61 protein-coding genes, 1 pseudogene and 1 riboswitch (1 of these 63 running past the window's edge) are annotated in these 57,671 nt (G+C 31.4%); of the genes and pseudogenes, 9 read left to right on the forward strand and 53 right to left on the reverse strand.

All coding sequences use genetic code 11. The features are described 5' to 3' along the window. Window positions 1–149: 149 nt before the first annotated feature. Window positions 150–641 (forward strand): annotated as a pseudogene (locus HZY82_RS04435) (Rgg family transcriptional regulator); the annotation flags it as partial. Window positions 642–684: 43 nt separating this feature from the next. Here the strand turns inward: HZY82_RS04435 and HZY82_RS04440 are convergent. From HZY82_RS04440 to trhO, 36 genes are all read right to left on the reverse strand, one after another. Continuing rightward, complete coding sequence (locus tag HZY82_RS04440) at window positions 685–1,527, reverse strand: N-acetylmuramoyl-L-alanine amidase (RefSeq protein ID WP_135156249.1); 843 nt, start codon at window positions 1,525–1,527, stop codon at window positions 685–687. A 1-nt stretch (window position 1,528) separates the two neighbouring features. Continuing rightward, the gene (locus HZY82_RS04445) at window positions 1,529–1,936 is read right to left on the reverse strand and encodes a phage holin family protein (RefSeq protein ID WP_135156248.1); all 408 of its coding nucleotides are present in this window, start codon (window positions 1,934–1,936) and stop codon (window positions 1,529–1,531) included. After that, complete coding sequence (locus tag HZY82_RS04450) at window positions 1,933–3,255, reverse strand: hypothetical protein (RefSeq protein ID WP_135156247.1); 1,323 nt, start codon at window positions 3,253–3,255, stop codon at window positions 1,933–1,935. Before HZY82_RS04450 ends, HZY82_RS04445 begins: the two co-directional genes overlap by 4 nt. Before the next feature lie 13 nt (window positions 3,256–3,268). Further along, window positions 3,269–5,035 (reverse strand): hypothetical protein, encoded by a 1,767-nt coding sequence (locus HZY82_RS04455; RefSeq protein ID WP_179938831.1) that lies wholly within the window; start codon window positions 5,033–5,035, stop codon window positions 3,269–3,271. Between the two features lie 10 nt (window positions 5,036–5,045). Next, the gene (locus HZY82_RS04460) at window positions 5,046–5,396 is read right to left on the reverse strand and encodes a hypothetical protein (RefSeq protein ID WP_179938833.1); all 351 of its coding nucleotides are present in this window, start codon (window positions 5,394–5,396) and stop codon (window positions 5,046–5,048) included. Continuing rightward, window positions 5,396–8,011, reverse strand: a complete 2,616-nt coding sequence (locus HZY82_RS04465; RefSeq protein WP_179938835.1) for a phage tail tape measure protein — start codon at window positions 8,009–8,011, stop codon at window positions 5,396–5,398. Before HZY82_RS04465 ends, HZY82_RS04460 begins: the two co-directional genes overlap by 1 nt. A 45-nt stretch (window positions 8,012–8,056) precedes the next feature. After that, window positions 8,057–8,359, reverse strand: a complete 303-nt coding sequence (locus HZY82_RS04470) for a type II toxin-antitoxin system RelE/ParE family toxin (RefSeq protein WP_135156242.1) — start codon at window positions 8,357–8,359, stop codon at window positions 8,057–8,059. Beyond that, window positions 8,346–8,615 carry a type II toxin-antitoxin system Phd/YefM family antitoxin gene (locus HZY82_RS04475; protein ID WP_135156241.1) on the reverse strand — a complete coding sequence of 90 codons (270 nt, stop codon included), beginning with the start codon at window positions 8,613–8,615 and terminating at the stop codon, window positions 8,346–8,348. The genes HZY82_RS04470 and HZY82_RS04475 overlap by 14 nt, the downstream gene beginning before the upstream one ends. 260 nt (window positions 8,616–8,875) lie before the next feature. After that, window positions 8,876–9,232: a hypothetical protein gene (locus HZY82_RS04480; RefSeq protein ID WP_135156240.1), complete on the reverse strand. Its 357-nt coding sequence runs from the start codon at window positions 9,230–9,232 to the stop codon at window positions 8,876–8,878. Window positions 9,233–9,242: 10 nt separating this feature from the next. Beyond that, a complete protein-coding gene (locus HZY82_RS04485; protein ID WP_135156239.1) occupies window positions 9,243–9,830 on the reverse strand; it encodes a major tail protein in 588 nt (195 codons plus the stop codon). Between the two features lie 9 nt (window positions 9,831–9,839). Further along, the gene (locus HZY82_RS04490; protein WP_135156238.1) at window positions 9,840–10,151 is read right to left on the reverse strand and encodes a hypothetical protein; all 312 of its coding nucleotides are present in this window, start codon (window positions 10,149–10,151) and stop codon (window positions 9,840–9,842) included. Further along, window positions 10,144–10,524, reverse strand: coding sequence for an HK97 gp10 family phage protein (locus HZY82_RS04495; RefSeq protein WP_135156237.1), 381 nt, complete (start codon window positions 10,522–10,524; stop codon window positions 10,144–10,146). Before HZY82_RS04495 ends, HZY82_RS04490 begins: the two co-directional genes overlap by 8 nt. Further along, on the reverse strand, window positions 10,521–10,853 hold the full coding sequence (locus HZY82_RS04500; RefSeq protein ID WP_135156236.1) for a phage head closure protein: 333 nt from the start codon (window positions 10,851–10,853) through the stop codon (window positions 10,521–10,523). The genes HZY82_RS04495 and HZY82_RS04500 overlap by 4 nt, the downstream gene beginning before the upstream one ends. Continuing rightward, the gene (locus HZY82_RS04505; RefSeq protein ID WP_135156235.1) at window positions 10,853–11,131 is read right to left on the reverse strand and encodes a head-tail connector protein; all 279 of its coding nucleotides are present in this window, start codon (window positions 11,129–11,131) and stop codon (window positions 10,853–10,855) included. Before HZY82_RS04505 ends, HZY82_RS04500 begins: the two co-directional genes overlap by 1 nt. Window positions 11,132–11,149: 18 nt before the next feature. Further along, a complete protein-coding gene (locus tag HZY82_RS04510) occupies window positions 11,150–12,328 on the reverse strand; it encodes a phage major capsid protein (RefSeq protein WP_209304969.1) in 1,179 nt (392 codons plus the stop codon). A gap of 4 nt (window positions 12,329–12,332) precedes the next feature. Next, window positions 12,333–13,052 carry a head maturation protease, ClpP-related gene (locus HZY82_RS04515; protein WP_483299222.1) on the reverse strand — a complete coding sequence of 240 codons (720 nt, stop codon included), beginning with the start codon at window positions 13,050–13,052 and terminating at the stop codon, window positions 12,333–12,335. Continuing rightward, a complete protein-coding gene (locus HZY82_RS06725) occupies window positions 13,009–13,722 on the reverse strand; it encodes a phage portal protein (protein WP_483299223.1) in 714 nt (237 codons plus the stop codon). Before HZY82_RS06725 ends, HZY82_RS04515 begins: the two co-directional genes overlap by 44 nt. Before the next feature lie 35 nt (window positions 13,723–13,757). Continuing rightward, on the reverse strand, window positions 13,758–14,294 hold the full coding sequence (locus HZY82_RS06730; protein WP_305040837.1) for a phage portal protein: 537 nt from the start codon (window positions 14,292–14,294) through the stop codon (window positions 13,758–13,760). Window positions 14,295–14,351: 57 nt separating this feature from the next. After that, window positions 14,352–14,921: a type III toxin-antitoxin system ToxN/AbiQ family toxin gene (locus HZY82_RS04525; protein ID WP_135156234.1), complete on the reverse strand. Its 570-nt coding sequence runs from the start codon at window positions 14,919–14,921 to the stop codon at window positions 14,352–14,354. A 298-nt stretch (window positions 14,922–15,219) separates the two neighbouring features. Then, window positions 15,220–16,785, reverse strand: coding sequence for a terminase large subunit (locus HZY82_RS04530; protein ID WP_135156383.1), 1,566 nt, complete (start codon window positions 16,783–16,785; stop codon window positions 15,220–15,222). Between the two features lie 73 nt (window positions 16,786–16,858). After that, window positions 16,859–17,122 (reverse strand): Nmad4 family putative nucleotide modification protein, encoded by a 264-nt coding sequence (locus HZY82_RS04535; protein WP_135156233.1) that lies wholly within the window; start codon window positions 17,120–17,122, stop codon window positions 16,859–16,861. 91 nt (window positions 17,123–17,213) lie between these two features. Further along, window positions 17,214–18,419, reverse strand: coding sequence for a site-specific DNA-methyltransferase (locus HZY82_RS04540; RefSeq protein WP_209304977.1), 1,206 nt, complete (start codon window positions 18,417–18,419; stop codon window positions 17,214–17,216). A 17-nt stretch (window positions 18,420–18,436) separates the two neighbouring features. Next, entirely contained in the window at window positions 18,437–19,216 is a 780-nt protein-coding gene (locus HZY82_RS04545) for an S-adenosylmethionine synthetase N-terminal domain-containing protein (RefSeq protein WP_135156232.1), read from the reverse strand. A gap of 1 nt (window position 19,217) precedes the next feature. Continuing rightward, a complete protein-coding gene (locus tag HZY82_RS04550) occupies window positions 19,218–19,712 on the reverse strand; it encodes a P27 family phage terminase small subunit (protein ID WP_228098243.1) in 495 nt (164 codons plus the stop codon). Between the two features lie 127 nt (window positions 19,713–19,839). Next, complete coding sequence (locus HZY82_RS04555) at window positions 19,840–20,733, reverse strand: DUF1002 domain-containing protein (RefSeq protein WP_135156231.1); 894 nt, start codon at window positions 20,731–20,733, stop codon at window positions 19,840–19,842. 141 nt (window positions 20,734–20,874) lie between these two features. Then, window positions 20,875–21,720: a DegV family protein gene (locus tag HZY82_RS04560; RefSeq protein ID WP_135156230.1), complete on the reverse strand. Its 846-nt coding sequence runs from the start codon at window positions 21,718–21,720 to the stop codon at window positions 20,875–20,877. A 235-nt stretch (window positions 21,721–21,955) separates the two neighbouring features. Further along, entirely contained in the window at window positions 21,956–22,729 is a 774-nt protein-coding gene (gene radC / locus HZY82_RS04565) for a RadC family protein (protein WP_179938837.1), read from the reverse strand. Further along, window positions 22,723–23,433: a prepilin peptidase gene (locus tag HZY82_RS04570; protein WP_135156228.1), complete on the reverse strand. Its 711-nt coding sequence runs from the start codon at window positions 23,431–23,433 to the stop codon at window positions 22,723–22,725. Before HZY82_RS04570 ends, radC begins: the two co-directional genes overlap by 7 nt. A gap of 132 nt (window positions 23,434–23,565) precedes the next feature. Next, window positions 23,566–24,432 carry a 16S rRNA (adenine(1518)-N(6)/adenine(1519)-N(6))-dimethyltransferase RsmA gene (gene rsmA, locus HZY82_RS04575; protein ID WP_135156227.1) on the reverse strand — a complete coding sequence of 289 codons (867 nt, stop codon included), beginning with the start codon at window positions 24,430–24,432 and terminating at the stop codon, window positions 23,566–23,568. Then, window positions 24,416–24,979: a ribonuclease M5 gene (rnmV, locus tag HZY82_RS04580; protein WP_135156226.1), complete on the reverse strand. Its 564-nt coding sequence runs from the start codon at window positions 24,977–24,979 to the stop codon at window positions 24,416–24,418. Before rnmV ends, rsmA begins: the two co-directional genes overlap by 17 nt. Before the next feature lie 267 nt (window positions 24,980–25,246). Further along, entirely contained in the window at window positions 25,247–26,683 is a 1,437-nt protein-coding gene (locus HZY82_RS04585; RefSeq protein WP_135156225.1) for a 6-phospho-beta-glucosidase, read from the reverse strand. A gap of 61 nt (window positions 26,684–26,744) precedes the next feature. After that, window positions 26,745–28,166, reverse strand: coding sequence for a glycoside hydrolase family 1 protein (locus tag HZY82_RS04590; RefSeq protein ID WP_135156224.1), 1,422 nt, complete (start codon window positions 28,164–28,166; stop codon window positions 26,745–26,747). 319 nt (window positions 28,167–28,485) lie between these two features. Further along, window positions 28,486–29,418 (reverse strand): glutathione S-transferase family protein, encoded by a 933-nt coding sequence (locus HZY82_RS04595; protein ID WP_179938839.1) that lies wholly within the window; start codon window positions 29,416–29,418, stop codon window positions 28,486–28,488. Between the two features lie 104 nt (window positions 29,419–29,522). Next, window positions 29,523–30,896 (reverse strand): amino acid permease, encoded by a 1,374-nt coding sequence (locus HZY82_RS04600; RefSeq protein WP_179938841.1) that lies wholly within the window; start codon window positions 30,894–30,896, stop codon window positions 29,523–29,525. A 100-nt stretch (window positions 30,897–30,996) separates the two neighbouring features. After that, complete coding sequence (gene ald, locus HZY82_RS04605; protein WP_135156221.1) at window positions 30,997–32,112, reverse strand: alanine dehydrogenase; 1,116 nt, start codon at window positions 32,110–32,112, stop codon at window positions 30,997–30,999. 189 nt (window positions 32,113–32,301) lie between these two features. Next, complete coding sequence (trhO, locus tag HZY82_RS04610; protein ID WP_135156220.1) at window positions 32,302–33,285, reverse strand: oxygen-dependent tRNA uridine(34) hydroxylase TrhO; 984 nt, start codon at window positions 33,283–33,285, stop codon at window positions 32,302–32,304. A gap of 192 nt (window positions 33,286–33,477) precedes the next feature. Between trhO and HZY82_RS04615 the strand changes: the two genes are divergently transcribed. Both HZY82_RS04615 and HZY82_RS04620 read left to right on the forward strand, forming a co-directional pair. After that, the gene (locus HZY82_RS04615) at window positions 33,478–33,750 is read left to right on the forward strand and encodes a LysR family transcriptional regulator (RefSeq protein ID WP_179938843.1); all 273 of its coding nucleotides are present in this window, start codon (window positions 33,478–33,480) and stop codon (window positions 33,748–33,750) included. Window positions 33,751–33,755: 5 nt separating this feature from the next. After that, window positions 33,756–34,376: a LysR substrate-binding domain-containing protein gene (locus tag HZY82_RS04620; RefSeq protein ID WP_368667362.1), complete on the forward strand. Its 621-nt coding sequence runs from the start codon at window positions 33,756–33,758 to the stop codon at window positions 34,374–34,376. 77 nt (window positions 34,377–34,453) lie between these two features. Here HZY82_RS04620 and HZY82_RS04625 read toward each other — a convergent pair whose 3' ends face one another. Then, window positions 34,454–35,128: an HAD family hydrolase gene (locus tag HZY82_RS04625; RefSeq protein WP_218925247.1), complete on the reverse strand. Its 675-nt coding sequence runs from the start codon at window positions 35,126–35,128 to the stop codon at window positions 34,454–34,456. 348 nt (window positions 35,129–35,476) lie between these two features. Here HZY82_RS04625 and HZY82_RS04630 point away from each other — a divergent pair, with 348 nt between their 5' ends. Continuing rightward, window positions 35,477–36,052 carry a hypothetical protein gene (locus HZY82_RS04630; RefSeq protein ID WP_135156217.1) on the forward strand — a complete coding sequence of 192 codons (576 nt, stop codon included), beginning with the start codon at window positions 35,477–35,479 and terminating at the stop codon, window positions 36,050–36,052. An 87-nt stretch (window positions 36,053–36,139) separates the two neighbouring features. Here the strand turns inward: HZY82_RS04630 and brnQ are convergent, their stop codons facing one another. The 6 genes from brnQ to HZY82_RS04660 all read right to left on the reverse strand — a co-directional run bounded on the left by brnQ (window position 36,140) and on the right by HZY82_RS04660 (window position 42,319). Next, complete coding sequence (gene brnQ / locus HZY82_RS04635; RefSeq protein WP_135156216.1) at window positions 36,140–37,501, reverse strand: branched-chain amino acid transport system II carrier protein; 1,362 nt, start codon at window positions 37,499–37,501, stop codon at window positions 36,140–36,142. 185 nt (window positions 37,502–37,686) lie between these two features. Next, window positions 37,687–38,907: an HD domain-containing protein gene (locus HZY82_RS04640; protein WP_135156215.1), complete on the reverse strand. Its 1,221-nt coding sequence runs from the start codon at window positions 38,905–38,907 to the stop codon at window positions 37,687–37,689. A gap of 93 nt (window positions 38,908–39,000) precedes the next feature. Continuing rightward, complete coding sequence (locus tag HZY82_RS04645) at window positions 39,001–40,053, reverse strand: serine hydrolase (RefSeq protein ID WP_179938845.1); 1,053 nt, start codon at window positions 40,051–40,053, stop codon at window positions 39,001–39,003. 83 nt (window positions 40,054–40,136) lie between these two features. Further along, the gene (locus HZY82_RS04650) at window positions 40,137–41,369 is read right to left on the reverse strand and encodes an L-lactate MFS transporter (RefSeq protein ID WP_135156213.1); all 1,233 of its coding nucleotides are present in this window, start codon (window positions 41,367–41,369) and stop codon (window positions 40,137–40,139) included. 153 nt (window positions 41,370–41,522) lie between these two features. Next, window positions 41,523–41,780: a GNAT family N-acetyltransferase gene (locus HZY82_RS04655; RefSeq protein ID WP_167753221.1), complete on the reverse strand. Its 258-nt coding sequence runs from the start codon at window positions 41,778–41,780 to the stop codon at window positions 41,523–41,525. An 11-nt stretch (window positions 41,781–41,791) separates the two neighbouring features. Next, entirely contained in the window at window positions 41,792–42,319 is a 528-nt protein-coding gene (locus tag HZY82_RS04660; RefSeq protein ID WP_135156211.1) for an NYN domain-containing protein, read from the reverse strand. 97 nt (window positions 42,320–42,416) lie between these two features. After that, window positions 42,417–42,521, forward strand: a riboswitch (TPP riboswitch). 55 nt (window positions 42,522–42,576) lie between these two features. On the opposite strand from HZY82_RS04660, the gene HZY82_RS04665 reads away from it, so the two are divergent. From HZY82_RS04665 to HZY82_RS04685, 5 genes are all read left to right on the forward strand, one after another. Then, entirely contained in the window at window positions 42,577–42,858 is a 282-nt protein-coding gene (locus tag HZY82_RS04665; protein ID WP_135156210.1) for a thiamine-binding protein, read from the forward strand. Next, the gene (locus tag HZY82_RS04670; RefSeq protein ID WP_135156209.1) at window positions 42,830–43,609 is read left to right on the forward strand and encodes an ABC transporter permease; all 780 of its coding nucleotides are present in this window, start codon (window positions 42,830–42,832) and stop codon (window positions 43,607–43,609) included. Before HZY82_RS04665 ends, HZY82_RS04670 begins: the two co-directional genes overlap by 29 nt. Beyond that, window positions 43,596–44,615 carry an ABC transporter substrate-binding protein gene (locus HZY82_RS04675; protein ID WP_135156208.1) on the forward strand — a complete coding sequence of 340 codons (1,020 nt, stop codon included), beginning with the start codon at window positions 43,596–43,598 and terminating at the stop codon, window positions 44,613–44,615. The genes HZY82_RS04670 and HZY82_RS04675 overlap by 14 nt, the downstream gene beginning before the upstream one ends. A gap of 3 nt (window positions 44,616–44,618) precedes the next feature. Continuing rightward, window positions 44,619–45,341, forward strand: a complete 723-nt coding sequence (locus tag HZY82_RS04680; RefSeq protein ID WP_135156207.1) for an ABC transporter ATP-binding protein — start codon at window positions 44,619–44,621, stop codon at window positions 45,339–45,341. Window positions 45,342–45,507: 166 nt separating this feature from the next. Then, complete coding sequence (locus HZY82_RS04685) at window positions 45,508–46,281, forward strand: DUF6612 family protein (RefSeq protein WP_135156206.1); 774 nt, start codon at window positions 45,508–45,510, stop codon at window positions 46,279–46,281. Between the two features lie 435 nt (window positions 46,282–46,716). On the opposite strand, the gene HZY82_RS04690 is transcribed toward HZY82_RS04685, so the two are convergent. From HZY82_RS04690 to HZY82_RS04735, 10 genes are all read right to left on the reverse strand, one after another. Continuing rightward, window positions 46,717–49,596, reverse strand: coding sequence for a YfhO family protein (locus tag HZY82_RS04690; RefSeq protein WP_218925248.1), 2,880 nt, complete (start codon window positions 49,594–49,596; stop codon window positions 46,717–46,719). Beyond that, window positions 49,586–50,536, reverse strand: coding sequence for a glycosyltransferase PgfS (gene pgfS / locus HZY82_RS04695; protein WP_135156203.1), 951 nt, complete (start codon window positions 50,534–50,536; stop codon window positions 49,586–49,588). The genes HZY82_RS04690 and pgfS overlap by 11 nt, the downstream gene beginning before the upstream one ends. Before the next feature lie 116 nt (window positions 50,537–50,652). Continuing rightward, entirely contained in the window at window positions 50,653–52,116 is a 1,464-nt protein-coding gene (locus HZY82_RS04700; RefSeq protein ID WP_179938849.1) for a hypothetical protein, read from the reverse strand. Between the two features lie 187 nt (window positions 52,117–52,303). Next, entirely contained in the window at window positions 52,304–52,501 is a 198-nt protein-coding gene (locus HZY82_RS04705; protein WP_135156201.1) for a hypothetical protein, read from the reverse strand. A 70-nt stretch (window positions 52,502–52,571) separates the two neighbouring features. Then, entirely contained in the window at window positions 52,572–53,480 is a 909-nt protein-coding gene (locus tag HZY82_RS04710) for a class I SAM-dependent methyltransferase (RefSeq protein WP_135156200.1), read from the reverse strand. Between the two features lie 109 nt (window positions 53,481–53,589). Next, window positions 53,590–54,174 carry an RDD family protein gene (locus HZY82_RS04715; protein ID WP_135156199.1) on the reverse strand — a complete coding sequence of 195 codons (585 nt, stop codon included), beginning with the start codon at window positions 54,172–54,174 and terminating at the stop codon, window positions 53,590–53,592. Between the two features lie 12 nt (window positions 54,175–54,186). After that, window positions 54,187–55,173, reverse strand: coding sequence for a signal peptide peptidase SppA (sppA, locus tag HZY82_RS04720; RefSeq protein WP_135156198.1), 987 nt, complete (start codon window positions 55,171–55,173; stop codon window positions 54,187–54,189). A gap of 2 nt (window positions 55,174–55,175) precedes the next feature. Next, entirely contained in the window at window positions 55,176–56,540 is a 1,365-nt protein-coding gene (dnaB, locus tag HZY82_RS04725; RefSeq protein WP_135156197.1) for a replicative DNA helicase, read from the reverse strand. Between the two features lie 30 nt (window positions 56,541–56,570). Then, the gene (rplI, locus tag HZY82_RS04730; RefSeq protein WP_135156196.1) at window positions 56,571–57,017 is read right to left on the reverse strand and encodes a 50S ribosomal protein L9; all 447 of its coding nucleotides are present in this window, start codon (window positions 57,015–57,017) and stop codon (window positions 56,571–56,573) included. A gap of 17 nt (window positions 57,018–57,034) precedes the next feature. Further along, window positions 57,035–57,671, reverse strand: partial view of a DHH family phosphoesterase gene (locus tag HZY82_RS04735; RefSeq protein WP_135156195.1) — the end only. Its footprint extends 1,307 nt past the window's final position; 637 of the gene's 1,944 nt are visible here — the last part of the coding sequence; its start codon lies off the right edge, out of view; it ends in the stop codon at window positions 57,035–57,037.

A 57,671-nucleotide genomic window follows, 5' to 3' on the forward strand; every position in this document is an offset into this window, starting at 1 on the left:
AATAAATTACACAACCTTTACACTAATAAAGAAATTAGTTCAATAAAAAGTATTTTAGAAAACAATAAAAATAAATCATATTATAATAATAGAAAAATAGATAAAATTTTATTACAAATTCTTATAAGTAAACTAGAAACTTCAACAGTAAAAAAAAAGATATAAAATACATCCACTCTTATCTTATGACCTTGAATTCTTGGACATATCGTGATTTGTATCTTTATTGTCAATCTCTTCACCTATATGACCATAAAATTATGATTAATTTATCAAATATTGCTTTAAAAACATGTAATAAGTATTATGACAATATTAATTACACTTTTTCTATAATATATATGTTATTGAATAATACTATCCTACAATGTTTAAAATTTAATGATATTGAAAATGCAGAGTACTTTTTGAATTCACTTTTAAATAAAAAAATAAATAATCGCGACTATTATCATAAATTAAAAACTAGAAGTTTAGAAATTCTCGTGAGTTATAAAAAAGGTATGACACCTCTTTCAGAATTAAAAGTTTTACTCGATACTTTAACTTTTATCGATTCATCAGAACATAGCTATAAGCAAACAAAATTGTTATTAAAAGATATACTGCCTGATAACGATTTCACAAAACTTTTCAAATAACAAAACCTACCTTAGAGTTTAATCTCTAAAGTAGGCTTTAATTTTATCCTAATATTTCATTTACTTTTGCTTGGACATCATTATGATTGTATCCTGCTCTGGTTAACCTGTTAATCCTGTCTTGTCCATTCCCCCATTTACCATTTATAACTTCTCTTGCAACTTCATCTAGTGGTTTAAGACTTGGCTTGATTTTCCCTTTCTTCTCATCCACTCTTCTTTGGACATCTACTGGATTATATCCTGCATTACTTAATCTTTGAATTCTTTCTTTCCCATTACCCCATATTCCTCGAATCACTTCATCTGCCAGTTGATCTAATGTTTTATTATTTGATGTTGTTTGAGGTTGTTTTAGTGTCTTTTTATTCCCTAACATCTCATCAACTGTTTTTCCTAGTGTTGCGAAATACTTCATTCTTGAAATAAAATAATTTTTAACACTTTGTGTTGTGTTACCGTGCAGTTCTAATGAACGGTGCGGACAAGACGTTGATACAAATTCATGATGTAATCTTACTGTTTGATGGTTTATAGGCAGACCATAAAATATCAAGTCTTCTGTTGCCTGCATAAGTGTCATATCTTCATTCGCTATAAAGTCTACATCTGATGCTGAACGTGACTGACATACTTCATACCCTATCGATCTACAGTTTGAATTCCATTCTCCTGTATGATATCCAATATTATATGTATCTATTACTCTTGCGATACAGTCTTTTGTGATATAGTAATGGGCTATTCCTAGATTTTTATTTCTCCCTCTTAACCAGTTCACATATTGCTCGGGCGTCATTGATCCATAATCATTGTGAATTACCACAAAATCGATACTTGTTAATTTTCCTACATTCATTAAACTTACGTTTATTTTCTTTACCATATTATTTCTCCTTTTTCTCTGTGTTTAATTGTGCTAAAATTGTTTTTAATTTTCCTGGTATTGGTAGTCCTATTCTTCCTGCGTTTTCTAGAATACTTATTCCTTCATTACTTAAGTAGAAGAATATTACTACTCCCCTAATAAGACCATCTTGTTTTAAGACGTGTGTATCTAATAAGTATCCTACCGCAACTAGTGAAAGTAAGACCACCTTTTTAAATATTCCCTTGAAACCTATGGCTGATGTCATTTTTCTCTCTACTACTGCAGCCATTAGTCCAGTTAGATAATCTATTATTATGAATATAATTAAAGTTTTTAGAAAACCATCATAAGCTCCAATGATATTGGCGGTTAAGGCTCCTAAAAATGAAAAATTTAATTGATGAAATATTACTAGTGATTTCATGTTTCCTCCCTTAGTGTGTATATTATTTTCATTGTTTTGTCTGCTGTTTTTATAATAGGACTAGCTAAATTATTTATTGTTGCCAGATAAGGTGTTAGAACTGCTATTCTTTTATTTATAGATGACCTGTTATCTGCGTAAAAGTAATAAAGATATGGACCGTAAGTAAATATCCTAGAGCGATTTTCTATTGATTGTATTTTTCTTTTTGGTATAACCTCATCTTTGGTATTTAAGATAAAGTTATCTCCTATTATCCAGTCATTTATTGTATGGATATAGTCTGTTTCTATTTGGTATTCTATATATTTTACATCAGCCTTATTATCTAAATTTATTTTATAAAGTCCTTTTTTCTGGGCTTCAAGTAAGTAGATATAATTATCTCTATATGCTGAATACTGATAAGCTACATAACTTCCGCTATTTTCTTTTGATGTTACTCCTGGACCTCTAAATTTTATATCTGTAAAGTCCCATACTTCTTCTTTGAAAGACAGATCATCTTTTTTAATTTTTATTATTGTAATAGATGTGTTAGTATACTCACTTTTTGTCGCAAGTCCTATGTAGTGGGTCTTATTTGAATAGAAGAAATTATTATAGTTATTCTGTTTAAACTTTTCGGGCATTAATGTTTGCTTATCAGTGATTTCTATTTTCTCTAGTAATTCATCAGTAAGCCCTATATTTATAAGGTCTTTTTTGAATTTTCTTATTAATATCTCTCCTGTATCTTTTAGAACTATACTTGTAAATTCTCCCTTCTCAAAGTCTATCTCAACAGTACTTACGGCTAATAATCTCTCTGCCGAAGTTTTAGTATCTTTTACAGGTGTTGATGCTACTAGATAGTAATCATTCTTATATTCATCTCCCATATAAGACTTACCGCCTAAATAATGAGTTAAGGCTAGTGATGATATACTTCCGTTACCTTGAGAACTTGTAAAGTCCCAAACAAATTTATACCCATTATCAATCTTCCCTGATTCCACTTGATTAAAACTTCCTCTTTTTGTACTTACACTGTCACTAGAATCGTTTGAGGCAAAGGCAACTATGTTATTACTAGAAGGTGCATAGTACTTTTCTACGTTTTCTTCTAGTTTATCTTCAAACGCTAAAATCCCTCCAATTGCTTTTGTGGCCAAGGGAAAATTTGAATTAAAGAAATCTACCCTAGCCTTATAAAGCATTCCGCTAATATTTGTTGAGAATAAATCTTCTACTGCTTTTGTAACTAAATTGTCTTCTAGGTATTCTTCCTCTGCTCCTGTCTTTATATTTCTTAGTATTATTCTTGCTTGTCCTTTCACACTTTTCTCCTATCTAATTTTTTAGTTTTATTCCTCCAAGTCTTATTCTTTCCATACTATCTTCATAATGGTTCTCACCGTCTCTTTTTTCTTGAAAACTAATCTCTTCTGTGTAGTTTGATATTATGCCTTTGTGTTTTAGTTTTATTCTTCTAATAGAATCATTTAATTCTATTCTTCCGTCCCATTCATTTGTAGCTGATAGTGACTGACCGCTTATTGTAGATAGTAGCTTTCCCTTCTTTATTTCTACTCTTCCCTTATCAATCTCTATAAATGTTTTAAAGGTATTTAAGCTTTTCTCTTTTATGTTTTGTATTGGATAATATAAGACTAGAGTATGAAATCCAGATGAGTAAGATTCTAAAGGATAGTAGTCTTTTATTTCTATGTCATTAAGAAAATAACTTACCTTAATAGTTGATTTCTCTTCTTCTAAAAAGGTAAGTTCTACCTCTTTGTTTTCTTCTGTTTCTGTTTTTGCCTTTTGTATAAACTTCTTTACTACTTCTTTTTGATTGTTTATTACTTCTAGTATTATCGATGAATTAAAGGCTACATCTGTTTCTTCTTTTGAGGCAAATTCTATACTTGATACTAGTTGTCTTTTTTCTTTTATAATGTAGTCACTTGTGTTTATAAATTTCTTGGTGACTGCTTTTCCTAGTTCTACTTTATTTAGTAACCCTGTGATATTTTTATCGTTCTTGGATTTTGCTTTGTTTAATACTTGGTTAGCACCAGCCCCTGAGATTTCCATATCTCCGTTTATCTTTAGATTAAAACTAGTAATACAGGATAGTTTATTCTCATCTGCGTTTTTCCCGCTAAAGACAATAACATCTCCAAGATCTAAACTTGGGTCTACTGGAACTCTTGCCTCAAATGGAACGTACTTTATTACGGCTATATCATTTAAGATATTTCTTAATAGTCTTTCTCTTGTTTCTTTTAATCCAAATTGTAGGAGTGGATTTACTCCTAGATTCATAGTAAGTCCATCATCTAGTTCTAATGCATAATACTCTGCGATTTGTGTTTTTATGTTACTTGAGTTAACAGCGGTAAATCTTGTCTCAAAATCAGAGAAGGTACTTGTAAATCTATTTTTTATTCCGTAGTTTCTTACTAGCTCCGTGTTATACTTTCTAAATTCTAGTCTTCCGTATCTATCAATTGTCGCAAAGGATCCTAGTATTTGGGCTAAATAGGAAACTATGTCCCTATATGTTTCTATATCATTGTCTGGATAGATTGATATTGTTTCTTTATTGTTTAGACTAAGATCAAACCATTCTTGAGTTTGGGCTAATTCTAGGTCGCACTTTTCCGATATAAACTTTGCCAGATCATAAGGGCTACCTGTTAACTGTAGGTCATTAGATTCCTTTTCTAGTTTTATCATATTATCGTAAGCAGTTATTTCTAGTATTTGTTTACTTCTATTTGCTTCAAATATATTAAATATTCCTAGAGGTATTTCTTCAAATCTACCACTTTTTAGTTTTAAGGATGAGTATAGTTTTACCTGGGCATCTTTTAGGCTATATCTATCTATATTAGTAAGTAGGCTTAGTCCTAATTCTCCTGCATAAACACTAGCTATTTCCAGGGAATTTTTTTCTGATGAATCATTTCTTATATAGCCTGACCCTTTTATAATATCTCTTTCAGTAAAGTCATATCTCTTGCCATCTTTGGTGTAGATTTCTCCCCTATATTTTATAAGCCTTGTATCTTCTAGAATTTGTTTTTTATATTCTGAACTTGTATTAAACATATCTATCTTCCTATATTTCTACTAGTGTGAAGTTTACTTCCCAAAGTGATCCTGAAACCGAGTGTCTAAATAGTTTTATTTTGAATCCATCTATATACATAAAACTTGATGTAAGTTCTAATTCTCTAGGGTCAAAATATTCTACATTTATCTTTTCTTCTCCGTTGTAGTTAGAGAATTTTTTACCCCAGACTTTAGTAGTTAAAAAAGAAACATCAATAAAGATTTTTGACTCTCTAATGATGTCTCTATGTTCTGTACCTGCTTCTGTTTCTTTACTTACTATTATTTTCTCATACTGAATTTCATAAGAAGTAGGCCTAGGCAATTCTTGTGAATTAAATTTTAAATACTTATCCATTACCTACCTCCTCTTCTTAAATTCATTCTTGCATTTGCCTCTACTATCACCTCATCTAACATTTTATTTCCTAGATATACTGGTATTACTATATTTTGATTTGTATTCTTGCTTCCTTCTATCTCGGGTCTTAATCCTATCTTGTTTGTTTTATCAAAATCAAAACTTGCTACTTTATAATCTAGTGTCATACTTGAAGCTAGGTCTCTAATTGAATCTATTACCTTACCTTTGTTTTTATTAATTCCTTTGGCTAGTCCATCCATAAAGTCAGGCATCCATGTTTCATATTCTGTAAGTGGTCCTACTTCTGGAACTGAAAAGTGTAGGTAAGACCATATTGTTTTTGCGACAGATGAAACTGCATCTCTGACTTTTCCTATTGTAGAGTATATTCCATTTACTATTCCTGAAATTAAATCATATCCCCAAGTATAGGCTTGGGAGATTAAGTTTCTGATGTAATTTACCGCTGAATTAAATCCTGATGAGATGACATTTGCGATTGAATTTATTATTGAAGATACTCCATTTCTAAAGTTATTAAAGATATTTATTCCTGAATCTTTAATATTGTTTATTAGATTTACTACCCTATTTTTTATATTTGTCCAGCCTGAAACAATATTATTTAATATCTGACTTGTGATTGAGACTATCATATTTTTAATAAAGTTCCAGACAGTATTAAATACACTTGAGATTAGATTTAATATTGTAGAAATTGTATTCCTTATTTCTTCAAATTTTGTGAAGATGTAAGTACTAATAGCGACAAGTACAAATTCAATTGTAGTTTTTATATTTGTCCATATTGTTTTAAATAATGTGGATATAAAAGTAAATACTATATTAGTTTTCTCTGAGATAAAGTCCCAAGATGTGGTAAGTAGATTCACAATAAAATCTATACTTATTTGGAAGGCTGTTTTTATAGATTCCCATATTCCTATAATCGTAGTCCTAAACCATTCTGATTTATTCCATAGTAAAACAAGTGCGGCTATTACTCCTGCGATAGCTAGTGGTATCCATCCGATTGCGGCGACAAATCCACTTATGGCGGGAACTAATGTTCCTGTAAGAAATGTTGAGACGGCCGTAAATGCGGCAGTGATTTGTGGCCAAGCAGTAATTATGGAGCCTATACCACTTGTTATTCCTCCTATAAAGGAAATTACTGGTCCTAATACTGCGACAAGTAGTGCTATTTGTACAATAAATTCTTGTACCCCTGGACTTAATGATCCAAACCAATCTGCGAATCCTTTTAGGGCTCCTAGTATTACCTGTAAGGTTGGAAGGAGTACAGTTTGAAGTGCAGCCCCTAAATCTGCCCCTGTTAATTTTAGATTATTCATTGCCTGATTAGTTAAATCAATCGAGTCAAGCATTCCTTGCCAAGTATTTTCTAAAGCACCTCCTGCTTCTTCCATTGCGTTTTTAAAACCATCAGCACTTAACGCTCCGCTTTCTAATGCTTTAAGCATAAATGAAGCACCCTTTGTCCCAAATACTTCTGCGGCTATTGTAAGTTTTTCTTCTGATGTAGCTGCCGAATTTATTCTATCTTCTAGATTTTTTAATCCGTCAGTTAGTGACATATTATCTTTTGCCCAGTTTATTTGGGCCTTGGCTAGATATGTTAAGGCCTTACTTCCGTCATATCCTTTTTGTTCAAGGCGTCCTAACAGTTCTGCACCTTGGGCAAAGTTAAGTCCTAGTTCTTTTATCTGAGGACTACCATTTGTGATAAGGGTAAATAATCTATCTGTGGATACTCCTGTGTTTTGGGCTGTTTTTGTTACTGAATCTAAAACCATACCTAAATCATTAACACTAAGATTATATTTCTCTATGGCCTGTTTTGCCATTATTGTAGAGTTTGTCACATCGGTATTATTTATTTGTGAGAACTTGATTATTTTCTCCGTGGCTACTTCTAAGTCTTCTCCCAATACTCCAAACTGGGTATTTACTTCTCCTATAGCCGCCCCGACTTCATCAAAGGTCGCAGGTAAGTTTCCAGCTACTTTTCTAAAGGATTCTTCTAACTTATCTGCAGATTCTCCAGTAGCACCAGTTTTAGAAATCACTGTATCTAATCCCTTGTCTACTTCATTAAAGGCCATTGTAGATGCAGTAGCTACGGCAAGAATTGGAGTCGTGACATTTGTGGTTAGAGTATTTCCGATCCCTGTCATCTTCTCCCCAAGACCTTGTACTTTTTGTCCTGTTTCTTGCCATTTATTATTAGTGTTATTTAATTCTTGTTTTAGATTTTTTAAAGAGTTCTCTGTTTCTACTATCTCTCTTTGAATGGCATCATAATGTTCTTTTGAGAGTGTACCTTTTTCTAATGCACTATTTGCCTCTATACTCGCTTGTTTTAATGAATCTAGTTTTAATTTTGTTTTTTCTACAGCGTCCTTTAAGAGATTTTGTTTTTGTATTACTAGGTCACTATTTACAGGATCTAGTTTTAATAGTTTATTTACATCTCTTAACTGGCTCTGCGTATCTCTTATATCCTTATTTACTTTCTTAAATGATTCAGATAGTTTAGTAGTATCACCGCCGATTTCTATTGTGATTCCTTTAAGCCTATTAGCCATATCCCACCTCCTTTTACCCATAATAAAAGACACCCTTACGGATGTCTAAAATGATTGTCTCATATTCTGAATTGTGATAATCACAACTTGTTTTTTATGTTCTTCTACCCTATATACTATTATGTACGTTCCTACAAAAAGTTGTAAGTAGCCTTTGGATTTATATCTTCCTATCTTTCTTTCAGATCCTCTTTTAGGTAATTTTTCAAGGCTTAAGATTGCAGTTTGAATTTTGTCTACTGTGTTTATTGCGGCATTTACTGCCATTACCTTACTTGCCAGATAGGTATAAATCTTATCTAAATCATTAAAAGCACGTTCTGAAATTACTACATTATAAGTCTCCAAAATGCTTACCTCTTAATTTTTTTAGAGCGTCTTTTGCATCATGAAGTACTCCTCCATTTGAGATTTCTCTCTCTGCTTCTTCAATTGCTGAATCAATTCTTTCTGATACTAACATATTCTCATAAGTTTCCATGCTCATAACTACTAGGTCTCCATAACCATTTTTAGTGACAAATATCGGTTCTCCCGATGCATGGCACATCTCTGAAATTTCGTTTGTATTTCTTAATTCTTTTATAGGTACTATTTGTGGCATAATCTTTACCTCCCTTATTTTTATAAAATTATACCACATTTAATTACATAATTAAAGCATAATAACGTAATATTTTGTGGAGATATTTTAAAATTTATCAAAATCTTCTTGACTAGCTAGTTTGTTGTAGCTGAAGTCATCATTGTTTTTCTCCACAAACATATCATTTATAAGTCCTATTGTGAGTAAATCTAAATCTCTGACATTTACTCCAAGTTCTACTACCCTTAATAAGAATAGAGCTGTTGTGAATTCTCTATCTATGCTTTGAACTTTTTTCTAGGCTTTACCTGTGTTTTTGTATTAATAGCCCAAAGTTCTATTATTTCAGGTAAAATTTTATATATAGAGAATGTGTCAAAGTTATCAAGCCATTCTTCAACCGATTCTTCTATCTTCCTATCTGCATGTTTAGCCATAATATAGGCTATATTCTCAAAGGGTTCTAGTGACATAAAGTCAATACTTGATTCTTTTGAGTTTTTCTTTAGTTCTTTTTCTAAAGAGCTTAAATCTTTAAAGATATCTCTTCCAAATTTTATTCTATAAATTCTTGGTATTGCGGCTGATGCTTTAAATTTTACTTGTTTTCCATCTATATTAATTATTTTTTCCATTATCTACTCCTTATGCTAGTCCTAGTCCTGTGCTTTCACTTTCTTCATATGTAGGCATATAAATTTGTTTGTACCAGTTCTTATATACTTCTGCATCTGTTTGGTCTGATGTTCTTGATTTTACAAATCCATTGGCAAGTGGTCTTGAATGTATTGAGATAGTTTCTGGTTGCACTTCTCTTTTTTCTTCGTTTGTCTTACCTTCCATTTTTGCCCTTGCTGCTGAACAATTATATAGTACATGTCTTATCTTGTTTACATCTCCATCAAACTCAAAAATAAGAGCGAAGTTTGCGGTTTCTGAATTTGAATTCTCAACTAATACTTTATTTTTATCTGCACTTTCCATCAAGACGTCTATCCTAAATGATTCAGGGATAAGGGCTAATTCCAAGTCACCGTCATATCCCATATTGTTTGATATTGTGTAATACTCTATTCCATCTGCGTAGAAACTTTCAGGCTCTCCGTTTGGTTCTAGTGATATAGATACCGCCCCAGGCATTGGAACTGGCTTTTTATAAGAAATTGTTTCTTTACTTTTGTCAAATAAGGCATAGTGTACATTACATATATTGAATTTTACTTTATTTCCCATTTCTACCTCCTATAATGTAAATTCATATATTATTTCATAGAGTTTTTCTGACTCAATCCAAAGTTCTGTCTTTCTATAAAATATTCTTTCTTTGTCTAGTATTTCTTCTATTTGTTTTTCTAATTTTATGTCCTTACATTCTGTATATACCTCTAGATGTATATAGAGTCCCTTATGATATGCATATCCATCTGCCGAGAAGTTCCTATCTTCTGGCAAGTTATATACCATAAAGGGCGGTGGTATATTTGATCCTTCTGGGAAATGATGATAAGCATAGTCAATATTTATTTTTTTTAATATCTTAATTAGTCTATCCATTTTCTATTCTCGCTTTTAACTTTTTCTCAAAACTTTCTATCCCTTTCTGTTCTGCAGGTGCAATATGAGGAATAGCTCTTGTCCTACCTCCATTTCTTTTGGCGTGACCGAATTCTAAAAGGCGGGTTAATTGATATCTTATTGAATGAACTACAAAAAGAATTGAGTTGGCATTTTCTCTTAACTTTTTTATTCTCCAGCTTCTTGAATATTTTTTGGTTGCCCCTACTGGAGATGTATTAGAAATTTCATTTTTTACTTCTTCACTTGTTTCTTCTGCGATACTTTTTAATTCTTTATTTGTCATATCATGGAAGTCTGTGAGTGTTTTTAGTATTTCATTTGCGAGCTGGTCTACCTGCACTTTATTCATCTTTTTACTTTCCTAGCTCTTAATTTTATATATTTATTTTTGTAGTTCATTCTGTCTATTGATAAGATGTTATAAATTTCTCTATTAAATAGGACTCTAAAGTCTGATGTATTTAGTTCTTTTGTTTTTCTTTGATATCTAATCGTAAATGATACTGATGAATGGTCTACTTCTCCGCTTTTAAAGTTTATCTCTCCAATTCCTTCAAAAGTGATATAAGCATGGGTAATAAAGTAAGGCTCCCAAGACGCTTTAAATATTCCTAGTTCATCCTTACTTTCTTCTTGTTTTTCTATTTTGATTTTTTGATTTAGTTTATTTATTTCCATTAGAATTTACTCTCCCTTACTGCGTAGAGTAGATTTCTTAGGTTAAGATTTAATTCTTTATAGTCTGCAGATTCTCTATTTTCATATAGATAGGCAGTTGTAAAAAGAATAGGAACTTTTAGTTTTTCCTCATAGTCATGTAAGGCTTCTTTTGTTTCTAATCTTAAGATATCTTGACATAGGATTTCTGCTTGTTTTATTAAGGAAAGAATTAGATTGTCATCATCTTCAAAATCTACTCTTAGGTATTCTTTTGTTTCTTCTAAATTAACTATCATCACCCTCTCCTACGTTTTCTACACTAGCTTTTTTACTGGTAGTACCTGAACTGCTTCTTGTAAGATTAACTTACCATCTACCCTTTCTTTTGCGACATATGCAATCATTCCATTTCCTGCGAATAGTTCTCGTAGTTCTTGGAAGGATCTAGTTCCTCTATCTCCAATGTTGTAGTAAGAAATATCTCCGAAGGCTATTTTATTTTCTGGTACAAAGGCTGATGTATGTACTGGATAACCTAAAAGTCTATCTGGCTCTCCTTGTTGATATGATGGTTGCCATAGGTAGGCTCCGTTATTATCTTTTAATTTTCTAACTGCGGCGATAGTTTTGTCGTTCATAATGAATACTGCATTTTTTCTGTATGGTCTTTTTAATTCATGTATCAGTGTTATGATGTCATCTGATTTTAGTGTAGCTACTTCAGTCAGATGTTTTCCTCCGCCTGTTTCATTAAAAATACCAACTGGTTTATTTGTACCATCTCCATTTAAGAAGGCATCTTCTTCTGCATTTGCAAGAGCTTTACCGAACTGAATAGTTATAAATTCTTCTAGGTCAAAAGCTGAATCAAATAGTAATTCTTCTGTTATTTTAATTGCCACATGCAGTTTATGGGCATCTAATAGTACTTGTTTAAATGTTGCATCTCCAAATGATAATGCCCCACCTTCTTCTATCCAAGATGCTGCTGGATTTGTTGCGGCTATATTTATTTTATGACTTCCACTTGTAGTGACTTTATGTGCCAAGGCTCGCACTATATTTTCTTCTTGTAGAATTTCTATTAATCTTGAATCAACTTCTTCAGGAACTAAATATCCACCATCCGTATCCACTCCTTCTTGAAGGATATTATCAACTCGTTTAAAGTTTGTACGCATTGCCCTAAACATTGCATTTTTATATTCTTTACTTGCCCTAAATGATTTCTTCTCTACTTCTTCTTTTGTTTCATTTGGTTTGTTTGTAATCGCCTTATTTACGGGCTGTTTTAATTCATTCTCTATTGCTTCTTCTTTTTGTAGTCTTTCTATTTCTCTTGTATAGTTATGTACTTTAGCCTCCATTAAGTCATAAGTTTTGCGATCTTCTTCGCTTAGTAGTCCATCTTTGTCTTGTCTCGCTTCTACAAAACCTTTAGCTCCTTCCCATGCTTGATTTCTTTTATCTATCATTTCTAAAATTTTACTCACTTTATTACCTCCAAGTATTTAATAAAGACAGACGCTCTAGTAAGTCGCCTGCCTTTGTTTTCTTTTCTTCTTTCTCTATATTTTTTGTTTTGTTTTGTATTTTTCTTATTAGTGAATTTATGGCTATGGCCTTATCATAATGCATTGATACCATAGCTTCGTTTGGGATTATGCTTTGCCTTTCTTCTGTAATTCCATCAATAAACCCTAGTTCTAAAGCATAGTTTGAATTCATCCATGTCTCTTTATCCATAAGATTTGATAATTTATCTCGTGGTAGTTTTGTTTTTCTAACATAGGCATTGATTATTGATTCTTTTACTTCATCAAGCATTTTTATGGCTTTACCCATTTCATGTTTATCTCCAAATACTGCGGTCATTGGGTTATGTATCATAAGCATAGAAACTGGAGACATTACTACTTCATCTCCTGCCATGGCTATTACACTTGCAGCACTCGCTGCAATTCCATCTATTTTTATGGTTACTTTACCTTTATAGTTTTTAAGCATGTTATATATTTGTGCTGCAGCTATACAATCTCCTCCTGGAGAATTTATCCACACAACTATATCTTGCTCATCTACTTCTAATTCTGACCTAAACAAAGCAGGTGTTACATCATCGTCATACCATGATTCTTCTGCGATTGTTCCGTTTAGAAATAGTGTTCTTTCTTTATCTTGTCCTGTTTGCCAGTTCCAAAATTTCTTTATTTTCACTCTCTACATTCTCCTCTCTATTAAAATATCCAGCTTTTTTAAGTGGTAACATGTTCCCGTTAACTAGGTATAAATCTCCTCCCTCTTCTTCAGATATTAAATCTAGATTTTCTAGTTTCCTTATGTCATTAGCACTCATCCAACCGTTCTGTCTTGCGGTTGCATATCCATTCATTCTTGATTGATAATCTCCTCTAAGTAGCCCATCAAGATTGAATTTTATAAAGTACTTGTCTTTTTCTTTCTCACTTAGTAGTTTTCTTACAAGGGCTTGTTCAAATCTAACTACCCATGGATCTAGTGTGTATTTCACAAATTCTAATGATTGTTGTTCAATATTAGAAAAGCTCGATTTTTCAAGCTCTCCTACCATATGTGGTGGTACTCTGAAAATTCGAGCTATCTCATTAATTTGAAATTTTCTTGTTTCTAAAAATTGAGCTTCATTAGGTGCGATTGATATTGGTGTATATTTCATTCCTTCTTCTAGTATTGCCACCTTGTGTGAGTTATTTCCTGAAAATCCTCTTGTCCAGGATTCTCTCATCTTGTCTGGGTCTTTTACTACTCCAGGGTGTTCTAAAATACCGCTAGGAGTTGCCCCGTTAGCGAAGAACTTTGCCCCGTATTCTTCTGTAGCTATCGCCATACCTATTGCGTTTTTAGCCATTGCGATTGGAGAATAACCAACTAATCCATCAAATCCTAACCCTGGTGTATATGAAGTACATCACTTGAATTTAATATTACTTTTCCTGATTTATTTCCATTCATATCTCCATCTGAAACTAGATATTCATAGTACAGATTTCCTGTTTTATCCCTATCTACCTTCATCCTATCTGGCATAAGTGGATAAAGTGCCATTATTTCCCCTTTTCCGTTTCTTATTATTTGTGCATATGCATTACCCCAAAGTAGTAAATGAGTCATTAGGGTCTCTCTAAATATGAAAGATGTCATCTCTACATTTGGCTCATCATGAAGTAATTTATAAAGTGGATGTTTTATAGATTTTTTTGAACCCGATTCTGTATATTCATATACATGCAGAGGTAAACTAGCAATTGCTTCTGACAGAATTCTTACACAAGAATAAACTGCGGTCATCTGCATAGCAGTTCTTTCAGTTACCCTTTTATTTGAGCTTGAATTTCCCATAAAGAAACTATACTGAGAACCATTAGTTCTATTTGTCACTTTAGATTTCTCTTTTTTAAATATTCTATCTAGTATATTCATTCTTCTCCTTTCTGTTTTTAGGCAAAATAAAAACACCTACTTATGTAGATATTCTTATTAAAGATTATATTGTAACATTGCTTTTTCTAATTTAATATAATCACAATGAAATTTACTCAATGCTTTTCCTTTTTCTTTTGTTTTATTATATAAATTTGTAGAATTCTCTATTATTTTATCTTGTTTAGATTTACAGAATTCGTGTTCTTTATAAAATAAAAACTGATAATTCAATGGAAGTGAGTTAAAATCTATTTTCTTAAAGAGACCATTGGGCACAGGCACCATTTTTCTCATATCTAAAATGCTTAAAATATGATATTTCTCTTCCTCATCATCTTTTTTCTCTTTATATATAGCTTTAGATTTTGTAATATTTTTATTTACTATATCATAGATTAAAATGTAGTCTTTAGTAGTCAATCTATGTTTTCTGTGCTTTGGTTTCGCTGAAGTAAGGGGGATAAAATATTTAACATTATCTATAGTGGCAATGATACCTACGTATGGTTTAACATGTTTTTTATATGTTTCGTGAAAATATACTTTAGAATCTACACCATATAAATATCTCATATAATCATGATCTATTTCATAAAATCTAATTTCATTATTTAAAAATTCCATACTTCTCCTACTTATTAGAAAAAACCAGGCGTAACCTGGTTTTCATTTAACACTCACATTTGGGATATAGGTAGTGAATCACCTAATTTAACGCTCACATTCGGGACATAGGTAGTGAATCACCTAATTTAACGCTCACATTCGGGATATAGGTAGTGAATCACCTAATTTATTAACTATATTTTATCAAACATTACACTTAAAGTCAATTATCTCATCGTTAATTACTATATTTTCATTTTTTGACTTTTATGCTTCCTATCCTACAAAAAGGTAACATAAAAGTCAAATACCCATCTTATAGGAACATTACCCCTCGATTATCATATACACTTTCCGTATTTTGCTTACCGCATCTTATTGCCCTATCTAGTGCCATAATTGTCGCAATAGCTCCGTCTATTTTCTCCGTTGATTTCTCTTTATCTGCCTTAATATTTCCTGCAGGATCTCGTCTTATAAATATGTTATCCATATTCCATCTAAGTACAGGATGTCCTCCGTGAGCTATCTTTTCTTCAAGAGTAAGTTTCATAAGTTCTTTTGTTGCTGGCGACATATCTTTAAATCCTTGTCCGAATGGCACTACCGTAAATCCCATTCCTTCTAAATTTTGTACCATTTGTACTGCACCCCATCTATCGAAAGCTATCTCTCTTATATTAAATGTTTCTCCTAGCTTTTCTATAAATTTTTCTATATGTGCATAGTGAACAACATTCCCTTCAGTAGTTTCTAGATATTCTTGTCTTTCCCATAAATCATATGGAACGTGGTCTCTTCTTACCCTTAGTTCTAAAGTATCTTCTGGTAACCAAAAGTATGGAAGGACTACATATTTATCTTCTTCATCTTGTGGCGGGAATACTAAAACAAAGGATGTCAGGTCGGTTGTTGATGATAAGTCTAGTCCGCCATAACATACTCTTCCTTTGAGTTCTTCAATATCTGTTTTGAATGAACACTTATCCCATTTCTCCATTGGCATCCATCTTACTGCTTGTTTTACCCATTGATTAAGCCTTAATTGTCTGAAGGCATTTTCTTCTGCTGGATTTTGTTTTGCAGATTCACATGCAGCATGTACCTTGTCTATTCCAACAGTTACTCCTAGTGATGGATTTGCCTTATACCAGACTTTAGGATCTGTCCAGTCCTCATCTTCTCCTACTCCATATATTACTGGATAAAAAGTAGGATCTACTTTTCTACCTTCTAATATATCTTTTGCCTTTTGATGGGTTTCATAACAAATTGAATTGGTGTCACTTCCTGCAGTTGTAATTAAGAAATATAAAGGCTGTGCTCTAGCATCTCCTGATCCTTTTGTCATTACATCAAATAGTTTTCTATTGGGCTGTGTGTGAAGTTCATCAAATACTACTCCATGAATATTAAATCCGTGTTTAGAATATGCTTCTGCAGATAGTACTTGATAGAATGAATTTGTAGGCGTATAAACTATCCGTTTTTGTGAAGCTAATATTTTAACTCTCTTATTTAAGGCTGGACACATTCTAACCATGTCTGCGGCTACGTCAAATACAATAGTTGCTTGCCTTCTATCTGCGGCACATCCATATACTTCTGCCCTTTCTTCATTATCTCCGCAACATAGTAGAAGTGCTACTGCGGCGGCTAGTTCACTTTTCCCCATCTTTTTAGGAATTTCTATATAAGCTGTATTAAATTGTCTATACCCGTCTGGTTTTACAGTCCCAAATAGATCTCTAATTATTTGTTCTTGCCACTCTAATAATTTGAACTGTTTTCCAGCCCATGTCCCTTTTGTATGTGATAAACATTCTATAAAACTTACTGCATAATCTGCCAAACTTTCATTGTATCTTGAATTTTTATCCATAAATTTTGTAGGTGTATAATTATTAGTCAATTTATTCTCCTTTCTAAAGTAATAAAAAAAAGAGTATAAGCTCTTAAATTTTTGTAAAGGCCCAAGCTACCGCTGACCCTGAATCTTCAAATAATTCTTCATTTTCTTCAACTAAAACTAAATCTTTTTCTAGTATGTTTGTACTCTTTCTTATATCTTGGAATTCGTAAATTGCGACAAAACATCCTCTTTCTTTCCAGTATTCTTTTGTGACAATTACGTAGTTTTTAAAAACTATACTTGAATCTAGTGGATTGTATCTGTCTTGTAAATTTTCTAGCGTTGTTGTGATTTGAAAGTTTTTCATTTTATTTATCTCCCTTGTTTTTTTGTTATACTATATATCACTCTAAACGCCATAAATAGCAAGTCTTTTCTCGCATATTTTTCATATTTTTTTAAAGAGATTTATATTCTATTTCTTTTCCTTCTCTAATTAACTGTACATCTTTATCACTTCCTACTTGTTCTATATATCTTTTCACAATTACATCACAAAACTTCTCATCTAGTTCTACCGTATAACAAATTCTATCTAGTTGCTCACAAGCGATTAATGTTGAGCCACTTCCTCCAAACATGTCTAATACTACTGAATTTACCATACTTGAATTTTTTATTGGATAAGCTATTAAAGGTATTGGTTTCATTGTTGGATGGTCTCCATTTTTCTTTGGTTTATCAAATTCCCAAATAGTAGATTCTTTTCTTCCTGTATACCATTGGTGCCTTCCTTTTTTCTTCCAACCAAATAGTACTGGTTCATGTTGCCACTGATATGGACTTCTTCCTAATACTAAGGACTGTTTCTTCCAAATACAGGTACCTGATAGATAAAATCCTGCTTCATTAAATGCTCGTCTGAAATTATATCCTTCTGTATCTGCGTGAAATACATAGATACTTGCATCGTCTGCCATTACTTTTTCTGCATTTAAAAAAGCACTTAGTAAGAATTCATAGAATTTACTGTGCTCCATATTATCGTTTTTAATTTTTCCTGCAGATCCTTCATAGTTTACGTTGTATGGCGGATCTGTTACTACTAGATTTACTTTAGTATCTCCTAGTAATTTTGTATATGTTTCTTCTTGGGTAGAATCACCGCATATTAGTCTGTGCTTTCCTAGTTTCCATATATCTCCTTGTTTTGTAATATTTGGTTTTTCTAGTTCTTCTTCAACATCAAAGTCATCATCTTTTGTATCATTTCCTTCATCAAATATCTTTGATAAATCTACCGCATCAAATCCTGTTAATTCTAAATCAAAATCTTCTGCGGTCAAGGCTTCAATCTCTACCCTTAGTAGATCTTCATCCCAACCTGCATCTAGTGCCATTCTGTTATCTGCGAGAATATAGGCTTTCTTCTGGGCATCGGTTAAGTGGTCTACTAATACGCAGGGTACTTCTTTAATATTTTCTTCTTTGGCTGCTTCAACACGGCCATGTCCAGCGATGATATTATACTGGCTATCAATTATTACTGGATTTATAAAACCAAATTCTCTAAGTGATGACCTTAACTTTTTTATCTGCTGACCCGAATGTGTTCTTGCATTGTTTACATAGGGTATTAGTTTATCTATGGAGATTAACTGCATATCTTTTGTAGTTTTGATTATACTAGCCCCCACTCTGCAAATTTTTCAAATCCGCCAACTGACTTTATATACTCTCTCGCAAGTCTCACTATTTTCTCATACGGCATTCCGTCAATATATTCATCTCCTATAGCACAGCTTATTTCTACATTTTCTTTTTCTTGTTGGGCTTTTAGAAAGGCATATATGTTTACTGATACATCTGCCTTTGATAAATCTTTACCATGCAGCCCTCCTCCAGTAACTGAGTCAGCCATATCACTTCCTAATTTTCTATTAGTTGCTCCACTATCCACGTTTATACCACCTTCCCATTCTCCTAGTGGGTTAATTGTTGCATTAGGGAATAAGTTATATAATTCTTTATCTGCCTTACTCTGACAAATTATTATTTTATCTTTATCTAGTATATACTTCCCATCACTTGGGTATAATTCATAGATTGTTCTTGCGATTTCTGACATCTGTTTTTGTTCTTTAGTTAATGGTACTCCTTTAAATATTCCATTGTCTCCGCATCTAATTTTTCCTTGTTGATTATTTTCTAGATGTTTATCTTGAGCAACTACTATTATTTCACTTTCTACCTGTCCTACTAGTCTTTGTATTATTGGATTTATTTCTGTTTCTTTTAAATCAGTTGTTGTTTCAATAATCGCATAGCACTTACCATGTCCTAATAATACCTCTACTGCTATTTTAGCATTTTCTTCTTTTTTATAAGCTAGGTCTACTATTGCACCTGCGACTCTATCCGCCAATTTATCTGGGTGACTTGGGTTTACTTTTTCTATCATCTTATAATTCCTTTCTTAATCTTAATAAATTCTCCATCATATCATTTGAGCTTTCTTCAAATGGAGTTGTGCAGTTTTGTTTTACTATGTTGTATATTTCATACCATAATAGATTTGCTTGTTTTTGAAATTGCATAGACATTTGTACAAATGGTGATGCGATTACTCCTCCTGTTGTTGGATGCTTTCCTAGTAGTCCATAACTACTCATCGCTTCTTCGCACTGAATATATCTTGCGAATGCTTGGGCATATGATTCTATTAATCTAGGATTTACCAGTTGTTCACAGTTTCTTTGTTTTAGCCATTTCCAAGTTTCTTTATAAATATCACTTGCCCCTAATGGCTCTCCATTTTTCTGTTTGGCATATAGATATTCACTTGGCTTTGGCATATCTAGTCCATTCATATGTGCTCCTTCTGGAAGGTCTACTGCTTCTAATTCATCTACTTCTAAAATGGGTACATCATTTGAGATGATATTTACTGCTTTCAATATGATACTTTAGGTCATTCTTCTTGCACTAGTATGACTACAATAACATAGACATTAAAAATCATTTTTAAGGATACTACTTTTGAAAATAAATTAAGCCATATCTAATCGATATGGCTCTTTCTTTCTAAGAAAATATGTTACTTATGGCCTTCCAGATTGATTCGAAAAAATCACCTACAGCTGTCTTTGTTTTCTCCCAAAGTCCACCATAGTTTTCTGAAATATATTTCTTAGTTTCATCTTTAAATGTATTCAATTGTTTTGCTACTTCTTCAGAAGAAATTGCATCCGTTTCTTGATAAGATTTAGCAAAAGTTACTAATTTATCTATTTGTTCTTGAGTTACTACATCAGATATACCGTTGCTTTTTAATGAAGTATTGACTATATTTCTTACCGTTTCTTCTGTTGCCTTACCTTTATGTTTAGCTAGTTCTTCCTTAACTTCAGTAACTGCAAGGTCTAAGGATTCATTATTAAAAGTCCCCTTTCCTTGATTAGCTACTGCTATTTCATTAACTGTCTCTAATTCTTGTTGAGCAACAAGAGTACGTTTCTTATCTAACTTCTCACCATTTGATTCTAAAGCAATGTAAACTCCTGTTAAGGCTGATTCTCCTGTTACCTTTATAGGTGATGCTACATCAATTGTTACATTCTTGGCTCCTGCAGTAATTGCAGCATTGGCATATTGTTTTTCTGTTATTTTGGTAATGTTATTTGGTGTTTTTATATTTACATCTACACCCGTCTTGTTAGTCTTTGTTACTAATGTTGAAGAATATAGATTAGAATTACTAGTACCACTAACATTCAAATAAGTTTCTACATCTTTTGATGTTGTAACTTTTTGATTAACTTTACTTTCACTTGTGCCAAGTAAGTCAGTTACCTCTTCTTTTTGACTCGCTGATAGTCCACTTCCATAGACTAGAGTTGGTTTCTCCCAGTTTGCATTGGCAACATTTGTATTCAATGTTAATAAGGCGATTGCGCTCAGTGTTAATATTTTTTTCATATTTTATAATCCTTTCTCTTAAATAATCTTCGTGATTATTCTTGAAATAGTTATTAATTCTTCACTTTCGCTTTATTCTATTATATACTAGGCTAAAATAAATTCAAAAAAAAGGCCTCATCTTACAATGAGACATTTCTTTTACATGTTATCGTAACCTACCATTATTCCCTTATCTTCGGCATAGAAACTACATAGTCCTGATAAGGCTCCTACATAAATTTGGGCATCTGTAAATTTTTCTTGAATACCTTCTTTAATTTTGTGAGCAAGTTCTAAGTTATTTCTGTGGGCAATTCTCATAATCCCCCCTTTATATCCAGCTTTAATTATTTCATCGATACAAGAAGTGACTGCTTTTTTATCCCCACGAGATTTTTGTAGTAATTTAAATTCTCCTTCTGGACTAGCAGCACCAACTAAGCGAATATTTAATAAACCTACAATTGTTCCCATAACTTTACTTACACGTCCATTTTTTATTAAATTATCTACTTTAGATAAGATAAATGTAAGTTTTGCGTTCTTTTGATATTCTGTAATTTCTTTAACTATTTCTTCAAATTCTAAGCCTTGCTTAATTAATTCATTTAATTTAAGGGCTATTACATCTAATCCTCCACCGGCTAATAATGAATCAATCACATATACCTTAGCAGTAGGGTTTTCTTCAAGATACATTTCTTTGGCTACTTTAGCAGCATTGTGTGAACCAGATAAGGCAGCTGATATTGTGATAACAAATATATTTTCTGATCCTGCATATGCTTTAGCATAAGCATCTGGACTTGGACATGCAGATCTAGAAGTTCCCGAGTATTCATACATTTTTTTCATCATGCCGTTAATATCTAAATTTGCATTATCAACAAAGACTTCATCCCCTACTTGAAGACTTAGAGGTATCCTTTCAAAGTTAGTGTTTTCTGCCAAATTAGATATGTCCATAAGATTCGAACTAGAATCTACAATAATTTTCCAAGACATTGTTGTTCCTCCAAATAATATTCATACTTTAATTATATACTTTTTTTGAAATTTGTAAACAGTTAATGTTTTTATATGCTAATAAGTAGTTATTTGATTAAACAGGCTTATTTTTCTATAATTTATTTAAGCTGACTAGGCTATAGATATTCTTTTTATATATTTTCTATTTTTTACGATTAGAGTCTATCATGACTTACTTTTGGGTTCAGAGTAATTTTTTATAGAAAAATTATTAATATCTAGAAACTATATCTTTATCTTTAATTATATAGTCTAACTCTCTCTTTTTTAAACTAGCTATTTCTATATCTGCTTTTTCTAGAATCCTAATTAGTTTACCTATACTAACATAACCTTCTTTAGCTATTATTATATGATCTAATAATGGAATCCCTAGCAAATCTCCCACTTCCTGAAGTTTCTTAGTTGTAAATATATCTTCTAATGATGGACTAGGATCACCAGATGGATGATTATGTAAACATACTATAGTAGCTGCTGAATTTCTAAGAGAATCTTTAAAGATTTCTCTAGGATGTATTAATGATGATGATAAACCACCTTTAAAAACTTCTCTTTCAGCAACTATTTTCCCCTTGGTATCCAAATCTATTACCATTAGAATTTCCTGTTTTAAATTTTCTAATTTATACCTATAGTATTGGGCTATAGTCTTTGGATTATCACATTTAATAACTTCTGTTATTTCATCACTATATATTCTTGCCGAAAATTCAATAGCTGCTATAATATCTAAAGCCTTAACTTGCCCTACCCCTTTGAATTTTTTCAATTCATTATAGGTGGCATAGCGAAGATTTTTTACTCCCCCTAGCTCTTTCAAAATAGAGCTAGCTAGTTCTAAAACATTTAGAGATTTACTTCCTGTTCTGAGTAAAATAGCTAATAATTCCTTATCTGATAACACATTGGGACCATACTTCAATAGTTTTTCTCTAGGTCTATCCTCCAAATCTAAATCTTTAATTTTTATATTCCCTACCATAAAAATTCTCCTCTTAATAAGATAAAAATATATGCTAATGTAATATATAAAGCTAAGGCAATCTTTGTATTTTTCTTATAACCTTTAATTAATAAGTAAATGGCATAAAATCCTGCCAGAATAAATGTGTATAGAAATAAATAAATTGAATCTATAAAACTTAGACTAAAGGACAAAATAGAAAATAGCTTTATATCTCCATAACCTATGGCTTCTCTACTCAGGTAATAAATCAAATTAAATATAAGTATCATAGAAAAACTTGAAATAAGTGAAATAAACTCCCATTCTAGTATTAAATTAATCAAAACTAGAGCCAGCAAAATTAGCTGTAGTCTAGGGTTAATTTCATAAGTATAATGATCTTCTATAGATATAAATAAGAGCAGTAAAATAATCCAATAATCTAAATAGTTTATAAACTCAAAGCTATTGTGTAATAATAAGTAAGCTATAGCTACAAATAATCCTACCGCTTCATATAAAAACACTGATATATGGATTTTCTTTTTACAAAATTTACATCTTGCTTTTTGTTTTATATATGAATAAATGGGTATCAGTTCAAAAAATCCTAATTCCTTTTGGCAAGAATCACATCTAGATCTCCTTGTGAAAAATTCTATATTTATTTGAGAATCCACTAAACATTTTATAAATGATGCTGCCAGTAAGAATAATACAGCCAAAAAATAGATTTCCATAGTCTTCACATCCTTCTTAATACAATTATAACAACGCTTTCTTAAAATAAATAAAAAAATAGAAATTAACTTAAAAAATTTAAATCAATTTCTATTTTTATTATTTTTCTAGATAAATTTTTAATTCTTCAGTTATTTAACTAAATTTCCTTCTTGCATAGACTTGTGCAGTCTATTAAATTCCACAATAGTTAAGGTTTCACTACGCCTAGCGCTGTCTATACCTGCCTTTTCACAAGCCACTATAATTTCTTCTTTCTTATCCTTACCACATGTAGCTACAAGATTATTTAATAAAGTTTTTCTTCTTTGAGCAAAACATTGCCTTACAAATGTAAAGAAATTTTCTGCATCTATATCCACTTCATGTTCATTTTTAGTCATAATTTTAACAACCGCTGATTCTACATTAGGGGTTGGTACAAATACTTTTTTAGGTACGGTAAATAGATATTCTACATCTGTATAATAAGAAAGTAATATTGTTAATGAGTTATAATCCTTAGTCCCGACCTTAGCACTCAATCTATTGGCCACTTCTTTTTGCATCATTACTACATATCCATCAATTTTACTAGTATTTTCTAAAAGATGGGTTAGGATTGGTGTTGTAATATAGTAAGGTAAATTAGCTACCACCATAACTTTTTCACAATCAGCAAATTTCTCTTCAATTACCTTATCAACATCAGCCTTTAAAATATCTTGATTTATTACTTCTACATTCTTATAGGCAGATAAGGTATCAGCAAGAATTGGTAATAACCTATCATCAATTTCAAAAGCCACTACTTTTTTAGCAGATTTTGCCAATGCCTCTGTTAAGGAACCTATACCTGGACCAATCTCAATTACTCCCGTATTTCCAGCAACATCTGCACCAGTAACTATTCTGTTTAGAATATTTCCATCAATTAAAAAATTTTGACCTAGTGATTTTTTAAAGTGAAAACCGTATTTTTTTAAAATTTGAAATGTTTTTTTAGGACTCCCTATCATTATTTTCTCCTCTTATCTTATCCATTGTTTCAATTAATCTTTCTTTGGAAATTCCGTACATATTTAGCTTATTAAGCAGTTGCTTAGCATTCGAATATTCTATATTAAGCTCTTCACAGAGTTTTTCCCTAAGTAGTCTTGCCTGACCTCCTGCGATAAGTTCTAGTTCTATTAATAATTCATTATTAATATCATAGACTTCTCTCTTCATTGGTGTATAATGCTTTTTTAAAGCCAAGATAATATCTTCTTTACTGGCAGCTTCAATACCTATCTTTCCTTTGGAATCAACAGCTTTTTTGCTAGAAATATAGGCATGCTTAGCCTCAGGAATTGCTTTTTCAATTATGGACCTAATTCTCTTACCTGCAAAATCAGGGTCAGTAAAAACTATTATTCCACGGCTCTCATTAAGTTTTTTTAATCTCTCTAATTTTTCCTTATTAATGGCTGAACCTTGCGTTTCAAATGTATCACAGTCTAAGACTTCTTTTACCCTATTAGTGTCATCTCGACCTTCTACTACAATTATTTCTTTAATTTTCATTCTTTTCTCCAAAAATTTTCTACTATCAATAATAACATATTTAAGAGGATAAGGGTATTTATAACCTTGAAGCAATCCATCAGACTATCACAGCTAAAATTATTTTTAACAAATGTGCTCTCTCCTAAATTCCTACAAAAAACAGCTTTAACTATGTAGGAAACAAAATAAACAGAACTTTTTTCTAAATTAAAATAAAAGAGTTCCCCAAATTAAGAACCCTTTTTTATTCATTGAATTTTTATAAAGAGAAAGGACTTGAGATATCTAGTCCAAATCTCTTCCACGACTAGCAATAACTTTCTTATACCAATAAAATGATTTCTTCTTAGAACGTTTTAAACTTCCTTTTCCATTATTATCACGATCTACATAGATAAATCCATAGCGTTTTTTCATTTCTCCAGTTCCTGCTGACACTAAATCTATACATCCCCACATTGTATAACCCATTAATTCAACACCATCTTCATGAATAGCTTCATTCATGGCTTTAATATGTTCTTTTAAATAGGATATACGGTAATCATCTTCTACATGTCCATTTTCATCTGGCCTGTCAACTGCTCCTAGACCATTTTCTACTATAAACATGGGTTTTTGATACCTATCCCAAATTGTATTAAGAGTAATTCTTAAACCTAATGGATCAATTTGCCATCCCCACTCTGATTCTTCTAAATATGGATTTTTTACAGAAGCAAAGATATTTCCAGCTGTTTTTTCTTTTTCCTTTGGATCTCCTGATGCTACACGGCTTGAATAGTAAGAAAATGAAATAAAGTCTACCGTATGTTCTTTCAAAAGCTTTAGATCTTCTTCGGTCATAATAATGTTTAGACCCAATTTTTCAAATTCTTTTATGGCGTAGTTTGGATACTTTCCTCTTGATTGAACATCAATAAAGAAATAGTTTTCTCTATTCATTTTAAGTGCTTCCCAGTTATCTCGTGGATGGGCTGTGTGAGCATAGTATTGGCCAGCAGCTAACATACATCCTACCTTGTTTTCTGGGTCAATTTCATGGGCAATTTTAGTAGCTAAAGCTGAGGCTACCAATTCATGATGAGCTGCCTGATATTTAACTTGTTCTGGATTTTCTCCTTCTTCAAAGTATAGACCAGCTCCTAAGAATGGTGCATGCAAAATCATATTAATTTCATTAAATGTTAACCAGTATTTTACCAATCCTTTGTAACGAGTAAATAAAGTTGTAACTAATCTTTCATAAAATTCAATTAACTTGCGATTACGCCAACCTCCATAGTTTTTAATCAAATGCATTGGACAGTCAAAATGAGTGATTGTTACTAGAGGTTCAATGCCATATTTATGGCATTCTTTAAATACATTTTCATAAAATTCTAGACCTGCTTCATTTGCTTCTAGCTCATCTCCTTTAGGGAATATACGTGTCCAAGCAATAGACATACGATAAGTTTTAAATCCCATCTCTGCAAATAAGGCTATATCTTCTTTATAATTATGGTAAAAATCTATTGCTTCCTTAGCCGGATAAAAGTAACCCTCTTCAAAGTCAAACATTTTCTTTTTACCAGTTATTATTGGAAATCTGTCTTTTCCAATTGGTACAAGGTCAACATTAGCTAAACCTCTACCTCCTATATTATATGCTCCTTCACACTGATTTGCAGCTGTTGCTCCTCCCCATAAAAAATTCTTTGGAAATTCTTTTTTCACCATATTCTTCTCCTCTTTTCATTAGTCCTATTTTATTTACTATTTTAAGATAATATATTGATAGTTATTTTTTTAACAATGATGCTCCGTTTGATTCAATAACTTCTTTATACCAGTAGAATGATTTTTTCCTGTATCTATTTAAAGTTCCTCTTCCATCATCATTTCTATCAACATATATATATCCATAACGCTTACTTAATTCTGCTGTTGATGCCGATACTAGATCTATACACCCCCAAGATGTGTATCCCATTACTTCAACCCCATCTTCAATAGCTTCATACACTTGTTCTAGATGTTTTTGTAAGTAATCAATACGGTAGTCATCTTCTACTGTCGGTCCATCAGGACCATCGACTAATACATCTTTAGCACCTAAGCCATTTTCAACAATAAATAGCGGGATTTGGTAACGGTCATAGAAATCATTTAATACTAGACGTAATCCTACTGGGTCAATTTGCCATCCCCACTCAGATGCTTCTAGATAAGGATTAGTAATACCTCCTAATATATTACCTTTTCCCGATAAATATTCTTCTGGATTATGGGCTTGTGCTACACTCATATAGTAAGAAAATGATACAAAGTCAACTGTGTGCTCTGCCAATAATTCTTTATCTCCTGGTGCGAATTGAATCTCTATATTGTTTTCCTTGAAGAAACGTTTGATGTAGTTTGGATATTTTCCACGAACATGAATATCAGAGAATAAGTAGTTTTGATTTTCAAATTGTCGAGCAGCTAGAACATCTAATGGATTAGATGTCATAGCATAGGCCGGCATAGCTAATACCATACAACCTATCTTAAAGTCTGGATTAATTTCATGACCTACTTTTGTAGCTAAGGCAGAAGCTACTAATTCGTGATGTACTGCTTGGTAGAGATCTTGCTTAGATAATTCTTTTGGATCTGTCTTGATTCCACCACTCATAAAAGGTAGGTGTAATACAGAATTTACTTCATTAAATGTTAGCCAGTATTTTACCTTATTTTTATAACGTTCAAATACTGTTCGAGTATATCTTTCATAAAATTCAATAAGTTTTCTATTGGCCCATCCATTATATTCCCTAGCTAGATGCAGAGGAGTTTCATAGTGAGATAGAGTTACTAATGGCTCAATATTGTACTTAGCCAATTCATCAAATACATCATCGTAAAATTGAAGACCTGCTTCATTTGGCTCTTCTTCATCACCCTTTGGAAAAATACGAGACCAAGCAATAGATAGACGAAAGACCTTATAACCCATCTCTGCCAACAATTTAATATCTTCTTTGTATCGATTATAGAAATCGATTCCTACTAGTTTTAAATTATCTTCTGTTGGAACTTCTGCAATAGGACCGAAACCACCTTTAGGTGTAACATCTTGTACACTCAATCCTTTACCATCTACATTATATGCTCCTTCTAGCTGATTAGCAGCCGTAGCTCCTCCCCATAAAAAATTTTTTGGAAATTGTTTAGTAGTCATTTTAAGATCTCCTTTTATATTTTTTCTTTATTTCTAAGTTAGATTTATTACTTCTACTGAGTTGGGTTTCATACTGAAAGTAATTAGAAAAAACCTAGACAAATACAACAAAATAACATACTCTTAGTAAGAAAAATTTTGTTTTCGCATTTATCTAGGTTTTGCCTGCTTGACCAGTAACAACCCTTAGTTACTTATAATTATAAAACAAGAATCTTAAAAATGCAATCACTTTCTTTTATTATTTATAATCATAAAAAAACACTTCATTTCCACTTATGAAAATGAAGCATTTTTTATTTAATTCCTAAGCTGACTTTTATATTTTCCAATCTAGTTCTGGACCTTTTGGAACAATTCCTGTTGGGTTTATAGTTTTATGACTACCATAATAATGTGCTTTAATATGGTTAAAGTTTACTGTATCCTTAATAGCTTCCTTGTTGTAAATTCTTCTAGTGTATGCCCATAAATTTTTATAATCTTTCAGTTGTCTAATGTTGCACTTGAAGTGTCCAAAGTAAACTGGATCGAATCTTACCAAGGTTGTGAACAATCTAATATCCGCTTCTGTAAATGTATTTCCTACTAGATATTCTTTTCCTTCTAATCTTTCTTCTAATTTGTCTAAAGCAGAGAATAATTTATCAACTTCTTCTTCATATACATCTTGAGCTGTTGAGAATCCTACTTTGTATACTCCATTGTTAATATTGTTATAAACAAATCTATTAACTTCATCAATTTCAGCACGTAAACTTTCTGGATAATAATCTTCTGTATTTCCTGTTAAGTGATTAAATGCTGTATTCATAATTCTAATAATTTCTGCTGATTCATTGTTTACAATAGTATTAGTTTTTTTGTCGAAAAGAATTGGTACTGTAACTCTTCCTGAATAAGTTTCCTCTACATTTGTATAAACCTGATGTAAATAAGAAGCATTAAAAATTGGATCTTTTACTACCCCTTCATGATCTTCAAAAGTCCAACCATTCTCTAACATATAAGGGTTCACTATAGATAGACTAATATAATTTTCTAATCCTTTTAGTTTTCTAACAATTAAAGTTCTATGAGCCCAAGGACAAGCTAGTGAAACATAAAGATGATATCTTCCCTTTTCTGGCTCATATTTTCCACCTTCTTCTATCGTGTTTCTAAACTGAGCAACAGTTCTAATAAAACGTCCACCACTAGACTTTGTATCGTACCACTTATCTAGCCATTTTCCATCTACTAATAATCCCATAATATAATCTCCTTAAATTTAATTACTAATTAGTAATAGTTTATATACTTTCATCCACTTTAGCAAGAAATTTGACCTAAAAAAAGTAGTGGGAAACCACTACTTTATTTCTCTTTACTATTTTTTATAGAATAGGTAAAGTATATACTTAATCCTATTAATAGCCATACTAGAGTTATCATCCAAGTTGTAGCTGTAACACTAGTAGTCAATAAAATTCCAAATATAATTATTGCTAATATAGGAATTAATGGCATAGCTGGGACTTTGAAGCCTCTATTAACCTCAGGATGAGTTTTTCTAAATTTAAGTGTTGCATAGGCTACTAACATAAAAGCGATCATAGATGCTACGTTTGCTATTTCTGATAATTGACCTAATGGTAGGAAACCTGCAAATACCGCTGTTAATAATCCTACTAACCAAGTCAATAAATTGGGAACTTGATTTTTATTAACCTTAGCTAAAGTTTTAGGTAATAAGCCATCTCTAGCCATAGTAAAAGCGATCCTTACAGCTGCATAGATAAATGACAGTACCCCCGCAGTTAGACCCAAGGTTGCTCCTAAAGATATAAGACTGGCTACTTTAGTCTGACCTACTTGATTTAGTACATATACCAAAGCATTACCTTTTCCTAATGTATCATAAGGAACTACTCCCGTTAATACCAAACATACTAAAATATACATTATTGTACATACCAACATTGTTATAAGAATGGCTTTAGGTAAAGTTTTTTGTGGATTAATAACTTCTTCTGCTGCTGTAGAAATTGCGTCTAATCCTAAATAAGCAAAAAATACTGTTGTTGCTCCTAACATTACTCCTCCAACTCCAGTTGGGGCAAAGTTATTTGTCCAATTCTCTATATTAATATAGTAAGATCCTACAGATATAAATAATAAAACTATTCCTATTTTAATTACTGCTAAAATATTATTCAGTGCCTTACTTTCACTAGTTCCTCTAGTTAAAATTATTGTTAGTAATAATATAACTATTACTGCCGGAATATTACCTATTCCTCCCTCATTAGGTATACTAGTAAATTTTTCAGGTAAACTAATTCCAATACTAGATAGGAATGAATTAAAGTAATTCGACCATCCATTAGATACTGCTGCTGCAGTTAAAATATATCCACCCAATAATACCCAAGCTACTACATAGGCTATAATCTCACCCAAGGCAACGTACATATAAGTGTATGTTGATCCACTAGATGGTACTGCTGATGCCATTTCTGCATAACACAGGGCTACGATTGTACAAGCTAATCCTGCTAATAAGAATGAAAATATTACTGCTGGTCCTGCACTTGCTGATGCAACTCCAGTTAAAACCATTACTCCCGACCCTACTATAGCTGCTATCCCAAAGAGTACTAAGTCCAGAGTTTTCATAGTAGGCTTAAAAACTTTATTCTTATTTTCTTCTAATATTCTTACAAGTGATTTTTTCCTAAAAATACTCATAATTCTACTCCTTATTTACAAATAAATACCTATATTCTAGAAAAAATTTTCTGAAATATAGGTATTTAAACTATTAATTTATTTCAACTAACATTTCAGATTATAATATATCTTTTAATGCTACATAATCAAATCCTAAATCTTCAGCTACTGCTTTATATGTAACTGCACCTGCATGCGTGTTTACTCCACCTTCCAATTCTGGGAATCTTTCTATTGCTTTTTCTAAACCAAGATTTGCGATTATTTTAATGTATCTAGATGTTGCATTACATAAAGCATAAGATGATGTGATTGGAACTGCTCCTGGTATGTTAGCTACTGAGTAGTGTAATACTCCATCTTCCACGAAGATTGGTTCATCATGAGTCGTAGGACGTCCTTCTGTGTGCTCTGTAGATCCTCCTTGATCGATAGCTACGTCAACTATTACACTTCCATCTTCCATTGAAGCAACCATTTCTTTTGTGATTAACTTAGGTGCTTTAGCTCCTGGAATTAAAACTGTACTTATTACTAAATCAGCATCTTTTACACTGTTAGCAATATTTAATTTAGTAGAGTATAGTGTTTCTATATCACGACCAAATTGATTTGATAATTCTGTTAATCTATCAATATTTACATCTAGTAAAGTTACATTTGCTCCTAATCCTACTGCTGCACTTGCTGCAGCAGTACCTGCAATACCTGCTCCTACAATAACTACTTTTCCTACTTTAACACCAGGTACTCCTTGGATTAGTAGACCTTTTCCTCCATGCGGTTTAGTTAGGAATCTAACTCCCTCTTGAACAGCCATTCTTCCAGCAACTTCACTCATTGGTCTAAGAAGTGGTAATCCTCTTCCAACTCTTACAGTTTCAAAAGCAATACCTGTAACTTTTTTATCAACTAATGCTTTAGTTAAGTGTGGCTCGGCGGCTAGATGTAAATAAGTGTAGATTAATTGCCCTTCTTTAAAGTATTTATATTCAGATTCTAACGGCTCTTTTACTTTATAAATTAATTCTGCCTTTTCCCAAACCTCTGCTGCTGTATCTAATATGATTGCTCCTGCTTCCGCATATTCTGAATCATTGATTCCTGATCCAAGTCCAGCACCTTTCTCAACATATACAGTGTGCCCATCTGCAACAAGCTCTTGTACAATTCCAGGTACAGCTGATACTCTATTTTCATTATTTTTAACTTCTTTTGGTACTCCTATAATCATAAGGGGTTCCTCCTTTAATTTTTTATACTCATATTGTAACACCACACCAAGCTTTTGTAAACCTTTTCTGCGATTGAAGTTTTCTATGATTAGCGTATTATTTATAGGTAAAATCTATATATTATATTTCTATATTTTTTAATTTTTGAAAAGAAAAAAAAGCAGGCCATAAGGCTGCTTTTTAAAAAATTATGCATTTTCTTTTGCTAGGCTTTCACCTATAGCCGCTAAACGTGCTTCCCACTCCTCATGGGTCAATCCATGCTCTGAGACATAGCGGTTTCTCGCATGAGCACGGCATTCTGCTGAACATCCTCTTACATATTTTGCTTCGTTCTCTTCAGAACATAATATTTGTTCATTACAGAATGGATTAGCACAATTAACATAGCGTTCACATGGACTTCCATCAAAATGGTCACGTCCTACTACTGTTGGATTAACACGGTTTACCGGTACTGAGATACGGTCGTCGAACACATACATAGCACCGTCCCATAATTCTCCCCTTACTTCAGGATCTTTACCATAATTTACGATCCCACCATGTAGTTGTCCAACATCTTTAAAACCTTCACGAACCATCCATCCAGAGAATTTTTCACAACGAACACCTCCTGTGCAATAAACGACTACACGTTTGTCCATGAATTTTTCTTTGTTATCACGAACCCATTGTGGTAGTTCACGGAAGTTACGAATGTCCGGACGAATTGCTCCGCGGAAGTGTCCTAGGTCATACTCATAATCATTACGAGTATCTAGAACAACTGTGTTTTCATCTAACAATGCTTCTTTGAATTGTTTTGGATTTAAGTATTCTCCTGTAATTTCAAGTGGATTAATATCACTATCAAAGTTATTATTCTCTAAACCTAAATGAACAATCTCTTTTTTATAACGTACAAACATTTTACGGAAAGCATTTTGATTTTCTTCATCAATCTTGAACCAAAGGTCTGCAAAACGCTCATCTGAATGTACCCAATCCATGTATTTTTGTGTAGTCTCATAATCTCCAGAAACCGTACCGTTGATTCCTTCATCAGCAATCAAAATACGACCTTTAAGACCAATTGACTTACAGAAATCTAAGTGTTCCTTTGCATATTCTTCTGCATTTTCAATAGGAACATACTTGTAGTATAATAATACTCTTATTTTATCTGACATGTCCGTCTTCTCCTTATCTTTGCAATAGACTTGATTGACACTACAATCACTATATATTATAAGTCTAAACTCCCAATTTTACAAGCTTTTCATAAAAAATATTACTAAAATTTTTATTTTACTTTAGGACTATAGATTTTTTTACAAGTTTAGGTTATAATTTACCTAACTCACAGAAAGGGCTTACTAATTATGAATTTATTTCATTTAAAATATTTTTTAAAATTAGCAGAACTTGAACATTATACTTTAGCAGCTAAGGAACTCAACATAACTCAACCTAGTCTAAGCCATGCTATATCTACTCTAGAAGAAACTATGCAAGTTAAACTTTTTGAAAAAAAAGGTAGAAATATTACTTTGACAAAAGCTGGAAAACTTTTCTATTCTATGGTTAGTGTTTCTATAAATAATATCGATGAAGCTGCAGAATATGTAAAAAAATACACGATGGACATGGAATAATTAATATTGGTTTTTTACGAACTTTAGGTGCTGTTACCGTACCTACTTTATGCAGACAATTTTTAGAAGAAAATCCTAAGAGGTCTATAGATTATAATCTAGATGCCGGTAACTCTTATGAATTGATTAGTGGATTAAAAACTGGGCAATATGATCTTATTATTACTTCTGAACTTGAATATAATCATAATATAGAATTTATTCCTTTTGGTGAGCATGAGCTATTACTCATTGTTTCAAAAAATCATGAATTAGCCAAGTATAAATCTGTTTCCATAGAAGAAATTGTAAACTTTGATTTTATTGCTTACAAAAATAATACTGAACTACACAGAGTAATTACCCCAAATTTTGAGAGAATAAATAAGTTTCCTTTTATAAAATTTGTAGCTGAAGAAGAACCAATTATCGCTGGACTTGTAGCTCAAAACTTCGGAATAGCTATTGTTCCAGATACTCCTATCCTTGATAGTTTAGATATTGTTAAAATAAAAATTAACGATATGAAACAAAATAGACTTTACTATATTGCTCACTTAAAAAATAAACTGCAACCTCCACTTATAAGTGATTTCATTGACTACGCCAGTACTCATAATTTTTCTAAATATATTAAATTTTATTAAAGAAACACAGATTTTAAAAATCTGTGTTTCTTAGTCTTATTTTTGTATAAAAATCTATAAATTATAATTTATAAGATCTATCTAAGCTCTGTCTTTTCGTCATTCTCTTCTAATAAGTCTATAACTTGTCCTAAATTATCTAGTATTCTATAAGCTATTGTCTTAGTATATTCATCTGGACCTACCGAATCAGGTATCATAATTGCTTTAGCTCCCGCCTTATAAGCTGCCTCCATTCCAAATAAGGAATCTTCCAATACTAGGCAATCCTTTGGATCCATACCTAATCTTTTGGCTGCTAGTAAGAAAACATCTGGTGCAGGCTTTCCATTTTCAACTTCCTCTCCTGATGCTACTATATCAATATATTTTTTTACACCTGTTTTCTCTAGATTATTATTTATATGGTGTAAATCTGATGAAGAAGCCACTGCAATCTTATAATTATTATTTTTCAGATAGATTAGTAAATCTTCTAAATAGGGCATCTTATCTGGACCACTAGTGAATAATATATCCTCTAAGAATTCATAGTGATCATCTACCAATTTTCGACCGTCTACTCCCCTATCTTTAAAATATTCTTCATAAAAACTATAGATAGCCTCTGGTTTATATCCTAAAACAAGATGGGTTTCCTCAACAGACATTTGATAATCTTGCTTTTTTGCCATCTCTATAAGTGCTCTTGTTGCAAGGGACTCAGTATCAAACATTAGTCCATCCATATCAAATAATACTGCTTTTAACATAATTAATACTCCTTATACCTACTATAATTTAAATCTATTATATAAAATAAAAAGGCAAACTACAAAAATATTATAGTGTAGTAGCATTCATAAAAATTAATAGCTACTTTTTCTAAAAATAGAAAAACCCTTTACTATTTAATTTTTAATTTTATTCAAAATAAAAATTGGACATACCTCTATAAATTACTCAAACATTTATAATTTTTCCCGGTATATAAAGATTTATTAAATAATTCATTCTCCTTATATTCACTTTATTTTAATACTTCAGTAACACTTTAGAAAAGTCTATTTCATATTAGTGTGTTATAATTATATTTAAATAATATTAAGTGAGGTCTTATTATGAAATTAAAAAATATAGTATTAGCTGGATTAGGAGTCTTAGTAGCTAAGTATTACATGGATAAACCAGAGAAATTTAACGAACATAAAAAATTGGCTAAAGAAAAATTAAATCAATCTCTTCAATATTCACAATTTATTATGAATTATAGTCAAAAAAATGGACTAACCTCTTCATTTGAATATGTAAAAAATGACGTAAATAAATTAGTTCAAAAAGGACTTGATAAGGTTACTTCAGATTCTGAAGGCCCCCTACACTACGGTAAGCAATTATTAAGTGATAGAGATAAGGTAAGAGAAAACTTTGACCAATTAAAAGAAAAAGGGGCTGAATTAGGAAGTAAAGTTAGTGATGCCTCTAAAGTAATTAAAGAAGAAGTTACTCCATTGGTAGATAACTATAAAGTGAATTTACAAGATTCTCTTACTAAAATCAAAGATAAAACATCTAAAATACAATCTGATTTAGCAGAATCTAATGTTGCTGAAAAAATTTCTAGTTTTTCTACAACTACTAAAGATAAATTAAATGAAGTAAAAAGTAAAATTGAAGAAATAAAAAGTAAAAAATAAAACTTTAAATACCTAGCACTATAGTCCTAGGTATTTTTATTTAACTAAAAAAAGACTTGATTTTAAAATCAAGTCTTTGATAACTAATTATTTTTTAAATGCTGCATATACATGTCCTAAAACAAAACCTGCTAATGAGAATACTAGCCATGATAATGAATAAGCACCTAGTGGCAAGTTAGCAAAAAAGTTTGCTACTGATTCAGAAACTGTAAACCATTTAGTCATTGCTGCGAATGTAGAAATACCATCATACAATGCTGGTACTACTGTTAATAATGTTGTAAATACAAACACAGGCTTTTTCTTAGTTACGAATGTCAAAGCAATTAATACAACTGTTAATGGGTATAATAACATAAGAACCGGTACTGACCACTTGATAATTTCTGATAATCCTCCGAAGTATAGTAAAGTAGATACTGCTGTAAATACTGGTGCCCATACTTTATAAGATACAGATGGTAGTAATTTATTAAAGTATTCTGAACATGCAATTACTAGTCCTGTAGAAGTAGTTAAACATGCTAAGATAACAACTGCTGCCAATACAGCTTGTCCAAATGAACCTAAAAAGTATTCTGATGTTAAAGCAAGTACTATCCCCCCAGATTCAACAGCTTTATCAGCGTACATTAAAGCTCCATCTTGAACAGTGAATAAATGTTGAGATATAGCACCAATTCTAGCTACAAACACATAAACTAAGGCTAATAATACAACTGCAATCAAACCTGATTTAAGAGTTGCTGCTGCAACCTCTGAATTTTTCTTAAGTCCTACTGCCTTAACTGCATTAACTACAATGATCGCAAAGGCTAATGATGCTAGAGCATCCATTGTTCCATAACCTTGGATTAGCCCTGCTACAAATGGCGCCTCCACAAATGCATTTCCTGCACCTTTACCTGCGTTAAGCACTTCTCCATAGTTTGCCCCACCTTTTACAAATGATGCGGCTACTAATACAACAATAACAGCGATTAATGCTGGTGTTAAAATTTTCCCTACACGATCAACAACTTTTCCTGGATTAACTGCCAAGAAATAAGTTAATCCGAAGAATAAAGCTGCATAAGCAACTTTGACTGCTTGTGACTCACCAAATAATGGAGCAACACCTATATCATAAGAAGTTGCTCCTGTACGTGGAATAGCAAATAATGGCCCAATTGCTAAGTATAGAGCTACTGCAAAGAACATTCCATATTTTTTAGATACTTGACCTGCGAATTCTGCTACATCTGATTTTCCTGACCTAGCTACTGCAGCAATTCCTAATAATGGAAGAGTTACCCCTGTAATACAAAATCCTAATATTGCTAACCATACATTAGATCCTGAATAGGCTCCTAGAAAGGCTGGGAAAATTAAGTTTCCTGCTCCGAAGAATAGAGCGAATAACATTAACCCTACTGCAAGATAGGGACTTTTAAATAATTTTGACATGATATGTCCTCCTAATCAATCATTGTATATTAAATTATATAAATACATAAATTTTATATTTAATAGGATAATATATTTTCCTATAAAAGTCAATACTTTTTTTAATTTATTCGACAATTGTCAGAAAAAGTTTCCCAAAAGATAATTTTATTTCTTAAAAAATAAAAAGATAGAAATTTCTATCTTTAAATCTTTGGAAAAAATATTGTCCCCTCTTTTTTTATTTCTCCCTTACTTATTGAATTAACTATCGTAGATGCTTTTTCTAATTCTAAAATAGTTCCATCTTTTCTTATTATTAAAATTTTTTGCCCTGTAAAAGGAGAATAAGTACTAGCTGTTATACTTTCCTTTCTTAAGTAGTATGTAGGATCGTATCCCTTTTCCACTAATTCTTTTTTTAGTTTTTCAAATTTTTCTTCTGTATAATCTTCATATTCAAATAAATCTCTATTTATAAGTCTAGAAGCCAAGTCAGCAGCAATCTCATCATTTTTATGTTGAATTATGTTCCAATAATATTGAAGTGCCGCTTCATCTAATCGGAAATATTCTTCCTCATCTATTTCTTTATTTTCTAAAAACGGCAACAAATATGGTAGATCCTTAAAAAAGGATTTATTTTCTTTGTGTATATCTTTCAATCTACTGAAAAATTTTATAAATAAGGCTTCATATGCCCTTGCTACTGGATGATAGTATACTTGCCAATACATTTGATACCTAGCCATAATATAATCTTCTACACTATGTATTCCCGACTCTTTTATCACCAAATATTTTTTACCATCATCATGCTCTCTTACTCTAAGCGTTCGTAATATTCTTTCTAAATCAAATTGTCCATAGCTTGTTGCTGAATAATAAGAATCTCTAAGTAAATAATCCATTCTATCTGCATCTAGCTGAGCCGATACAATTTGATTTAATAAATCATTTACATGTTTATGTTGAATTATACTCACTACTTCTTTAGCTAATGTTCTCGAAACTTTTGATAATATTGCATTTATTTCTGTATTACCTAAGATTATTTTAGCTGTATAATCTTCATGGTTGATTCCTGTGACTTGTTCAAATGCATGTGAAAATGGACCATGACCTACATCATGTAATAATCCTGCAAGCATGACAGCTACCTTATCTTTTTCACTTAGTTCTTCTGATAAAGATGCTATCTCTGTAACCATGCGCCTAACTATTTCATAAACCCCTAAGGAATGCGTGAATCTTGTATGCTCTGCTGATGGATATACTTGGAAATCTCCTCCTAATTGCTTAATTCTCCTTAATCTTTGAAACTCTTTGGAATCTATCGCTTCCCAAATCACTTTATATTCTATATTAATATAACCATGTATAGGATCTCTTATTACTTTTCTTTCCGTTAACCTTTCTAAAACCATAGAAATCCCTCCTTCATCTACTTTCCTTCATTATAAGCCTTTTCATTGTTTTGTCAATAAAAAAGCAAGAGAAATATTCCCTTGCATTCTTTATTAATTTTTATTAACTCTATGCCATTGATTTACTACATAAGTTAATTTTGTTAATACTGATAATCCTTCTAAATCTATCTCAATTGTATTTTCATTAGAACCTCCCAAATATCTAGTATAAATAGCTACTAGGTAAGGCTTTTCCTCATAAACTATTGCAGATACATTGATCGCTTCTTTAGAAAAACCTGGTTTTTGAATTATCCTTAACCCTGGTAAATATTTTTTATAATAGTCATTAGGAAATGATTCTTCTACATATTTTATTATCTCCGAATATCTTTCTTGATTATTATACAGGTATTCTAGTACTTGTATATAATAATCTGTCGTTGTATAGTTTGTAGGATTTTCTAAACTAAATGTTTTTATTTCTGATTTTTCAGAATAACCATATTTTGAAAATTGTGAATATGCGGATTCGTATCCTCCTAACAACTCAGCCATCTTATATGCTGGTGTATTTTCAGAATACATTAGAGCATACTCCCACATATCCGATATCTTCATAGCTCCCGAAAATTGTTTCATGTAAGCTAAATGTTCGCTTGCAAGCTCAAATCCCGTTTCGGAAATGTCATATCTTTCATCCATGGATAGTTGTCCTGCGTCAACTTTATCTTTAATAAGCATAGCTAGAGGTAATTTATATGTTGATCCTGCTCTCATTGCCTGTGTTTCATTATATGAGATTAATTCTCCACTTGTTATATCTTTATAGGAAATTGCGATTTGTCCTTCTTCAATACCTTGTTCTTTCATAAACTCTTTAACAACTTCTTCCAAAGAAAGATTGGCATAGTCATAATATAATCCATAAGATGACATTAAAGCAGTCTCTGCTGCCATGACTTTTTCTTTATCTGCCTGTGATTTAGTAGACAGTGTATTTGCCTCTGTTGTTTGCCTACTTTCTAAAGTAGTACTAGCAATCTCCTCACCATGCACTATCTCAGTAAATTTTCCTCTATAACTATCGTACGGTGTTTTTGAAAAATAAGCACCCAATGCTAAAATAATTAAAGATAATAATCCCTTAAATAAAGTTCTCATTATATTTTAAATCTCCACAATAAATTTTTATTTTAACCATTATAACATATTTCCACAATAAATGTAGTTAAAAAACGAATTCATTATGAATTCGTTTTAAATGATTTATTTTTAAGTGATTTTCTTAATCTCAATGCTACTCCTAAAGCCAACATGTACATGGTAATATATACAATTAAGGTTGTAGTATATGATTTAGACATTTCATAAGCAACTGAAAGTACCATAGGTCCAGCTAAGGCCGCCATTGCCCAGGCAGTAAGAATATAACCATGTATAGCTGACAACTCTCTATCCCCAAACACATCACTCAAATATGGGGGAATCAAAGAAAATCCTGCTCCATAGCATGTCATAAGTAAGGACATAGCTATTATAAACATTGTTTGGCCGGTAAATGATATTAGTGATAAAGACATCAATATATTTATAACAAATAATAGAGAAAAAGTTACAGGTCTTCCAATATAATCTGAAACTGATGCCCAGAATAAACGACCTACTCCATTGAATATTCCAATAACACCTACTATTACTGCAGCTTTTTCAGCTGTCATTCCTGTCATTTCTTGAGCCATGGGAGATACCACTGATAAAATCCCTAACCCGCACGCAATATTAATAAAGAAAATTAACCAAAGAACATAGAACTCCCTTGTTTTTAAAGCATCGTTAGCTAAGATTCCTGAATTAAAATCCTTTGATTTAACTTTTTTAGAATTTTTAGAAAGTTCTTGAAATTCCTCATCTGTTGGTTTTCTTAAAAACTGAGACACTACTATCATAATAATAAAATACACTACCGATAGAATATAAAATGTTTTCTCCACTCCTTGTGTTTTAATAAGATTTTGTGCTATTGGACTAGTTAATAATGCTGCAAATCCAAATCCCATAATTGCTATACCTGTCGCTAATCCTCTCTTATCAGGGAACCACTTCATAATCATAGATACTGGTGTAATATATCCTGCACCTAAGCCTAAGCCTCCAATAATACCGTAACCTAAATAGAGCATCCATAATTCTTTTTGGTCTATAGCAAAAGCACTAATAAAATGTCCTAAGGGATAAAAAATAGCTGCAATTGTACCTGTAAATCTAGGACCAAATTTTTCTACCAAACGCCCCATAAAAGCCGCAGATAAACCTAAACAAAAGATTGCTAGTGAAAAAGTAAAAGCTACTGACGACTGACTGAAACCTGTGTCTTTCATTATTGGATTTCTATACACACTCCAAGCATAAGCAGAACCCAAAACTAAGTGTAAAATAACACCACAAGCTGCAATAAAATAACGATTATTCGATTTCATTCAAACTCCTCTACTGTTAATTAATAGTTTATATTAATATATTAACATAATCGTATTCATTTTACAAACTATAAAAAAGGGAATATATTTTAATCACATATAAACCGAACTTTAGTTTTATTTTTTGTAAATTTTTGCAAAAAATAAGTGTTTTTACCGCACATTCGATAACCAAGACTTGGCATAAGAACATGTAGCATCTAAGATAATCTTATTTTCTTTAGCATATTGATATAAATATTCCATCATTTTACTAGCAAGTCCTTGTCCCCTGTATTCTTCAGAAACAAATACTTTTATAATAGTATTTGTTCCTAGAATATTCTTAGGAAACATTATGTAGGCCTTTGCTTCATACTCATTAGGACCCAAATATAAAAAATCTTCTTCCTTATTAATTTTAAATTCCATAATCATACTCCTTAAAACTTTTTTCCATTATGTAGAAAATCTTGTAATTTTTTCCTGTCCTTATTAGAAATCCTTATATATCTATTTACTAATTTTTCTTGATTATGTTTTTTAGCAACTTTTGAAATCTGTTCTTTTCTTTCATATAGATCTTTTATAAATCTGTGACAGTCTCTAAGAATAGCACCATAACCCAGAGCTGAATCTCTTTCATGCCTATCATCACTAACAACTATAACATCGACAAAATGCTCTATATATAAATCTCTTACTTTTCTTTCAATCCAAGAGTCTGCTTTTTCTCCAGTTTTTGTATAAACTATATAGATAGGATTTTCATCTTTTATATATTCTTTCCCACGAGATAAATAGGCATCAAAAACACAATAAACTTCATAATTGTTTCCAGATGCATATTCTTTTAAGATATCAATAAGGATATCTCTTTGTGTTGAGAATGTTGAAGCTTTGATTTTACCATATTCCTGCATTTTGAATAAAAGATTATATCCATCAATTATCATATATTGTTTTTTCATACACATAACTCCTCTCTCAAGTTTTATTATAGCATAAACTCATTTATTATTACTTATTTAAAACATTTTAATTGTTAATGCTTTCAACATATGCTATACTATATTTAACGGGAGTCTGTTTGACAGTCTGAGAGGAAACTTATAGTTTCGACCGAACCTGATTTGGGTAATGCCAGCGTAGGGAATAATTGGTCATAATTAGATTAGAATAGACTTTCGAATAATCTACATTGTAGTTTGTACGGAGGTTTTTTATTTTGTTAAATTCAAGTATATCTATTCAAATACTACCCTTATCAAATCTTAATAGAATAGAACTTATTGATAGGGTAATTACTTTTATCAAATCTAGGCACAATAGAGTTTTTGTAGGTCCTTTTGAAACTGTTATTGAAGGTGAATTTTCTTATATTATGGAAACTTTACAAAAATCTATTGAAATAGCTGGTCATGATTGCGAAAATATATTTGCCAATGTGAAAATAAATTATGGGGATATTCTTAGTATAGATGAAAAAATTACTAAACATAGGCCGTAGACATATAAGCATTGTACTTTCTATTCTTTTTATACTTATGTGGCAAGGCGCGGCAAATCTTAAACTCCTTCCAAAGTATATAGTACCTAGCCCTTTAGAAATCATCAATGCTTTTATGAGAGATTGGAAGTTTTTAATCTTTCACTCTCAAGTAACTTTGCTAGAAGCAATTATAGGACTTAGTAGTGGACTTATTGTTGCAATAATTCTTGCCTTAATTATGGATTCATTCAAAATTTTGAATGATGCAATCTATCCAATACTTGTAGTAAGCCAAACTATTCCTACAATAGCAATAGCACCTATTCTGATTTTATGGCTAGGCTTCGGCTTACTTCCCAAGGTTATACTAATCGTTCTTACAACTGCCTTCCCTATAGTTGTGGCTATATTAGATGGTTTTAGAAACTGTGATAAGGACTTATTAACCTTACTAAAAGTTATGAAAGCTAGTAAGTGGCAAATTTTATACCATGTAAAAATCCCCAACTCATTACCTTATTTTTACGCAGGTCTTAAAGTCAGTGTTTCTTACGCCTTTATAGCAGCTGTTGTAGCTGAATGGCTAGGTGGTTTTGAAGGACTTGGTGTCTATATGATCAAAGCTAAAAAATTATTCCAGTATGATACTATGTTCGCAATCATAATACTAACATCACTTATAAGTTTACTATCTATCTATTTGGTAACTGTGAGTGAGAAAAAATTTATAAAATGGAAATATTTAGGAGACGAAAATGAAAAAATTTAAAAAAATGTTATTACCACTATTAGCAGCGACTGGACTTATAATTAGTGCTTGTTCTAATCCAGCAACAAAAACAAATAGTCCTGCTACACAGCCAAGTTCAGAATTAAAGAAAGTTGATTTCTTACTGGATTGGACACCAAACACCAACCACACTGGATTATATGTAGCCAAAGAGAAAGGATATCTAAAGGAAGTAGGTATTGACCTAGACATCAAGACTCCTGCAGAAGAATCGACTTCTGACCTTATTATCAACAATAAGGCTCCAATGGGAATTTATTTCCAAGACTTTTTAGCGAATAAATTATCAAAAGGTGCCGAAGTTACTGCTGTTGCAGCTATTATAGAAAATAATACATCTGGTATTATATCTAACAAAGCATCTAATATTGTAAGTCCTAAAGATTTAGCTAACAAAAAATATGGAACTTGGGAGGATCCTGTTGAATTAGCCATGATTAAAACTATTATGGAAAATGAGAATGCAGATTTCTCTAAAATTAAAAAAGTTCCAAATACAGACTCAAACTCAATAATCCCAATGGTCAACAATGTATTTGAATCCGCTTGGGTATATCAAGCTTGGGATGGAATTATGGCTAAATATGAAAAATTAGACACTAACTTCTTCTTTTTAAAAGATTATGCTGCTGAGTTAAATTTTTATTCTCCAATCATAATTGCAAATAATGATTATCTAAAATCTAATCCGGAAGAAGCTAAAAAAATAGTTCAAGCTATTAAAAAAGGATATCAATACGCAATTGCTAATCCAGAAGAAGCCGCAGATATCTTAATTAAATACTCTCCAGAATTAGGACAAAAGAAAGATTTCGTTATAGAATCACAAAAATATATCTCTAAAGAATATGCATCTAACCCAAGTAAATGGGGAGAGATTGATGCCAAGCGTTGGGATGGATTCTACAAATGGGCTTATGACAACAAAGTTATCGAAAAAGAGATAGCTGCCGGTCACGGATTCACTAATGATTTAGTAAAATAATCTATGAATATGCTAGAAATAAAAAACTTATCTTATTCTTACCATAATAATCCTGTACTAGATGATATAAATATTCATGTTTCTGAAGGAGAAATAGTTTCTATTGTCGGAAGCTCAGGAGTCGGTAAATCCACCTTATTCAACATAATAGCTGGAATAGAGAAATTACAAACAGGAACTATCGAAATAAAGGATAGCCAAGACTTTCTTGGTAAAGTTTCTTATATGCTTCAAAAAGATTTACTCTTACAACATAAAACAATAGTAGATAATGTCGCTCTTCCACTTATTATAAGAGGTACTAATAGAAAAAGTGCAAGAGAAAAATCTTTAAAATTATTAAAACAATTTAATCTTGATGACTATGCTGATAAGTATCCTAGTCAATTATCTGGGGGAATGAGACAAAGGGTTGCACTTCTCAGAACTTATATGTTAGAAGAAAAGTTGTTTCTACTAGATGAAGCCTTCTCTGCCTTGGATGCAATCACTAAAAATCAATTACATAATTGGTATAAAGAGGTGCATAAAGATTTAGGACTAACAACTCTACTTATAACTCACGATATAGAAGAAGCTATCACTCTTAGCCATAGAATATATATCTTAAAAAACAAGCCTGGTCAGATAGTCAAAGAAATAAAAATTGTTCTTGATCCCAAACAAGATGTAGATATTCAGAAATTAAAATATAAAAAAGAAATACTTAATATTTTAGAAATATAGCTTAAAAACCATTGTCTAGATAAGCAATGGTTTTTATAATCCAATCTCTTCACAAGTAAATAAATTATAACTGATTAAGAAAGTTAGCTATACTAATTAATTTTTTACTTGTAATTAAGTATTATTAATGCTAAAATTTTCCTTAATAAATTTAGGAGATTAACAAATGAAAATATTAAAAAAGAAATCTTTCTTTACACTATTTTTAGCTATCACATTAATTATAACAGCCTGTTCAAAAGGAGATAATAAGACAGAAATTAAGAAATTAAGTGGCCAAGATATAGCACAAAAATCTATAGATTCTTTAAAAATTTCGACTTCTTTTGAAACTATTACTGAAGGGAGTGGTTACTCTGCCTTAAAAGATATTTCTGTAGTTTCTTCAACAAACTATACTATTGAAGCATCCTTAATCAAAGATCCCTTATCCTATAAATTAGTAGATAGATCTGGAGAGCTTACGTCTTTATATTATTTTGTAAATGGTAGTGAGTATAGTAAAAAATATCAAAATAATACTTCTACTCCATGGGAGAGAAAAAATGATTCTATAAAAACAGTATCATATTTTTATAATACATTTCATTTAAATAATATAGTAAATTATAATAAGGATTACATCTTAACAGAAACTGACTCTACTTACATTATAGACTTTAGACCTGAAAATTTTGAAGAATTTAAAAACACTTACTATGCAGCTTCCCCACCTAATGTTAGAGATCAATCAACAATCGACTTCTATTCATTAAGAATTACTATTGACAAAAGTACTTTCCTCCCTCTAGAAGAAGAAGTAGAATATAGAAAAATCGAATTTCTTGAAGAATCTCAAGTCCATACCAAGTCCTATTATAAAGAAAAAAGACAGTTTAAAAATTATAATAATATAGAAAATTTTGAACTCCCAGAAGGCCTTAAAAATATAATTGTATAAGTAAAAGACAGGATTGCATAAATTGCAGTCCTGTCTTTACTCTAATCTTCAACTTTTTTATTGAATTTTAATCCTATTGTAAAACTGTGAAATAGTATTATATAAATCAATAAAAACAGAAGATTTTCTTGTGTATATTTAGCAACATCAATATCTAGATATACCAAAGCAACCAAAGATGAAAAAGTAATAACTTTTTCTAGAGTATAACATATATTTTCAATTATCTCTTTTCTAGATTTGCTTATATGAACTTCTTTTAATTAATGTCATCTGTATTATACCTGCTATAACAAGTGTCAGCAAACAAAAAACTATAAAAATTAAATCTAGTATAGAATTTTCTTGAATAACAACATAGATACTATAGTATAAAATGTTTATTAAGATATGAACTATTGTACCTATTGCAACAATATTAAATAATTTTCTCATTTAAGCTTGTTTATTCTTTCTATTTCTTCTTTCAAAAATATACAGTGCTATCAAAGCAGATACAGCTACTAATGAAACACCCATACCAAGATACCATCCTTGAGGCGTAAATTCAATTTCAATTTCATGCTCTCCGCTTGTAATTGGAAAGGCCAACATAGAATTTAATATCTTACTTGTTTCTACTTCTTTTCCATCAACTTTTACTTTCCAACCCGGATTATATGGTATTGTTGTAAACATTAACTTACTATCATCTGTAATATTTACTTTTCCTTTAATATTAGTGTTAGTCCATGAAGTTACTTGCATACCTTGCGCTTTTCTTTCTTCAATAACCTTTTTTATCTTAGCAGAATCTGCCCTATAAAAGGCCATTCCTGATAATTCTATTGGTTCTTCTAGATGATTTTCAAATGATAATCTTACCTCTTGATCTTTAGAATTGTAGGCCATATTCCATAATTGATATTGATCAAATGATTGAGTGTAGTAATACCACTTACCATTTCTCCTAATATCAATATTTCCACCCATCGATTTACGTAATGTCGTTGGTGCTAGGAAATAGTGAGGATCATTTGTTTTTGGTGTGAATTTCAGTGTTACTTCTGCTTTCTTTCCTTGTTCGATAGTATCATAAGTCAATTTACCATTAACAATATTTTGAGTAACATTATTTATTTCGGCAATTGGGGTTCCTATATCTTCAAAATAAGTATCTTTTCCACCTAAAGCAGATAATATTTTATTTTGATTCGAATGAGGATAGTGATTTTTCATCACAAGACTAGCAATCTCTGAACTTGCTCCAAACGCTATAGGAAGCACATTTTCGTTCTTGTAAGCTATATAACGATCGTCTTCATAAATCTTACTATAATTTTCTGTTAAATCAAATCTACTAGAGTTTAATTGGAAATATTTCTTATTTGGATTATTCTGTAAATCTTCGCTTGTGTAAGACTTTCTATCAATAAAGTATTTTACTGAATACATAGCATCTGTCCAAGGCGTTCCATTAGCATAATAAGTTGCTGCATTTCCACCAAAGTCCCCCATATTTCCAAAGAAATCTAATGTAGATTTTTCTAAGTTAGAAGAGAAAGTTGATAAACCATTATATCCATACATAAATGGATCATTTTTAGCATAAACAAATGTTGAAGCTATACGATAAAAATCCGCCTTATCTTGTTCTTTAATATTATCTACTACCTTAGATACACTCTCTGCTGCATCTGAAAATTTAGGTGCATTATCATAACCAAGTGTTATCTGTGACAAATAAGCATTACCTGTTAATTCAAAAGATACCATAGCAAGTGCTACTGCATACAAGTATCTACTTCTATCAGTATTGAAGAATAATAAAGCCACTAGCCATGTCGTTAATGTTAAAATAATTTGTGTTAAAAAATATCCTTTAATTAGTAAATAAACTGCTACTAAGATACCTATAACAATAAATACTTGCTTGTAAATTCTATTCTTATCTTCCTTATTAGAAAGTATTATGTAAGAAGTCAAAGCAGCAATTATAAGAGCTATTAAATAAATCATAAACTGATTTGCTGTAAGTACCTTATTTAGCTCATCACTTTGTATCTTAGTTATAAAGCTATAGTCATTTGAAAATACGTAGTAGGCTGAGCTTATCATTAGAGTTATTAATCCTAGATTTAAAAACCAAGGAATTCTTACTTTTACTCCAAAAGTTCTGTAAGCCAAGAAAACCATGAAAAATGAGGTAATCCAAGAATATCTATAAAAGAAACCTGCTGGTGTTTGTCCCATATGCCAAAGTTTATTAGTAAACATGTGAACAAATCCTGCAAAAAATACAAATAAAATAATCCCTACTCCTACTTTTCTAAGTGGCTTTTCATTCTTATTAAAAAAGTAAAGAATAGCTCCTAGCAAGGCTATAGATCCTACAAAGATATTTGGTAAATTAGGTCCAGCTGACCAACCAGATGCATTATCAAAAGCACCTATCATTAATTTGGCTAAAATATCTAAAGGATTAATTTGTAAAGCAAATTCAAATGTTAGTTCATTTTTATAAGCCCCTTTTGATAAAATAAGGTTAAGTACTATTGGTAATAAAAGTACCATAGCCACTGCTACTGCCCAAAAGGATGATAACAAGAAAGCTAAAAATTTTCTTAAATATTCTGCTAATGAAAATTCTCCCTTATCTTTAGGCCATAAATAATAGAACATTACATATAAACCTAAAAATAAACTGATCATAAAAGCCATATAAAAATGTAAGAAAAATGCTGCTGCTAACCAAATTATGTACTTATATGCAACTCCTCCATCGAGATACTCCTCTAAGTAAACCAAGATAATCGGTAAGACTATCATTGCATCATAGAATATTGGATTCATTTGATATGAAACTATCATTCCTGACATTGCATAAGAAACTGCAAATAAAGGAACGTATAAAGTATCATATTTCAAACCAGAATATCTTCTTACTAAGAAGAAGGCCATAGCAAAACCTGTCGCCCCATAACGAAGCAATATGGTTAAAAATATTGCCCAAGGATATTCTTCTAAAGGTAAAATTATGTATAGAATATTAAAAGGACTTATTAAATTAAATCCCCAAATACCGATCATTGCTCCACCTAAGCTTTTAGAAAAAGAGTAGAATAGAGCTGTATAATCACCACTTAAAACCGTATCTCTAAGAAATGAATAGAGTCCTATGTATTGTTGTCCAAAATCAACTGCCATAAGAGTTTTATCTCCAAATGGAAATACCCCCATAAAGGCCCAAACTAAGGACATTAAAAACATTGGTAAAATTGTAGAAAGAAGATACATTCTTCTTTTCTTATGCTTTAAATCATCATTATTTAACATTTGAATCCTCCTCATCAAAATTAGTCTCATCAATTAAATAGTGGGGTCTTCTTTTAACTTCATAGAAAATTTTTCCTATATATTCTCCTAAGATTCCAATAGAAATTAATTGAACCCCCCCAAGAAATGTAATCATAGCTATTGTTGTAAAATAACCACTAACTAATAGATGGGGTTTAGTAAAGTATAGGGCTATCATAGACAACAAGTATAGAACAGCAACAAAGACACAAATAAATCCTAGTTTTAAAACTATTCTAAGAGGTTTTTCATTAAATGACATTATACCTTGCATAGCATAATTAAGTGAACGTCTGAAACCAAACTTAGATTCTCCAGCTTCTCTAACTTGATTTTGATAGTCAATTATCTTTTCCTTAAATCCTATCCAAGAGAAAATTCCCTTAGAAAAACGATTATACTCCTCTAAAGAAAGCACAGCATCAACAGCCTTTCTAGAGAAAAGTTTAAATTCAGATATTCCATTTGTTAATTTTACATCCATAAGTGAAGAAGACGTTTTGTAAAATAGATTTGCAAATAAAGTTCCTAACTTAGATTCTCCCTCTCTATTACGTCGACCAGATACTACATCATAACCTTCTAAATATCCTTCTACAAATTTATGAATAAGTTGTGGTGGATGTTGTAAATCGCCATCCATAATCATAACCATTTCCCCATCCGCCTTTCTAAGTCCAGCAAGTAAAGCTCCTTCACGTCCAAAGTTACGACTAAAACTGATATACTTAACTTTAGGATTTTCCTTTGCTATATTTTTCATTAATTCTAGTGTTCTATCCTTAGAACCATCATTAACAAATACTAGTTCATAGTCAGATATTTCTTTAATTTCACTTACATACTTATTTATTTCCCTATGTGTTTTTTCAATCATTTTTTCTTCATTAAAAAAGGCAACAACAATCGATAATTTCATGATTTCTCTACTCCTTTATTATCCTACATATTAAAAATAAACGATATTCCATTATTAAAGAATATCGTTTAGTTTTTAATTTGTCAAGCATTTATAAGTAATTTTTAACTAGCAACCTAGTAACCACCATAAGTGTAAGTTCCCCACTTTTTAAGTAATGAATGAACTGAGCCCCCAAATCTTCTATTTAACTGATTATTAACAAATATTTGATGAGATTTGGCGGTGTCAATTCCTGCATATCCATCTCCTGTTTGTCCAAATCCTGCCCCCTCTATTCTATGAATTACCCATAGAGCTTCTGCAGTTGTTAATTCGTCTATTAGTTTATCTACACCTGAAGAAGCATGGTAAGCCGCTCCATTTCTATGTCCTGGAATAGAAAGTAAATGATTAATTACTTGTTGCCCTTTGGCTGATCTCTGTCTTACTAATAAACCATTAGAATCAAATTTCGGTACTTCTTTTTTAGATGCTATTTGGGTAGTTGAAACTGTTTTTTTACTTTCTTCTTTTTTAGCAGTTGTTTGTTTACTTGTAGTTCTATTTGCTTGTACTAATTGTTTAGTACTTTCTTTTTTAGCTGATGAAGCAATTTTTGCTTGGATTACCTTATTCTCAGTTGGATTGATCCATGCCCCAGCTTTTCCTGCTGTTTTTGAAATATTAATCATTCCATTTGCTGTTTTATATATAAAATAGCTTCCTTTTGTATATTTAGATTTAGCACTTACTTTTGAAGCAGCTAATCCAGCATTAGTATATGTATTAACATCTGTCTCTAATGTATACTTCCTTGAAGCTTCTATGGATTTAGTTGGCATATTTTTAGTTTCTTCTTTTTTAACAATTGCCGGCTTAATTGCGGTTTGTTTTGTTTTAGCTACTGTGTTAGAACTTGAAAACTTATTATCAGTTGGATTTATCCATGCTCCAGCTTTTCCTTGAACTCTTGAGATATTGATCATATCATTTGCTGTTTTATAAACATAGTAGTTTCCTTTAGAATATACAGAGCGTGCATTAGTTCCAGTTGCTGCTGAACTTGCATTTGAATATGTCCTGACACTTGTATTCAGTACATAATGTTGGTTAGATATTTGACTTGTTTGTGTTTTTGTAGCTGTTTTACTTTGTGTAGTTTGATTTGTCTGTGCTTTTGTAGCTACTTTGCTTTGTGTAGTTTGATTTGTCTGTACTTTTGCAGCTGCTATTTTACTTTGTGTACTTTGGCTTGTTTGCACTTTTGTAGTTACTGCTTTGGGATTTGTAGATTGATTTGTCTGTACTTTTGTAGCTACTACTTTATTTTCATTTGGATTTATCCATGCTCCAGCTTTTCCTGCTGTTTTTGAAATATTAATCATTCCATTTGCTTGTTTATATATATGGTAAGTCCCTTGTCCATAGCTTGATTTTGCATTTACAGCCTTTGCTGCATTAGCTGCATTAGTGTAAGTTTTTACATTTTGATTTACTGTATATGTATTAGCACTTGCAATATTTTCTTCTAAGATAGATGCAAGAACTGGTGTTGCTAATACACTAAGCGTGATCAATACTTTTTTACTATTTTTCATTTTTATAATTAATCTCCTTTGGTTTATTTAATTATGACTTCAAAAAATATTAGGTCTTTTTGATAAACCCATAACACAATTATATACTCAAAAAATAATAAAGCAATACTTTTAGACCAGTCTTAACACTCTCTTAAATGGCTCGTAATATTTTTGAAATAAAAAAGAACTAGTGTAACACTAGTTCCTACTCTTCACTTTTTGATTCTTCAGTCCCTTCAGTATCTCCACCTAAGAATCCATCAATAACATTGTTAATTTGCTCCGATACGTTATCTCCCATTCCTTCTGGTAAAATATCTGCTAATTTTTCAGAAACTTGACCGTTGATGATTTCTCCAGCTTTTTCTGTTAAGTTATCTTTTAAGTTATCAAATATTGACATTTTATTTCTCCTAGAATTTTATTTATATTTTAATTATAACATATTTTACCTATAAATAAAATAATTACACTTATTTAGATTCCAACCACTCATTAAAACTATCTAGTAAGTTAGTATAGGCACTACTACTTTGAATATTAGATATATGTCCTAAGAAAACCTGTCTAGGTAACAGCTTATTATTCTTCTTGCTTGCGATTAATATTACCTTCTCTTGCTTACTATTCTTGAACATATCTTCTGGTAAGGTAATGAAGGCATTGAAATTTATTTCCTCTGTGATAAACTCCTTAATTTGTTTATCAAGATTCATTATTTCTTTAGGCATTAGAAGTATGGCCACTCCATTTTCTTTTATGTATTTTGTGGCTTGCTCTAGAAATAAGAATGAATTTAAACTGTGTCCTTCTCTTGCACATAATTTAAAATTCATGGCATTATTATCATCTACATAATATGCATAAGGTACATCCGAAATTACCAAATCTTGCAGTGCAATATTTATATCCTTTAAGGCATCTTGTCTATAAATTATTACTTCTTTTTCTAATAAATTATAGATATTAGCCTGAAGTTTTACATAATCACTATCTATTTCTACAGATGTATAGGTAGATTCATTTGCCAACTGATTCATTAAGGCTAATAATAAGTTTCCACTACCACTTGCTAAGTCTGTAACTTCTACCTTATTATCTTTTAATATTGCTTTTGCTAATGATGTCATATAAAATGATATAACTTCTGGTGTCATACCATAATTTACATCCCCCAATTCTTTTACAGCCTTAAGCAATAAAAATTGATAAGTCTTTTTTATATCTTCCTTAGAATATCTATCCACTATTGAAAAATACTCTTGATCATCTTCTAAACTTAGATACTTTGAAAGAGATGTTAGGTAAGTTGTATTCTCAGCCTTACATAATTCCTCTACTTTCCCATCTATATTATGAAATAATTCTTCTATTTTTGACATCACTTAACTCCTATAATATATTTTTTAAAATTATACTAGATAGCTCAAATAAAATCAAATTGATAAAATTTATAAAGGGCCGATAGAATTCTATCTATCGGCCTAATAATTATTTAGTTTCATTAATCTTTTTTCTTAGTTCGGAATATTCTTCTTCTATAACCACTGTATCTGCTATATAGTCATGTATACCTTTTTTCTGAGAGTTGAAGAATACAGCTAAATAGGTTAGGAAAACTACAGAATTTATAAGTCTTCCGGCTACTTCTCTATATAAAACATCAGATATCTTTAAAGTAGCACTTGTATCTCCTTCTACCTTAATCCCAAACATCATCTTACCTAATGTTTGACCATAGTTATAAGTCATAGCTACAAAGTATATGGAATGTATTATCCATACATTTAAGGTGGAATAAATATATGTTGACATCTCCTTATCAAAAATACCAAATGATAATCTATCAAATAGATCGCTCAACATATAAACTATAAGTAAATCTATTACATAGGCCAGGGCTCTTCTAGTAAAGCTAGCATATATTTTTTTAGAAAATGTTTTGTGCCAACTTAAATTAGTTTCATCTACTATTTTCTTAATAAAATCTTCTTTATCACTCTCTATTTTTTCCCCATTGCTCTTCTCTTCCAATTTTTTTTCCTCATCTAAAGATAAATTTTTTCTCTCTGTCATAAGATTGTCCTCCTATCCTAGATACTTCATTTGAACATTAGAAGATGAAGATGTAGACTTATTTACTTCCTCTGTAATTGCTTTAGCAGTTTCTGAAATAAATGATTTTAAGAAGTTATAAGTTGCTTCTGGTTTTTTGTATTCTATCACTTCTGGGTTAAAAAGCTTTTTCTCATTCTTAATTTCATTAATCATATCTTCTTCGCCTGCAATCTTATCTATAAGTTTGTGACCTAGGGCCTGATTAGCTGTATATACTCTACCATCTGCCAATGACTTAACTGTATTTGTATCCATATTACGCCCTTTAGCAATTACATCGACAAATCTATCATAAGCTTCTGTAATTATATCTTTATGTAATTTCAAAGTTTCTTCGTTCATATCTTCAGTAAGACCACCTACAGCCTTTTGGCTACCTGAACGAATAATCTGATTTTTAATTCCATTATCATTTAAGAATTTTTGAGCAGATAAACTAGACATTATTACCCCTAGTGATCCTGTCATTGTTTCTTGGTGAGCAAATATTTTTTTACCAGCCATTGCAACATAATATCCTCCAGAAGTTGCATAACTTTCCATTGTCACGTAAACATCTTTACCAGAATTTTTTAAGGCTTCGTAAATCTCTCTAGACTCATAAACTCCCCCACCTGGTGAATCTACCGCCAGTAGAATGGCTTTTACATTTGGATCTTCTTTAGCTTTTTTAATCTGACTAATTACAGAATGGTCAGATTCTCTATCTATCATCTCATCCTTAATTTCACCCTTAATTTTTATTTTTTGAATCACTTCTGATGAATTCCCAGCTTTCAATATTTTCTTAACTGCTTTTTTTTCACCATTTACTAATGATTGAACAGACTGTACCGAGTCAATACTTAACGAATCATCTTCTTTGTTAACCGCTGGTTCAGCACTACTAAATTTAAGTGAAAACACTAGTATAAGCACTGCTAATCCTGCAGCTATTAATCTTTTTTTATTTTTCATAATTAAAATGCTCCTTGTTGTTTAGATACGAATTTATTATGTTTTTTTAGAAAAGCTAATTCTGCATCTCCTATTTGTCCTGCCCTATGCTTAGCTACTATAACTTCTATAGTAGTCACATCCTTATTGACATTAGGATTATCTTCATCATCCTCTCTATTATAATAGTCATCACGATATAAGAAGGCTACTATATCCGCATCCTGCTCAATAGATCCTGACTCCCTAAGATCACTCATCATAGGTCTCTTATCTTGCCTAGATTCAACGCTACGTGATAATTGAGATAAGGCTACTACCGGGCAGTCTAATTCCCTAGCCATTTGTTTAAGGCTTCTTGAAATTTCAGATACTTCTTGCTGCCTATTATCAGTACGCCTCGAACTCTGTAATAACTGTAGATAGTCTATAACAATCAAGTCTAAACCTTCCTCACGTTTAAGTTTTTTGCACTTAGCCTTTACTTCATTGACCTTAATAAAAGCTGAATCTTCTATAAAAATATTTTTTTGTCTTAAGAAGTTTATCCCGTTTTCTAATCTATATAAATCATCATTATTTAAACGACCTGTTCTTATTTTTTCAGAATCAACTAATCCCTCACTACAAATCATACGCTGAACTAATTGATCAGCTCCCATCTCAAGTGAAAAAATAGCTACCGTCTTCTTATCTTCATCGTTAATTTTAGGTCTACCTGCAACATTTAGTGCAATATTTAAAGCAAAAGCTGTCTTTCCCATAGATGGCCTAGCTGCGAGAATTACTAAATCACCCCTTGTAAATCCGTGAAGTAAGGCATCTAATGATGAGAATCCTGTAGGGATAGAATTATGATTTGCTTTCCCTTCTCTCTTCTCCATTATAGAATCCCATACTTCTTGACTTACATCTTTAATATTTTTGAATTCAGAAACCTTATTTCTTTCAATTGCCGCTTCTATCTTAGTCGTAACTTCAGCAGTAATATGATCTAAATCTCCATCCCCAGAATTCATTTTTTTCATATTACTTATTAAAATATCTTTTACTTCTCTATAAATAGAATTTTTCTTAACGATATTAGCGTAGTGTGCTACGTTTCTAGAGGTGGGCGTTACTTCATATATATTTACAATATATGCAGCTGCATCAATATTATTAAAAGCCGGATTAATACCTACTTCATTAAATATTGTAGTTGGATCTATTGCATTATCTTCATCACTAAGTTTTATAATTGCTCCATATATAAGCTTATTTTTTTCATCAATAAAGTCTTCTTCTTCCAAAATTCCTCGTATCTCTACAAGTCTATCTGGATCCATCATTAAAGCCCCTAATACAGATAGCTCGGCTTGCAATACTACCTCATAGTCTCTTTGCATACTGATCTTCCTATTCTTTCATTTTAAAATTTATTTTTGCTCCACTAAATGAACTTTAATTACTCCCTCTACTTTAGAATGTAATTTAATTTTTACATTGGTATAACCTAATGCATGTATACCATTAGGTAAATCAATTTTTTTCTTGTCAACCTTAATATCATGTTGTTTTTTTAATTCTTCAGCAACTTGTTTAGATGATACAGCACCAAATAAACGACCACCTTGCCCTGCTTTCACGGCAATTTTTACTTCTTTATCTTTTAATTGTTCTGCTAATTTTTCTGCTAGTGCTAATTCCTCTGCTTTATCTTTTTCTCTACGTTTTTCTTGTCCTTTTAAAGCTGCTAAATTGGCCGATGTTGCTTCTACTACTTTTTTACTAGCTAATAAAAATTTGGCATATCCTGCTGCTATCTCTTTTACTTCCCCTTTTTTTCCTTTTCCTTTAACATCTTCTAAAAATATTACTTTCATTTTTTCTCTCCTATAACTTACATTATTTTTTCTTCAATTATTTTTATTAGTTCATCTCTTACTAAATATATATCCTCACTAATTATTTGGCTGGCAGCGTTGGTCAAATGACCACCACCCCCCATATCTTCCATAACTAGTTGAACATTTAGATTTCCTAGAGACCTTGCCGATATTCCTACTGTGCTATCATCTAACCTTCCTAATACAAAACTTGCTTCTATCCCTTTTATTGATAATAATGTATCTGCTCCCTGCGCCAACAATACATTATTATATATCTTATCATTGGGTACTGCTGCTATCATTATATCATCAGAAATTTTGTAAGCATTCTTTATTATTTCTACCCTAGCTAAGAAATTTTCCAAAGGTTCTTTTAAAATATTTTTTATTTTTACTGGATCAGCACCCTGACTTCTTAAATATGCAGCTGCATCAAAAGTCCTAGATCCTGTTCTTAAAGTAAAGTTTTGAGAATCTACCACTATTCCACCAAGCATTAGGCTCGCTGATAGTGATCCTATATTATTGCCTTTTGTCTCATAAGCCAGTAGCTCTGAAATCAATTCTGCTGTCGATGATGCATAAGGTTCGATATAAGATAGTAGTGGATTCTCTATTATTTCTTCCCCTCTCCTATGATGATCTATT

This window comes from Gemella sp. GL1 (assembly GCF_013415365.1).
In the GTDB taxonomy this organism is placed as follows: domain Bacteria; phylum Bacillota; class Bacilli; order Staphylococcales; family Gemellaceae; genus Gemelliphila.

Bases quoted from the DNA above. Each gene is read 5' to 3' on its own strand.
- HZY82_RS04700 (WP_179938849.1), bottom strand. From the start codon at position 52,116: ATGAAAAATAGTAAAAAAGTATTGATCACGCTTAGTGTATTAGCAACA.
- HZY82_RS04505 (WP_135156235.1), bottom strand. From the start codon at position 11,131: ATGATAGTTAATTTAGAAGAAACAAAAGAATACCTAAGAGTAGATTTT.
- HZY82_RS04645 (WP_179938845.1), bottom strand. From the start codon at position 40,053: ATGAGAACTTTATTTAAGGGATTATTATCTTTAATTATTTTAGCATTG.
- HZY82_RS04460 (WP_179938833.1), bottom strand. From the start codon at position 5,396: ATGGATAAGTATTTAAAATTTAATTCACAAGAATTGCCTAGGCCTACT.
- HZY82_RS04545 (WP_135156232.1), bottom strand. From the start codon at position 19,216: ATGATAGAAAAAGTAAACCCAAGTCACCCAGATAAATTGGCGGATAGA.
- HZY82_RS04690 (WP_218925248.1), bottom strand. From the start codon at position 49,596: ATGTTAAATAATGATGATTTAAAGCATAAGAAAAGAAGAATGTATCTT.
- HZY82_RS04670 (WP_135156209.1), top strand. From the start codon at position 42,830: ATGAAAAAATTACTAAACATAGGCCGTAGACATATAAGCATTGTACTT.
- HZY82_RS04615 (WP_179938843.1), top strand. From the start codon at position 33,478: ATGAATTTATTTCATTTAAAATATTTTTTAAAATTAGCAGAACTTGAA.
- HZY82_RS04495 (WP_135156237.1), bottom strand. From the start codon at position 10,524: ATGAATAAAGTGCAGGTAGACCAGCTCGCAAATGAAATACTAAAAACA.
- ald (WP_135156221.1), bottom strand. From the start codon at position 32,112: ATGATTATAGGAGTACCAAAAGAAGTTAAAAATAATGAAAATAGAGTA.
- HZY82_RS04625 (WP_218925247.1), bottom strand. From the start codon at position 35,128: ATGTTAAAAGCAGTATTATTTGATATGGATGGACTAATGTTTGATACT.
- HZY82_RS04455 (WP_179938831.1), bottom strand. From the start codon at position 5,035: ATGTTTAATACAAGTTCAGAATATAAAAAACAAATTCTAGAAGATACA.
- rsmA (WP_135156227.1), bottom strand. From the start codon at position 24,432: ATGATAGGGAGTCCTAAAAAAACATTTCAAATTTTAAAAAAATACGGT.
- HZY82_RS04465 (WP_179938835.1), bottom strand. From the start codon at position 8,011: ATGGCTAATAGGCTTAAAGGAATCACAATAGAAATCGGCGGTGATACT.
- HZY82_RS06730 (WP_305040837.1), bottom strand. From the start codon at position 14,294: ATGAATATACTAGATAGAATATTTAAAAAAGAGAAATCTAAAGTGACA.
- sppA (WP_135156198.1), bottom strand. From the start codon at position 55,173: ATGAAAAATAAAAAAAGATTAATAGCTGCAGGATTAGCAGTGCTTATA.
- HZY82_RS04585 (WP_135156225.1), bottom strand. From the start codon at position 26,683: ATGGTGAAAAAAGAATTTCCAAAGAATTTTTTATGGGGAGGAGCAACA.
- HZY82_RS04590 (WP_135156224.1), bottom strand. From the start codon at position 28,166: ATGACTACTAAACAATTTCCAAAAAATTTTTTATGGGGAGGAGCTACG.
- HZY82_RS04600 (WP_179938841.1), bottom strand. From the start codon at position 30,896: ATGAGTATTTTTAGGAAAAAATCACTTGTAAGAATATTAGAAGAAAAT.
- HZY82_RS04560 (WP_135156230.1), bottom strand. From the start codon at position 21,720: ATGTCTTGGAAAATTATTGTAGATTCTAGTTCGAATCTTATGGACATA.
- pgfS (WP_135156203.1), bottom strand. From the start codon at position 50,536: ATGAAATTATCGATTGTTGTTGCCTTTTTTAATGAAGAAAAAATGATT.
- HZY82_RS04705 (WP_135156201.1), bottom strand. From the start codon at position 52,501: ATGTCAATATTTGATAACTTAAAAGATAACTTAACAGAAAAAGCTGGA.
- HZY82_RS04570 (WP_135156228.1), bottom strand. From the start codon at position 23,433: ATGGAAATCTATTTTTTGGCTGTATTATTCTTACTGGCAGCATCATTT.
- HZY82_RS04480 (WP_135156240.1), bottom strand. From the start codon at position 9,232: ATGGAAAAAATAATTAATATAGATGGAAAACAAGTAAAATTTAAAGCA.
- HZY82_RS04440 (WP_135156249.1), bottom strand. From the start codon at position 1,527: ATGGTAAAGAAAATAAACGTAAGTTTAATGAATGTAGGAAAATTAACA.
- HZY82_RS04655 (WP_167753221.1), bottom strand. From the start codon at position 41,780: ATGGAATTTAAAATTAATAAGGAAGAAGATTTTTTATATTTGGGTCCT.
- HZY82_RS04630 (WP_135156217.1), top strand. From the start codon at position 35,477: ATGAAATTAAAAAATATAGTATTAGCTGGATTAGGAGTCTTAGTAGCT.
- HZY82_RS04530 (WP_135156383.1), bottom strand. From the start codon at position 16,785: ATGGATAAAAATTCAAGATACAATGAAAGTTTGGCAGATTATGCAGTA.
- HZY82_RS04490 (WP_135156238.1), bottom strand. From the start codon at position 10,151: ATGGATAGACTAATTAAGATATTAAAAAAAATAAATATTGACTATGCT.
- HZY82_RS04675 (WP_135156208.1), top strand. From the start codon at position 43,596: ATGAAAAAATTTAAAAAAATGTTATTACCACTATTAGCAGCGACTGGA.
- rplI (WP_135156196.1), bottom strand. From the start codon at position 57,017: ATGAAAGTAATATTTTTAGAAGATGTTAAAGGAAAAGGAAAAAAAGGG.
- HZY82_RS04650 (WP_135156213.1), bottom strand. From the start codon at position 41,369: ATGAAATCGAATAATCGTTATTTTATTGCAGCTTGTGGTGTTATTTTA.
- HZY82_RS04715 (WP_135156199.1), bottom strand. From the start codon at position 54,174: ATGACAGAGAGAAAAAATTTATCTTTAGATGAGGAAAAAAAATTGGAA.
- HZY82_RS04500 (WP_135156236.1), bottom strand. From the start codon at position 10,853: ATGGAAATAAATAAACTAAATCAAAAAATCAAAATAGAAAAACAAGAA.
- HZY82_RS04680 (WP_135156207.1), top strand. From the start codon at position 44,619: ATGAATATGCTAGAAATAAAAAACTTATCTTATTCTTACCATAATAAT.
- HZY82_RS04485 (WP_135156239.1), bottom strand. From the start codon at position 9,830: ATGGGAAATAAAGTAAAATTCAATATATGTAATGTACACTATGCCTTA.
- rnmV (WP_135156226.1), bottom strand. From the start codon at position 24,979: ATGAAAATTAAAGAAATAATTGTAGTAGAAGGTCGAGATGACACTAAT.
- HZY82_RS04685 (WP_135156206.1), top strand. From the start codon at position 45,508: ATGAAAATATTAAAAAAGAAATCTTTCTTTACACTATTTTTAGCTATC.
- trhO (WP_135156220.1), bottom strand. From the start codon at position 33,285: ATGTCAGATAAAATAAGAGTATTATTATACTACAAGTATGTTCCTATT.
- HZY82_RS04555 (WP_135156231.1), bottom strand. From the start codon at position 20,733: ATGAAAAAAATATTAACACTGAGCGCAATCGCCTTATTAACATTGAAT.
- brnQ (WP_135156216.1), bottom strand. From the start codon at position 37,501: ATGTCAAAATTATTTAAAAGTCCCTATCTTGCAGTAGGGTTAATGTTA.
- HZY82_RS04640 (WP_135156215.1), bottom strand. From the start codon at position 38,907: ATGGTTTTAGAAAGGTTAACGGAAAGAAAAGTAATAAGAGATCCTATA.
- HZY82_RS04535 (WP_135156233.1), bottom strand. From the start codon at position 17,122: ATGAAAAACTTTCAAATCACAACAACGCTAGAAAATTTACAAGACAGA.
- HZY82_RS04540 (WP_209304977.1), bottom strand. From the start codon at position 18,419: ATGCAGTTAATCTCCATAGATAAACTAATACCCTATGTAAACAATGCA.
- dnaB (WP_135156197.1), bottom strand. From the start codon at position 56,540: ATGCAAAGAGACTATGAGGTAGTATTGCAAGCCGAGCTATCTGTATTA.
- HZY82_RS04475 (WP_135156241.1), bottom strand. From the start codon at position 8,615: ATGCCACAAATAGTACCTATAAAAGAATTAAGAAATACAAACGAAATT.
- HZY82_RS04660 (WP_135156211.1), bottom strand. From the start codon at position 42,319: ATGAAAAAACAATATATGATAATTGATGGATATAATCTTTTATTCAAA.
- radC (WP_179938837.1), bottom strand. From the start codon at position 22,729: ATGGTAGGGAATATAAAAATTAAAGATTTAGATTTGGAGGATAGACCT.
- HZY82_RS04595 (WP_179938839.1), bottom strand. From the start codon at position 29,418: ATGGGATTATTAGTAGATGGAAAATGGCTAGATAAGTGGTACGATACA.
- HZY82_RS06725 (WP_483299223.1), bottom strand. From the start codon at position 13,722: ATGGCTAAAAACGCAATAGGTATGGCGATAGCTACAGAAGAATACGGG.
- HZY82_RS04445 (WP_135156248.1), bottom strand. From the start codon at position 1,936: ATGAAATCACTAGTAATATTTCATCAATTAAATTTTTCATTTTTAGGA.
- HZY82_RS04710 (WP_135156200.1), bottom strand. From the start codon at position 53,480: ATGTCAAAAATAGAAGAATTATTTCATAATATAGATGGGAAAGTAGAG.
- HZY82_RS04525 (WP_135156234.1), bottom strand. From the start codon at position 14,921: ATGGAATTTTTAAATAATGAAATTAGATTTTATGAAATAGATCATGAT.